Source organism: Corallococcus terminator, from assembly GCF_003611635.1.
GTDB lineage: Bacteria > Myxococcota > Myxococcia > Myxococcales > Myxococcaceae > Corallococcus > Corallococcus terminator.
This window is the reverse complement of sequence record NZ_RAVZ01000032.1, coordinates 1-44,000: the sequence shown is the minus strand read 5'-3', so window position 1 is coordinate 44,000 and position 44,000 is coordinate 1. Positions and strand designations below refer to the sequence as shown.

Annotated in this window: 37 protein-coding genes and 1 pseudogene; 27 read left to right on the top strand and 11 right to left on the bottom strand. The window is 69.7% G+C overall.

Annotated elements, in window-relative coordinates; translation table 11 throughout:
- The first annotated feature begins 43 nt into the window (after positions 1–43).
- Positions 44–1,423 (top strand): M20/M25/M40 family metallo-hydrolase, encoded by a 1,380-nt coding sequence (locus D7V88_RS07510; RefSeq protein ID WP_244238040.1) that lies wholly within the window; start codon positions 44–46, stop codon positions 1,421–1,423.
- A gap of 21 nt (positions 1,424–1,444) precedes the next feature.
- Here D7V88_RS07510 and D7V88_RS07505 read toward each other — a convergent pair whose 3' ends face one another.
- A complete protein-coding gene (locus D7V88_RS07505) occupies positions 1,445–3,232 on the bottom strand; it encodes an MDR family MFS transporter (protein WP_120539916.1) in 1,788 nt (595 codons plus the stop codon).
- Between the two features lie 252 nt (positions 3,233–3,484).
- Between D7V88_RS07505 and D7V88_RS07500 the strand changes: the two genes are divergently transcribed.
- The 4 genes from D7V88_RS07500 to D7V88_RS07485 all read left to right on the top strand — a co-directional run bounded on the left by D7V88_RS07500 (position 3,485) and on the right by D7V88_RS07485 (position 10,385).
- On the top strand, positions 3,485–5,536 hold the full coding sequence (locus D7V88_RS07500) for a lysyl oxidase family protein (protein ID WP_120539915.1): 2,052 nt from the start codon (positions 3,485–3,487) through the stop codon (positions 5,534–5,536).
- A 226-nt stretch (positions 5,537–5,762) separates the two neighbouring features.
- Positions 5,763–7,751 carry a lysyl oxidase family protein gene (locus D7V88_RS07495; protein ID WP_244238039.1) on the top strand — a complete coding sequence of 663 codons (1,989 nt, stop codon included), beginning with the start codon at positions 5,763–5,765 and terminating at the stop codon, positions 7,749–7,751.
- 159 nt (positions 7,752–7,910) lie between these two features.
- A complete protein-coding gene (locus tag D7V88_RS07490) occupies positions 7,911–9,137 on the top strand; it encodes an ABC transporter permease (protein WP_120539921.1) in 1,227 nt (408 codons plus the stop codon).
- A gap of 27 nt (positions 9,138–9,164) precedes the next feature.
- A complete protein-coding gene (locus D7V88_RS07485) occupies positions 9,165–10,385 on the top strand; it encodes an ABC transporter permease (protein ID WP_120539920.1) in 1,221 nt (406 codons plus the stop codon).
- Positions 10,386–10,490: 105 nt separating this feature from the next.
- Here the strand turns inward: D7V88_RS07485 and D7V88_RS43620 are convergent, their stop codons facing one another.
- The gene (locus D7V88_RS43620) at positions 10,491–10,664 is read right to left on the bottom strand and encodes a hypothetical protein (RefSeq protein ID WP_167509822.1); all 174 of its coding nucleotides are present in this window, start codon (positions 10,662–10,664) and stop codon (positions 10,491–10,493) included.
- Positions 10,665–10,830: 166 nt separating this feature from the next.
- Positions 10,831–11,391: a hypothetical protein gene (locus D7V88_RS07480; RefSeq protein WP_120539913.1), complete on the bottom strand. Its 561-nt coding sequence runs from the start codon at positions 11,389–11,391 to the stop codon at positions 10,831–10,833.
- 548 nt (positions 11,392–11,939) lie between these two features.
- Here D7V88_RS07480 and D7V88_RS07475 point away from each other — a divergent pair.
- The 6 genes from D7V88_RS07475 (at position 11,940) to D7V88_RS07450 (ending at position 19,163) form a co-directional block, all read left to right on the top strand.
- Positions 11,940–13,184, top strand: a complete 1,245-nt coding sequence (locus tag D7V88_RS07475) for a phospholipase D-like domain-containing protein (RefSeq protein ID WP_120539912.1) — start codon at positions 11,940–11,942, stop codon at positions 13,182–13,184.
- A gap of 151 nt (positions 13,185–13,335) precedes the next feature.
- Positions 13,336–15,288 (top strand): DUF4091 domain-containing protein, encoded by a 1,953-nt coding sequence (locus D7V88_RS07470; RefSeq protein WP_120539911.1) that lies wholly within the window; start codon positions 13,336–13,338, stop codon positions 15,286–15,288.
- Positions 15,289–15,413: 125 nt separating this feature from the next.
- Positions 15,414–16,802, top strand: a complete 1,389-nt coding sequence (locus D7V88_RS07465) for an ATP-binding protein (protein ID WP_120539910.1) — start codon at positions 15,414–15,416, stop codon at positions 16,800–16,802.
- Between the two features lie 86 nt (positions 16,803–16,888).
- The gene (locus tag D7V88_RS07460) at positions 16,889–17,149 is read left to right on the top strand and encodes a hypothetical protein (protein WP_120539909.1); all 261 of its coding nucleotides are present in this window, start codon (positions 16,889–16,891) and stop codon (positions 17,147–17,149) included.
- A 71-nt stretch (positions 17,150–17,220) separates the two neighbouring features.
- Positions 17,221–17,742: a GNAT family N-acetyltransferase gene (locus D7V88_RS07455; RefSeq protein ID WP_120539908.1), complete on the top strand. Its 522-nt coding sequence runs from the start codon at positions 17,221–17,223 to the stop codon at positions 17,740–17,742.
- 179 nt (positions 17,743–17,921) lie between these two features.
- Positions 17,922–19,163, top strand: coding sequence for an AAA family ATPase (locus tag D7V88_RS07450; protein ID WP_120539907.1), 1,242 nt, complete (start codon positions 17,922–17,924; stop codon positions 19,161–19,163).
- Positions 19,164–19,175: 12 nt separating this feature from the next.
- Here D7V88_RS07450 and D7V88_RS07445 read toward each other — a convergent pair whose 3' ends face one another.
- Together D7V88_RS07445 and D7V88_RS07440 are read right to left on the bottom strand one after the other, a co-directional pair.
- Complete coding sequence (locus tag D7V88_RS07445) at positions 19,176–19,916, bottom strand: hypothetical protein (protein WP_120539906.1); 741 nt, start codon at positions 19,914–19,916, stop codon at positions 19,176–19,178.
- Entirely contained in the window at positions 19,913–21,667 is a 1,755-nt protein-coding gene (locus D7V88_RS07440) for a PilZ domain-containing protein (RefSeq protein ID WP_120539905.1), read from the bottom strand. Before D7V88_RS07440 ends, D7V88_RS07445 begins: the two co-directional genes overlap by 4 nt.
- Positions 21,668–21,811: 144 nt before the next feature.
- On the opposite strand from D7V88_RS07440, the gene D7V88_RS07435 reads away from it, so the two are divergent.
- The 11 genes from D7V88_RS07435 (at position 21,812) to D7V88_RS07385 (ending at position 33,710) form a co-directional block, all read left to right on the top strand.
- Positions 21,812–22,114, top strand: a complete 303-nt coding sequence (locus D7V88_RS07435; protein ID WP_120539904.1) for a hypothetical protein — start codon at positions 21,812–21,814, stop codon at positions 22,112–22,114.
- Between the two features lie 94 nt (positions 22,115–22,208).
- Positions 22,209–22,649, top strand: coding sequence for a hypothetical protein (locus D7V88_RS07430; protein WP_120539903.1), 441 nt, complete (start codon positions 22,209–22,211; stop codon positions 22,647–22,649).
- A gap of 202 nt (positions 22,650–22,851) precedes the next feature.
- On the top strand, positions 22,852–24,336 hold the full coding sequence (locus D7V88_RS07425; protein ID WP_120539919.1) for a CoA-acylating methylmalonate-semialdehyde dehydrogenase: 1,485 nt from the start codon (positions 22,852–22,854) through the stop codon (positions 24,334–24,336).
- A 60-nt stretch (positions 24,337–24,396) separates the two neighbouring features.
- Complete coding sequence (locus D7V88_RS07420) at positions 24,397–25,650, top strand: GTP cyclohydrolase II (RefSeq protein WP_120539902.1); 1,254 nt, start codon at positions 24,397–24,399, stop codon at positions 25,648–25,650.
- Positions 25,643–26,851, top strand: a complete 1,209-nt coding sequence (locus D7V88_RS07415) for a URC4/urg3 family protein (protein ID WP_120539901.1) — start codon at positions 25,643–25,645, stop codon at positions 26,849–26,851. The genes D7V88_RS07420 and D7V88_RS07415 overlap by 8 nt, the downstream gene beginning before the upstream one ends.
- A gap of 77 nt (positions 26,852–26,928) precedes the next feature.
- Positions 26,929–27,564, top strand: a complete 636-nt coding sequence (upp, locus tag D7V88_RS07410; protein ID WP_120539900.1) for a uracil phosphoribosyltransferase — start codon at positions 26,929–26,931, stop codon at positions 27,562–27,564.
- Between the two features lie 114 nt (positions 27,565–27,678).
- A complete protein-coding gene (locus D7V88_RS07405) occupies positions 27,679–28,680 on the top strand; it encodes a hypothetical protein (RefSeq protein WP_120539899.1) in 1,002 nt (333 codons plus the stop codon).
- 134 nt (positions 28,681–28,814) lie between these two features.
- Positions 28,815–29,600, top strand: coding sequence for a serine protease (locus D7V88_RS07400; RefSeq protein ID WP_158625024.1), 786 nt, complete (start codon positions 28,815–28,817; stop codon positions 29,598–29,600).
- 506 nt (positions 29,601–30,106) lie between these two features.
- The gene (locus D7V88_RS07395; protein ID WP_120539897.1) at positions 30,107–31,540 is read left to right on the top strand and encodes a DUF8814 domain-containing protein; all 1,434 of its coding nucleotides are present in this window, start codon (positions 30,107–30,109) and stop codon (positions 31,538–31,540) included.
- 78 nt (positions 31,541–31,618) lie between these two features.
- Entirely contained in the window at positions 31,619–32,386 is a 768-nt protein-coding gene (locus D7V88_RS07390; protein ID WP_120539896.1) for a class I SAM-dependent methyltransferase, read from the top strand.
- Positions 32,379–33,710 carry a CapA family protein gene (locus tag D7V88_RS07385; RefSeq protein ID WP_244238038.1) on the top strand — a complete coding sequence of 444 codons (1,332 nt, stop codon included), beginning with the start codon at positions 32,379–32,381 and terminating at the stop codon, positions 33,708–33,710. The genes D7V88_RS07390 and D7V88_RS07385 overlap by 8 nt, the downstream gene beginning before the upstream one ends.
- Before the next feature lie 3 nt (positions 33,711–33,713).
- Here D7V88_RS07385 and yjjJ read toward each other — a convergent pair whose 3' ends face one another.
- Positions 33,714–35,024: a type II toxin-antitoxin system HipA family toxin YjjJ gene (gene yjjJ / locus D7V88_RS07380; RefSeq protein ID WP_120539895.1), complete on the bottom strand. Its 1,311-nt coding sequence runs from the start codon at positions 35,022–35,024 to the stop codon at positions 33,714–33,716.
- 276 nt (positions 35,025–35,300) lie between these two features.
- Between yjjJ and D7V88_RS07375 the strand changes: the two genes are divergently transcribed.
- Positions 35,301–36,053 (top strand): carbonic anhydrase, encoded by a 753-nt coding sequence (locus tag D7V88_RS07375; protein ID WP_120539894.1) that lies wholly within the window; start codon positions 35,301–35,303, stop codon positions 36,051–36,053.
- An 11-nt stretch (positions 36,054–36,064) separates the two neighbouring features.
- Here D7V88_RS07375 and D7V88_RS07370 read toward each other — a convergent pair whose 3' ends face one another.
- Complete coding sequence (locus D7V88_RS07370; RefSeq protein ID WP_120539893.1) at positions 36,065–37,345, bottom strand: chloride channel protein; 1,281 nt, start codon at positions 37,343–37,345, stop codon at positions 36,065–36,067.
- 327 nt (positions 37,346–37,672) lie between these two features.
- Between D7V88_RS07370 and D7V88_RS07365 the strand changes: the two genes are divergently transcribed.
- The 3 genes from D7V88_RS07365 to D7V88_RS07355 all read left to right on the top strand — a co-directional run bounded on the left by D7V88_RS07365 (position 37,673) and on the right by D7V88_RS07355 (position 40,671).
- The gene (locus D7V88_RS07365) at positions 37,673–38,758 is read left to right on the top strand and encodes an SGNH/GDSL hydrolase family protein (RefSeq protein WP_120539892.1); all 1,086 of its coding nucleotides are present in this window, start codon (positions 37,673–37,675) and stop codon (positions 38,756–38,758) included.
- A gap of 76 nt (positions 38,759–38,834) precedes the next feature.
- Entirely contained in the window at positions 38,835–40,094 is a 1,260-nt protein-coding gene (locus tag D7V88_RS07360) for an AHH domain-containing protein (protein WP_120539891.1), read from the top strand.
- A gap of 4 nt (positions 40,095–40,098) precedes the next feature.
- Positions 40,099–40,671, top strand: coding sequence for an imm11 family protein (locus D7V88_RS07355; protein WP_120539890.1), 573 nt, complete (start codon positions 40,099–40,101; stop codon positions 40,669–40,671).
- Positions 40,672–40,677: 6 nt separating this feature from the next.
- Here the strand turns inward: D7V88_RS07355 and D7V88_RS07350 are convergent, their stop codons facing one another.
- The 4 genes from D7V88_RS07350 to D7V88_RS07335 form a co-directional block, all read right to left on the bottom strand.
- A complete protein-coding gene (locus D7V88_RS07350; protein ID WP_120539889.1) occupies positions 40,678–41,274 on the bottom strand; it encodes a macro domain-containing protein in 597 nt (198 codons plus the stop codon).
- 93 nt (positions 41,275–41,367) lie between these two features.
- Entirely contained in the window at positions 41,368–41,865 is a 498-nt protein-coding gene (locus D7V88_RS07345; RefSeq protein ID WP_120539888.1) for a hypothetical protein, read from the bottom strand.
- A gap of 11 nt (positions 41,866–41,876) precedes the next feature.
- The gene (locus D7V88_RS07340; protein ID WP_341870659.1) at positions 41,877–42,785 is read right to left on the bottom strand and encodes a DUF2381 family protein; all 909 of its coding nucleotides are present in this window, start codon (positions 42,783–42,785) and stop codon (positions 41,877–41,879) included.
- A 40-nt stretch (positions 42,786–42,825) separates the two neighbouring features.
- The gene (locus D7V88_RS07335; RefSeq protein WP_120539887.1) at positions 42,826–43,683 is read right to left on the bottom strand and encodes a hypothetical protein; all 858 of its coding nucleotides are present in this window, start codon (positions 43,681–43,683) and stop codon (positions 42,826–42,828) included.
- A 130-nt stretch (positions 43,684–43,813) separates the two neighbouring features.
- On the opposite strand from D7V88_RS07335, the pseudogene D7V88_RS07330 reads away from it, so the two are divergent.
- Positions 43,814–44,000: pseudogene (locus D7V88_RS07330) on the top strand (hypothetical protein); the annotation flags it as partial.

The following is a 44,000-nucleotide window of genomic DNA, read 5'->3' as shown; positions in this document are numbered from 1 at the left end:
GCAGGTTCCCGTGGGGTCCGCCACCGCCCCCGTGAAGGCGCCCATGACGCCTGCCCCCGGTTCCAGGAAGGGCCTGAGCGCCGCGCAGCAGGCCACCGCCGCAAGGCTGGTGGGGCCCGCGCTCACGGAAGGCCATTCCTATGCGCGGCTGGCGGAATTGACGGACGGCGTGGGCCCGCGCCTGTCGGGCTCCGAGAACGCGGAGGCCGCGGTGCAGTGGGCCCTGCGCTCGTTCCAGGCGGACGGCGTGAAGGCGTGGAAGGAGCCGGTGAAGGTGCCGCACTGGGTGCGCGGCGAGGAGCACGGCGAAATCCTCTCCTCCGAACGCACGCGGGGCCTGCCCCTGTCATTGCTGGCATTGGGAGGCAGCGCGCCCACGCCGCCGGAGGGGCTCACCGCGGAGGTGGTGGAGGTGGGCTCGTTGGAGGAATTGGCCGCGCTGGGGGACAAGGCGAAGGGGAAGATCGTCTTCTTCAACCACACCATGTCGGAGGCGGTGGACTACGGCCGCTTCGCCGGGATGAGGAGCCGGGGGCCGGCGGCGGCGGCGAAGCAGGGCGCGGTGGCCGCGCTGGTGCGTTCGCTGTCCACGGCGTCGCTGCGCACGCCGCACACGGGCGCCACGCGCTTCGATGATGGCGGCCCGCGCCTGCCCGCGGCGGCGGTGTCGGTGGAGGACGCGCTCACGCTGCACCGGATGCTCCAGGGCGGGGCGGTGAAGGTGCGTCTGGTGTTGGGGTGTTCGGACCTGCCGGAGGCGGATTCGTCCAACGTGGTCGCGGAGGTGCGGGGCCGCGAGAAGCCAGACGAGGTGGTGCTGCTGGGCGCGCACCTGGACTCGTGGGACGTGGGCACGGGCGCGCATGACGACGGCGCGGGCGTGGTGATGGTGATGGAGGCGGCGCGCCTCATCGCGAAGCTGCCCCAGGCGCCCCGGCGCACGGTGCGCGTGGTGCTGTTCATGAACGAGGAGAACGGCCTGCGCGGAGGTCGCGCTTACGCGCAGGCCCACGCGAAGGAGCTGCCCAAGCACGTGGCCGCGTTGGAGATGGACTCGGGCGGCGGACGTCCCCTGGGCGTCAGCCTGCACGCGGGCCCGGGCGGGGAGGACCTGCTGCGGCCGTGGCTTGCGCCCCTGGAGGGCCTGGGCGCCGCCACGTTCCTGGTGGGCCACGCGACGGGCGCGGACCTGAGCCCCATGGAGCCCGCGCACGTGCCCTTCGTGGGCCTGCGGGTGGACAGCAGCCGCTACTTCGACGTGCACCACTCCATGGCGGACACGCTGGACAAGGTGGATCCGCAGGACCTGTCGCGCAGCACCGCCGCGGTGACGTGGATGGCGTATGCGCTGGCGGAGGCGCCGGGCGTGCTCGCGCGCCCCACCGCGCCGGAGTCCGACGGTCCGCCTCCGCCGAAGAAGTAGCCGCGGGCCCCCGACTGGCGGCTACTCCGCCACGGCCTGCCGGGGAGCGCCGCGCCGCAGCGGCATCTCCGGCAGGAGCAGCGTGACGAGCAGGGCCGCCAGCGCGACGAAGATGGCGAAGCGGTACACCGCCATCGTCGCGCGGGTGAAGGACTCCTTCAGCGCGCGCTCCACCCGGTCCACGGTGGACAGCGCGCGGGCCTCGTTCGCGTCCAGCTTCGCGTGGGCGCGGGCCTCGTCGGTGCCGTGCAGGGACTGGGAGGCCTGCCGCCGCTCCTCCGCGAAGCCCTGCCGCAGCTTCGCCTTCACCTCCTCGGGCTGGAACCGGCTGCCCGCGGGAGCGCCCTCGCCGCCCAGGGCATGGCCCAGGCCGTTGGGAGACGAGGCCTGGAGCTCCTGGCGCACGTCCTGGGGCAGCCCTTGCGTGGCCTGTTCGGTGCGTGTTGTCAGCTCCCGGCCCAGCGTGCCCGCGAACACGGTGCCCAGCAGCGCCACGCCCACCGTCATGCCCAGTTGCCGGAAGAAGGTGGTCGCGGACGTGGCCACGCCGATGCGCTGGGGCGGCACCGCGTTCTGCACGGCCACGGTGTACAGCGGGATGGACGGGCCCAGGCCCAGGCCCACGAGCACCATCTTCACCGTGACCTCGGCCTGGCTGGAGTCGGGCGTCAGCGTGAAGGCCATCACGGCGAAGCCGCCCATCAGGAACAGCAGCGAGCCCACCATCAGCGTCTTGTAGCGCCCCATCCGCGACACCAGTTGTCCGGACAGCACGTTGCCCGCCACCACCCCCAGCGTCAGGGGCGTGAGCGTCAGGCCGGAGTGCGTCGCGGACAGCCCCACCACGTTCACCATGAACAGCGGCAGGAACGTGACGGACGCGAGGAACACCGCGCCAATGGTGAACACCGCCGCGTTGCCCGCGGTGAACGCGCGCAGGCGGAACAACGACGGATCCAACAGCGGCTCCTTCGCGCGGCGCTCCCGCCAGATGAAGAGGGCCCCCGCCACCGCCGACAGCGCGAACAACCCGAGGATGGGCGCCGAACTCCACGCGAACCCGCCCGCGCGCGGCGCGGACGCTCCATGCCCCAGGCTGAGCGCGAGCAGCAGCGGCACCACCGCCAGGGCCAGCGCCACCGCGCCCACGACATCCAGTTTGCCTCCGTGCAGGCCCTCGGGCTTGAGCGGGGGCATGCGCAGCAGGATGAGCGCCAGCGCGAGCGCGCCCACCGGCAGGTTGATGAAGAACACCCAATGCCAGCCCAGCGCGTCGGTGATGAAGCCGCCGGCCAGCGGGCCAATCACGCTGGACAGGCCGAACACCGCGCCGAACAGGCCCTGGTACTTGCCCCGGTCTCGCGGCGGGAACAGGTCCGCCACCACCGCCAGCGAGCCGGTGAAGAGCGCCGCGCTGCCCAGGCCCTGCACCGCGCGGCAGAGGATGAGGACGAGCGTGGTGCGGGCCGCGCCGCACAGGAAGCTGCCGGTGAGGAACACGGCGATGCCCGCGATGAGCACCGCGCGGCGGCCCAGCAGGTCCGACAGCTTGCCCCACACCGGCACCATCATCGTGGAGGCCACGAGGTACGCGGTGGTGAGCCACGGGTAGTGCTCCGGCGCGATGCGCAGGTCCGCCTGGATGGCCGGGCCGGCGGTGGCCACGATGGTCTGGTCCAGCGCGGCCAGCATCAGGCCCAGCAGCGCCCCCGCCAGCGTGAACGCCTTCTGGGAGCGGCTGAACCGTTCGGAGGCCGGAGCGGCGTCGGCTCGAGGTCCCGCGGCGGTGTCGGCGACGGTGTCGGGCATATGGCGGGCGGGCACACGCTCGCGCGCTGCCCGCGCGAAACCTGGGGACGGGCGGGGGTGATGGCCACGTCCGCCTGCCCGGCTGCCCTCCTGCCAACGCGCACGTCCGTCAAGCGCACCCCGGGGCTGTCCTGGGGATGCCCCTCAAAGGACAAGGGCATTTCCGGGAAGCCCGGGTGAGGCCCTATCCTCCCGCCCCTCTCAGCTCAGACGCGCCGGGCCGGTGGTCGTGTCCCCCAAAGGAAGTGACCCATGCGGATCCCTGGAGTGTTGGCCTGCGCCGTGATGCTGGCGGTGGTGACAGGCTGCAAGGACCCGAAGCCCCAGCCCGACGCGGGCACCCCGGACGCGGGCCTGCCGGACGACGCGGGCACCCCTGACGACGGCGGCACTCCCGACGACGCGGGCACCCCTGACGACGGCGGCACTCCCGATGCCGGAGTGGCCAGTCCCACCCTGTCCGAAACACCGCGCTGGGAGGTGGCCGGCGACGGCACGAACAAGAAGGAGTGCTTCGGCCGCAACGTGGCGCTGGGGGACCTCAACGGTGACGGCCACCCGGACCTGCTGGTGCCCTCGCCTATCTGCACGGCCACCCCCACGGACCCGGGCCGCGTGTCCGTGTACGCGGGCGAGGCGCGCTACTTCTCCAAGGTGCCCATCATCACGACGATGACGTGGGTGCACCCCAGCACGCGCACCTCCGGCTACCGGTTGGTGGCGGCCACGGGGGACATCGACGGGGATGCGTACGCGGACGTGGTCGTGCAGGGCTACTTCGGCGTCAGCGTGTTCAAGGGCGGGCCGGACCTGGCCCAGGTGCTGGCGCAGCCGCTGTTCCGCGTGCCGGACTCCACCACCACGCGCTTCACCGCCGCGCGACTGCTGGACCTGGACGGTGACGGGAAGGACGACCTCGTCGTCACCACCACGACCGGAAGCACGACCCTCTATCGCTCGACGCCTGACGCGGCGGAGGGCCCCTTCACCAACGTGCGCGTCTTCTCCGGCTACATCACACCCGCCGGTGACACCGACGGGGACGGGGCCCAGGACGTGCTGATGACGCTCTTGGATGAGGAGAACGCGGTGGGGTTGTTCCTGGGGTGCAAGGCGGACAGCACCCGCGTGTGTACCGGGCCGCTGACGTCGCAGCCCGTGTGGCGTGGCACCGCGGAGGCGATGAGGGCGCTGCCGGACGTGAGCGGCGATGGCCGCCCGGAGCTGCTCGTGAACCTCCGGGGCAGCCAGCGTCTGCACCTCTCCGACGCCTCGCTCCAGGGGTATTCGCCCACGCCCGCGTGGCAGTTGATGGACGACGCGGCCTTCCCCCTCCTGGGCCAGTCCGCCATCTCCGTGGGCGCCATGGTGGAGGGCGGCACCGGCCACGACTTCATCATCTCCGCGCTGGGACGCGCGTACCTCTTCCGCCCCACGGCGAACGTGTCCGGTCCGCTGGAGCCGGTGTGGGCGTGGCCTCGCGCCAACCGCATCGAACCCGGCACGGCGCTGGGCTTCGTCAACACGGCGGTGGCGTCCGCGGGCGACCTGGACGGGGACGGCCATGACGACCTGGTGATGGGCCTGGGGCCGGAGACCGACGGCACGCACTTCCCGGGGCGGGTGGTGGTGTTTGGCGGCGGCGCGGTGCCGGACTCCACGCAGCCCGCGCCCGCGCTGGCTCCCACGAAGGTGTGCAACCTCCCGGTGGATCCGGTGAACGGCAAGCCGGACCTGACGGTGGACCGGGACGTGCTCGCGCGCACGCTGTACGTGGAGCGCCGCACCTTCGCCCAGGACTCCTGTGAGGTGCGCGAGGGCTGCGTGCCGGCGGGCGGCGAGCGGCGCCTGCTGCGCTTCAGCACCTCCATCATGAACATGGGCAGCGCGCCAGCGGTGGTGCCCTCGCCGGAGGAGCGGCCGGAGCTCTTCGTTTACGACGAGTGCCACGGGCACGACCACCTGGTGGACTTCGCCGGCTACTCGCTGCGTGATGCCTCCGGCAAGGAGACCTCGGTGGGGCGCAAGCAGGGCTTCTACCTCATCGACTTCACCCAGTACTGCGCGGACGGCAGCGCGTTCGTCTGGTACGACCCGGGCACGGGCATCTCGCCCGGCTGGTCGGATGTCTACACCGCGGACACCGCCTGCCAGTGGATGGACATCACCGACACGCCGGACGGCGAGTACACCGTGCGCGTGGGCGTGGATGAGAACCACATCGTGGACGAAGACGACAAGCTGCCCAACGAGGTCACCGTCAAGGTGCGCCTCGCTGGCGACACGGTCACTGTACTGCCCTGAAACGGGCGGGAGGGCCGTGGCGGGCACACGCTCGCGCGCCACGGCCCCAGCCTTCCAGGTCGTAACGTCGATGCCCCGGGGCATGGGCAGGCGAGTCCCCTTTCAAACCAGACGTCTGTTCATGCGAACCGTCGGGCCGGGAGTCCGACCTAGACTGGGGACGGCTCCAGGAGTTGCGCGCTGGATGGCCAGCCGTGTCCTGTGGCTCGGGGGTTGACGAATGCGGATGCGAAACACGCGAGTCTGCGCGGTGGTGATGTTGTTGTCCCTCACGGGCTGCAAGGACGACCCGAAGCCCCTGCCCGACGCGGGCACGCCCGACGGGGGCGGCACCGTGGACTCCACCCTGTCGGAGACGCCGCGCTGGCAGGTGGAGGGCGACGGCACGAACAAGCAGGAGTGCTTCGGCCGCACCGTGGCGCTGGGCGACCTCGACGGGGATGGGCGCAAGGACCTGCTGGTGACGTCCGGGCCCTGCACGGGCACGCAGACAGACCCTGGCCGCGTGGCGGTGTACGCCGGAGAGGCGCGCTACTTCTCCAAGGTGCCCGTCCTCACGACGATGACGTGGGTGCACCCCAGCCCGCGCACTTCTGGCTTCAAGCTCACCGCGACCACCGGCGACATCGACGGGGATGCGTACGCGGACGTGCTCGTCCTCTCCTCCTTCGGCGTCAGCGTGTTCAAGGGGGGGCCGGACCTGTCCCAGGTGTTGGCCACGCCGCTGTTCCGCGTGCCGGATTCCACCACCCTGCGCTTCGGCGGCGCGCACCTGCTGGACGTGGACGGGGACGGGAAGGACGACCTCGTCGTCTCCTCGCTCGACGGCGTGCTGACCGTGTACCGCTCGACGCCCGGGGCCGCGGAGGGGCCCTTCGCCTCCGTGCTCACGCTGTCCGGCTCCGGCACCCCGCGACCCGCGGGCGACACGGATGGGGACGGTGCGCAGGACCTGCTGGTGACCCACGATGACTCCAAGGCCGAGCTCTTCCTGGGCTGCAAGGCGGACAGCGCGCGTGCGTGCACCGGGCCCCTGACGACGCAGCCGGTGTGGACGGGCAGGGCGGAGGTCTTCCACGCACTGCCCGACCTGAGCGGGGATGGCCACCCGGAGGGCTTCCTGCTCCTGGATGGCAGCCAGCGCCTGCACCTGTCCGACGCCTCGCTCCAGGGCTATTCCCCCACGCCCGTGTGGCAGGTGATGGACGACGCGGCCTTCTCCCTCTTCGGGCAGATCTTCCTGTCGTTCGGCCAGGGCGTCGTCCCCGTGGGCTCCATGGTGGAGGGCAGCACGGGCCACGACTTCGTCGTCACCGCGCTGGGGCGCGTGTACCTCTTCCGTCCCACGGCGAACGTGTCCGGTCCGCTGGAGCCGGTGTGGGCGTGGCCTCGCGCCAACCGGCTGGACCCGCGCACGTCGCTGGGCAACACCTACCTGGGCGCGGCGGCCGGGGGCGACCTGGACGGGGACGGCCATGACGACGTGGTGGTGGGCCTGCCGCAGGACCTGGACGGCGCGAACTTCCCGGGCCGGGTGGTGGTGTTCGGCGGCGGGGCGGTGCCGGCCTCCACGGAGCCCGCGCCCGCGCTGGCCCCCACGAAGGTGTGCAACCTCGTGGTGGATCCGGTGAACGGCAAGCCGGACCTGACGGTGGACCGGGACGTGCTCGCGCGCACGCTGTTCGTGGAGCGCCGCACCTTCGCCCAGGACTCGTGCGAGGTGCGTGAGGGCTGCGTGCCGGTGGGCGGCGAGCGGCGCCTGCTGCGCTTCACCACCTCCATCATGAACCTGGGCAACGGCCCGCTGGTGGTGCCTTCGCCGCAGGAGCGGCCGGAGCTCTTCGTCTTCGACGCGTGCCACGAACACCACCACCTGGTGAACTTCGCGGGCTACGAGCTGCGCGACGCGTCGGGGGCTTCCACCTCGGTGGGCCGCAAGCAGGGCTTCTACATGCTCGACTACACCCAATACTGCTCGGATGGCGTCCCGTACTCCTGGTACGACCCGGGCACGGGCATCTCTCCCGGCTGGTCGGACGTCTACACCTCCGACGTGCCCTGCCAGTGGCTGGACGTCACCGACACGCCGGACGGCGAGTACACCGTGCGCGTGGGCGTGGACGAGAACCACATCATCGAAGAGCACGACCTGCTGCCCAACGAGGTCACCGTCAAGGTGCGCCTCTCTGGCGACACGGTGACCGTGCTGCCCTGAGGAAGTGAACCCGGAAAGTCCGGGCTGGAACCCTCTGCGTGAAGGCCGCGTGCAATGGGCGGCCTTCCCGGGCGTAGAGTGCCTGACGCGGCCCGCCCGCCGGGGTTTCCCGGTGCGGTGGGCCGCGCGGTTTCCAGCGCGGTCAAAGGGGTGGTCCAGGTGAATTTCCGGGTCGACGTGTGGGAGGGGGCGCGCATCGCGCTGTCCTCGCTGCGCTCCAACCGGCTGCGCACGGTGCTCACCACGGTGGGCATCGGCGTGGGCGTGTGCACGCTCCTGGCCATCGTGGGCATCATCCAGGGGTTGAACAGTTCGTTCGCGGAGCAGTTGGGGAGGCTGGGCTCCAACACCCTCCAGGTCGCCAAGTTCCCCTGGGTGATGAACGGGGACTGGTGGGAGTACCGCAACCGCAAGGACCTGACGCTGGACCTGGTGCCCGCCCTGCGCAACGCCTCCGAGCACGTGGTGGCGGTGGCGCCCACGTACTTCGAGAGCGCGGAGGTGTCGTTCCAGGAGCGCAAGCTCAACTCCGTGCTCACCCTGGGCACCAGCCCCGACTACTTGATGACCTCCTCCATCGAAATGTCCGCGGGGCGCTTCCTCACCGACGCGGACGTGGACAACCGCTCCGCGGTGGCGGTGCTGGGCGCGGAGGTGGTGAAGGTGCTCTTCCCGGGCATCAACCCGGTGGGCCACCGCGTCCTCGTGGACCAGCGGCCCTACCGCATCGTCGGCACCATGGTGGAGCGCGGCACGGTGCTGGGGCAGAACATGGACATGCAGGTCATCACCCCCTACCCCGCGTTCCGGGGGCAGTTCGGCAGCAAGCGCTCGCCCAACCTGGTGCTCGCGGTGGACTCGCAGGACAACATCCCCGTCGTGCAGGACCGGCTCACGGAGGCGCTGCGCCGCGAACGCAACACCCGGCCGGGCGCGCCGGACGACTTCGCCATCAACCGGCCGGATCAGCTCGCCGGCATCTACAAGCAGCTCACCGGCGCGCTCTACGGGGCGGCGACGGGCGTGGGGCTCATCACGCTCCTGGTGGGCGGCATCGGCATCATGAACATCATGCTGGTGTCGGTGCGCGAGCGGACGCGGGAGATTGGCGTCCGGCGGGCGCTGGGCGCGCGCAAGCACACCATCATCCTCCAGTTCCTGATGGAGGCGGCCAGCGTGTCCGCGGTGGGCGGCGCGATGGGCACCGCGGTGGGCATGGGGATCGCGTGGCTGGTGAACTTCCTGACGCCGCTGGCGGCCCGGGTGGACCCGGTGACGGTGGCGGCGGGGGTGGGCTTCTCCGCCGTGGTGGGGTTGCTGTTCGGCATCTGGCCGGCGGCGAGAGCGGCGAACCTGGATCCGGTGGAAGCCCTCCGCCACGACTGAGGCAGCAAGGAGACACCGGCGATGTGGATGGCATTCTGGGACACGGTGCGGCTGGCGTTCGGCACGTTCCGCTCCAACCCGCTGCGCTCATTCCTGACGCTGCTGGGCATCGTCATTGGCGTCACCACGGTGGTGGCGATGATGTCGCTCATCGAGGGACTGAAGAACCAGGTGAACAACCAGTTGTCGGACCTGGGCGTCAACTGCTTCCAGGTGCAGCGGCTGCCCTTCGGCCAGGGTGAGCTGTCGGCGGCGCAGTTGGCGCGCCGGCCGCGCTTCACCTACGCGGACCTGGACGCCATCCGGTTGCAGCCCTCCATCGAGGTGGCGGCGGCGGAAGACTCCAAGGGCGGCCAGAAGGCGTCCACGTCGGAGCGGGAGACCCGCGCCAACGTGAACGTGTGGGCGGGCACGCCGGGCTACTTCCAGACGAACGCCATCAGCATCGCCACCGGGCGGCCCTTCACGGACACGGAGACGGTGGACGGGCGGCGGGTGGCGGTGATTGGCGCGGACCTGGCGGACACGCTGTACCCCGGCATGGATCCGCTGGGGCGTGAGTTCCGCATCCTGGGGCGCACCTTCCAGGTGGTGGGCACGCTCAAGCGCCGGGGCGGTTTCATGGGCGGGGGCAGCCAGGACAACCAGGCGATGATTCCCCTGACCACGTACGCGGGCATCTTCGGCGTCCGGGACCTGCGCGTCAGCATCCAGGCGAGATCCGCGGAGGTGCTCCTGCGCGCCCAGGATGAAGTGACGCTGCTCATGCGCCGGCGTCACGGACTCAAGCCGGACGAAGCGGACGACTTCTTCATCTTCTCCAATGCGAGCGCCACGGAGACGTTCAACAACATGTCGACGGCCATCTCCGCGGCCAGCTTCGGCGTGTGCCTGTTGTCGCTCCTGGTGGGCGGCATCGGCATCCTGAACATCATGCTGGTGGCGGTGACGGAGCGGACACGGGAGATTGGCATCCGCAAGGCGCTGGGGGCCAAGCGCTACCGCATCCTCGCGCAGTTCGCGCTGGAGGCGGTGGTGCTGTCGCTGGTGGGCGGCGCGCTGGGCGTGGGGCTGGGCGTGGGGCTGTCGCTGCTGGCGCGGTGGATGATTCGCCTGCCCACGGAGGTGCCGCTCTGGTCCGTGGCGGTGTCGCTGGGGATGAGCTGCGGCGTGGGTTTGCTGTTCGGCATCTACCCGGCGGCGCGCGCGGCGAAGCTGGACCCGGTGGACGCGATGCGCTCCGAGTAGGCGCGGCGTCTCGCGCTTTCCGAGCCTGTTTCCGGGCATGAAGAAGGCCCCGACCCGACATCGCGCGGGTGGGGCCTGGGACTCACGTTCGCTGCCCGCGAAGGACTACGGGCAGGGATACGTACAGGTGATCTGCCCGGAGATGGGGTTCTTGAAACAGGTGGGCGTGCAGTCCCCCGCGGTGGCGGAGGCCGGCGCGACGGCGACGCCGATGCCCATCACGGTGGCGACGACAGCGGCGATGAAGGCGATGTGGCGGACGTGCTTGCGAGCCTGCATGGTGTCTTCTCCCTGGGTCGTGTTCGTGCTGCGAGGCGCACTCTAGGGCCCCCGTCTGACAGCGCCACGGGTGTTGTTTCAGGCCCGTGCGCCGGTGTGGGGAGCAGGGTGCCGAGGCGACGGACGCGGGAAGAAAAATGAAACATCGCTGCGGCGAAACAATGCGTCAATGCCGCTGCGTGGGTGTGCGGCTCCACTGGTAGCCCACGGTGGCGCCGGAGCCGATGAGGGAGAACGCGAGGTAGCGGCGCAGGGTGTCCAGCCGTTCGCTGGTGCCGGCGAGGTGTTTCAGGCCTTCGTGCGCGGCGATGCCGAGCAGCATTCCCACCGTCGCGCCGCCGAGCGCGCCCAGGTACGCGTGGCCGCGATGTTCGCTGTCGCCGAACGCGACTTCCCCCATGCCCCAGGTGCCGAGCGCGGCGATGGGCGGAGTCACGACGAAGGCGGCGCCGAACGCGCCCACTTCCAGTTCCAGCCAGCGGCCCTGCGGATAGGAGGGGTGGACGAAGAGGAAGCGTCCGGGAATCGAGGCCAGCAGGGTACCTGCGGCGGCCTCGGCGGCGGTGGCGCCCAGGCGGGTATCGCCGCCCACGCGCGTCGCGGCCCAGACGGAGGCCAGGGGCAACAGCGTGAGGCCACCGTGCGCGACGAGAGTGCCCGCGGACAGCTTCGCGTCCGGGTCGGGTTCACCGTGCGGAATGAAGGAGCGCAGGACGCGCGGAGGCACGGCGGGAGGTGATGTCCCGGGGGGGGCCAGGAACGGCGCATCCGAGGCGGTGGACCCTGGCGATGGTGGGGGCTCGGCGGCGGAGGCGGGCGGCTCGGCGTGTGTCGCGGATGCGTCGGGTGTGCGCGTCCCGGACGTCGGCGGCGCTCCAGGCGATGCGGGCGCGTGGCCTGCGTCAGGCGTGGGCGCTGCCTGTGTCGGTGCGGGAAGCCCGGGTGGCTCGGCCTGCGCGGGACGCACCTCTGGCGCCTGTTGCGACGCGAGCGCGACCGGCGCCCCCAGCAGACATCCCAACAGGAGCGCCTGGACTCCCCGGTCCCAGGCCGGCCCCTTCCTCCGTCGCTCCATGTCCGTGTCCATCCTCCGCGGGCCGCTGTCCGATACCGCTCCCAGCAGTGCGCATGCGGCGCGCCCGACACCACCTGCCTCTTGAGACACCCGGTGCAACCGTCAGCGGGTGGACGGTGCCCGCGCCCATCCCGATGCTTCCTCGACTCCCGCGCACGCGGTGGGTGCGTCTTGGAGGGGGCTGCCCTAGCTTCCGGACCGTGCGGTTGGCCTGGCCCATCTTGATTGCCCTGCTCGCCGCGGGGTGTTCGTATCCCAACCACCGACATGACCTGCGTCTGCGCGCGTTGCCGGAGGACCCGGTGGCTCGCTCCGTCGCCATCACCCAGACGCTCGGGATGCCGCTGGAGCCGGGCAACGGCGTGGAGCTGGTGCAGAACGGCCGGGTCTTCGACGTCATGGTGGAGGAGATCCGCGCCGCCCGCTCCAGCATCCACATCGCCAGCTACATCTGGCGTCCGGGCATCCCGTCGGACCGGCTGCTCATCGCGCTGCGCGAGCGCGCACCCGGCGTGCAGTGCCGCGTGCTCGTGGATCCGCTGGGCAGCGTGAACTTCGAGGTCGTGTCCCCCGTGCTCGCGGACGCCGGCTGTGATGTGCGCATCTACCGTCCATTCCAGGGCGCGGTGGGCTCCCTGGACGCGGTGCGCATCCGCGCGCGCATGCACCGCAAGATGGTGATCCGCGACGGCGAGGTCGGGCTGACCGGCGGCTTCGGCATCTGGCGCAGTTGGCTGGGCAACGGCGACGGGGCGGAGACCTGGCGCGACACCAACGTGCGCGTGCGCGGGCCCGCCGTGCGCGGCATGCAGGTGGCCTTCGCGGAGAACTGGCAGGAGTCCGGTGGTGACTTCCTGCCGCCGGAGTCCTTCCCGCCGCTTCCTCCAGCGGGTGAAGCCCACGCGTGTTTCGTGGCGAGCACCAGCCACCGCTTCCTGTCGGAGGCGTCCAAGATGTGGGCGCTGTCCATCGCGTCGGCGAAGCACCGGCTGTGGATCGCCAACTCGTACTTCATCCCGCCCGAAGCCCTGAGCGACATGCTCATCGAGAAGGCGCGCCAGGGCGTGGACGTGCGCGTGCTGGTGCCCGGCCGCCACCACGACGTGAAGCCCGTGCTCACGGCGCAGCGCGCGTCCTATGCGCGGCTGCTGGAGGCGGGGGTGCGCATCTGGGAGTACGAAGTCTCCATGATGCACTCCAAGATGCTGCTCGCGGACGACACGCTGGGCATCGTGGGGTCCACCAACATGGATCCGCTGGCGCTCAACCACACCGAGGAAGGCTCCCTGATGGTGGAGGACCCGGAGCTGGCGAAGGAGCTGGGGGCCGCCTTCGAGCAGGACCTCACCCATTCCCGGGAGATCCACTGGAAGGGCTGGAAGAACCGGGGCCTGCTTCAGAAGCTGGGCGAACAGCTCCCCAGCATCATCGGCGATTTCCTGTAGGTCGGACCGTGCGCCGCGAACGCGAAGGGCCACGGTCCGCGCGTCCCACGTCGTGGAGGAGCAGGGCCCGCTGCCCGCCTGCCCGCCCGCCCGGCTGACAGGAGCGCTCCGCGCGGGAAGCGGGCGAGGGCCAGGACGCGTTTCTTCCTTCATGCCTTCGATTCGACCCCTGCGCCTCGCCCTGCTGTCGCTGTCCGTGGCCCTGCCGGCCTTCGCGGCCAGTCCCGCCGTGTGGGGCGAGGGGCTGATGGTGAAGGTGCGGCCGGAGAGCGCCGCCCGGAGCGCCACCGAGGTGCGCCTCACCGCGGCGCGCAATGAGTTCGTCTCCTTCCAGGTGGCGCTGCACGGCGGGGACTCGGGCCTCCAGGGCGTACGCGCCCGACTGCCGTCGTTGGAGGGCCCCACGAAGCTGCAAGGGCCGGACGTGACGCTGTACCGCGAGGCGCTCGTCACCACGAAGAAGGCCTCCGTGGCGGGAGAGCCGGTGGGCCGGTGGCCGGACGGACTGGTGCCGGACACGGACGAGGTCGCCGGGGAGCAGCGCACGGCGTTCCCCTTCGACGTGCCCGCGGGCGAGGCGCGCGCCGTCTGGGTGGACGTGCACGTGCCGAAGGACGCGCCCCCCGGGGACTACACCGGCACGGTGACGGTGGAGGCGGCCGGAGGCTTCCAGCGGCAGGTGACGGCGAGGCTCACGGTGGTGGACGCGACGTTGCCGAGCACGTCCTCGCTGCCGTCGGCGTTCCTGCTGTGGCCGCCGCACGTGTGCCGCGCGCACACGGGCCGGGAGGACTGCACGCCGCAGGAATTGCAGCCGCTGCTCGCGCGCTACCAGCGCATGGCGTTGGAGCACCGCTTCACGCTGTCCAGCCTCTTTCCTCGCAAGCCGTGGCCGCCCGCGTGGAGCGACTTCGACGCGACGTGGGGCCCGTACCTGGACGGCACCGCGCCCACGCGCCTGCCCGGCGCGCGGATGACGAGCCTGGAGTACGTGGGGCCACTCGACGCGCAGAACCTGAGGGACTTCACCGCGCACATGAAGGCGAAGGGCTGGTTGGACCGGGCCTATGTGCAACTGGGCGACGAACCCCCCTACGGCACGAGCTTCGAGCAGGTGCACGCGACGGCGGAGCTGGTGCGGCAGGCGGCGCCCGGATTGCGCACGCTGCTGACGACGAACTCGCACGAGATGGGCAACCACGACCTGGAGGGCCTGGTGGACTCGGTGGTGCCGCTGGTGAACCACCTGGACGGCACGGAGGGCACCTTCCGGGGAGACCAGCGCGACACGTACACGGACTTCCTGAAGCGTCCGGGTACGGCGTTGTGGATGTATCAGAGCTGCATGAGCCACGGCTGTGCGTATGGGACCAACGCGCCGGAGAACAAGCCGGGCGCGGGGTGGCCGTCGTACATGCTGGACCGCTCGTCGGCGAAGGCTCGCGCGATGGAGTGGGTGACGTTCCTGGAGGGCGCGACGGGGGAACTCTACTACCAGTCGGTGGGCATGCTCTCCACGGCGTGGACGGACCAGTACCGCTTCAATGGCAATGGGGATGGGACGCTCTTCTATCCGGGCACGCCGGCTGCGATTGGCGGCACGACGGACGTGCCGGTGGCGTCCCTGCGCCTGAAGCTCATCCGCCAGGGCATGCAGGACTACGAGTGGCTCAAGGCGGTGAGCGACGCGGGAGACCCCGGCTTCGCGCGCAAGGTGGCGCGGGAGCTGATTCCGGCCGCGTCGCGTGTGCCGGACGACGGTGCCGCGTTCGATGCGGCGCGGCTGCGGCTCATCCAGCGCCATCAGGAGCTGACCGCCGGAGCGGAACCCGCCCCCGACGCGGGCACGCCGCCGGACGCAGGAAGTCCCACGGACCCCACGGATGCGGGCACGCCACCGGAAGACGTCGCGGAGGGGCCTCCGGCGGAGACGCCCACGGTCAGGCCGGGTGAAGACGCGGAGGCGGGAGCGCCGACGGGTGGCTGCACCACGGGCGGAGGCGGATCCGCCGCGGTGGCGGGGAGTCTGCTGTTCGCGGCCTGGGCGCTCGCGGGCGCGCGGCGGGAGCGGGCTCGGAAAAAGGTGTGTCAGCGCCCTGGCTGAAAGCCATCATTCCAAGCGTGGAGAACATGACGTGTCCCTGGCACGAAGGTCGCGAGCGATGCCGCCAGGGATGCAACCCCAGGGCGGGACGGATGCGGATTCCTTCGTCGACCGTATGATGCCCCATGAGCTCAGCCCACGGAGGAGGTACGGCGCAACGCCAGCATCCGTCGGGAGACAGTGACCACCGCGTCCAATTCTACGAGGACCCGTCGTTCCTTTTCGACGTGGTCGCGAAGTTCCTGGACGCCGGTTTCCAGGAGGGTGAACCCGCTGTCGTCATCGCTTCGGAGGCCCACGCGAAAGGCTTCACGGCGCGGCTGATGGCCCTGGGCGTCAACGTGGAACGCGCCCTGGAAGACGGGCGGCTCGTCCTGCTCGATGCCAGGGAAACCCTCTCAAGGTTCATGGTCGATGGACTGCCAGACTGGAGTCGCTTCCAGCAGGTCATCGGAGAGGTGCTCGACAGGAGCCATCACACCGCTGGCGGGCGGAGGGTGCGCGCCTTCGGTGAAATGGTGGACCTGCTCCTGAAGGATCAAAATCCCCAGGCCGCGCTCCTGTTGGAGGAGCAGTGGAACGAGCTTGGCAAGTCGCACCCCTTTGGCCTGCTCTGCGCCTATGCGTTGGGAGGGTTCCAGACGCAGGAGGATGCGCGGGTGTTCCACGAGGTCTGCGGCGCGCATGCCCACGTCAGTCCCACCGAGGCCTATTCGCAGGTCCTCGCGGATGAGCTGCGCCTGCGCGAAGTCGCTGTCCTTCAGCAACGCTCCAAGATGCTCGAAACGGAGATTGAACACCGCAAGCGCATCGAGAAGGAGCTGTTGGTGGCGGTGCGGCTGCGCGATGACTTCCTGTCCGTCGCCGGGCACGAGCTGCGCACCCCCCTGACGACCCTCCAGCTCCAGCTCCACTCCCTCACGCGTCTGGCGCGGGAGGTGGGCGACGAGCGGGTGCGGGAGCGGGTGGAGCGAGCACGGCAGCAGACGCAGCGGCTCGGCACGCTCACGGAGAATCTCCTGGATGTCGTCCGCATCCGCGCGGGGCGGCTCGCGATCCAGGTAGGGGAGTGCGACCTGGCGGCCGTCGTGCTCGACGTGGTGGAGCGCTCCGCCGAAGCGGTGACCCGGTCGGGCTGCCAGCTCCGGGTGCTCGTCGAGCAGCCGGTGTGGGGCCAGTGGGACCGGTCACGGCTTGAGCAGGTGATGACGAACCTGCTCTCCAACGCCCTCAAATACGGGGCGGGCAAGCCCGTGGAGGTGGTGGTGAAGGCATCCAGGGACCGGGCAAGGCTCGTGCTCCAGGACCACGGCATCGGGGTTCCCCTCGATGCGCAGGCCCGCATCTTCGACCCGTTCGAGCGCGCGGTGCCGACGAGCAGCTATGGCGGATTGGGGCTGGGGCTCTGGGTTGCCAGACAGGTGGTCGAAGCCCACGGTGGCATCCTTCGCGTCGAGAGTGAGCCCGGCAGCGGGGCCACCTTCACGGTCGAGCTGCCATACCAGAAGGTTTGAGCCCCGGGTTCACCCCAGGGGTGTCACGTATTCCAAGGAAGGCTCGCCTTTGTTAGGGTTTGCGGCGCAACCCTGACGGAGGTCACATGCGAGCGAGCATTCTCGGTGGTGTGTTGGCAACGGCGCTGATGGTGGGCTGTGGTCCCGCGATGGAGCAGGAGGAGGCGCCTGAGCTGGCCACGCAGGAGGCAGCGATTCCCGACTGTGCGAGCAGCCCGGACAATCTGATCATGTACTTCAGCGACGGGACGTATTCGCAGCAGATTGGTGGCCGGGGTTGTTACTGCGGCTCGTGGGAGAGCTGGGGCAGGACGTCGGCCTTCCGGCAGTACCTCAACGAGTGCTAGGCCGTCCGCCCGGCGCATGAGGGCGTGACAGCGCTGTCCCCCCTGGCAGTCAGCGTGCTAGGGGGCGACGCATGAGCACGGACCTGGTGGCGCGGATCCTCATCCGCGAGGTTCGCCCCGCGGATGACGGGGCGATTGGCGAGCTGCTGGTGGAAGCCTTCATCACGCAGTACTCGAAGAAGCTGCCGGAGGTCGTCTACTCCGAGGAGCGCAAGGCCTTCCTGCGCGACGTGGCCTCACGCCGCAAGGAATGCACCCTCCTGGTGGCGGAGCTGGACGGCGAGGTCGTGGGCACGGTGGCCCTGTACCCGCCGGGTTCGCCGGGTTCCGAATCCTGGCTGCCTCGCACGGCGGACCTGCGGGCGCTGGCCACGTCGGTGCGCTTCCACGGGCAGGGCCTGGCGCAGCCGCTGCTGGCGGAGACGGAGGTCCTCGCGAGGCGCTGGGGCGTGGATGCCATCACGCTGCACGTGCGCCGGGGCGCGACGGGCGTGGCGCGCATGTACGAGCGCCGGGGCTACCAGCGCACGCCGTCGGGCGACATCGATCGTCCGGAGGTGTACCTGGAAGCCTTCGTCCTGCCTTTGAAGTGACGCGTGTCAGGAGGGAGCGCATCCGCACGTAGGGGGCTCATCCCGTCCGGAACCGGAGGGTCCGCGAACCTTCGCGTGACCCGGGCGCCGGTCGGGGTCGCGCGCGGGAGTGTCCGCGTGCGTCCTGCCCCGGAAGGGGCGCCGGTCGGTACGCCGACCCTCACGTCGGTGTTCAAGCCATGAAGCTCCAACTCCCCGGGCAGTCCCTCGTGCTGCTCATCGGTCCCTCCGGCTCTGGCCGCTCCACGCTCGCAAGCCGGCACTTCCCACCCACGGACGTGCTGTCGGAATCCAGCGGCAGCACGTCTCCAGAGGCCACCCTGCACGCCGACGTGGCCGCGAGGCTGGCGCGCGGGGCGTTCACCGTCATCGACGGCGTTCCTCTGAGCGCCGAGTCGCGCAAGCGCTGGATGGCGCTGGCGCGCGAGCATCACGTGCCCCTGGTGGCGGTGGTGCTGGACCTGCCGGAGGCGCTCCTGCTGGAGCGCAATCGCTTGCGTCCCGGCACCAGCGCGCGTGGGCTGCGCAACCAGGTGCAGCAACTGCAGAACGCCCTGCGGAGCCTGCCGAAGGAGGGCTTCAAACACATCCACGTGCTCACGCCGGAGGCGGTGGACGCGGTGGAGTTCGAACGGCAGCGCGTGCCCAGCCACCGCCAGGATGAACACGGACCGTTCGACATCATCGGAGACATCCACGGGTGTTTCGAGGAGCTGAAGGCGCTGCTGACGAAGCTGGGCTACGCGGTCGCTCCGCGCGCGGACGGTGCTCGCGGCTTCGACGTGGGCGTGCCGGCGGGGCGCAAGGTGGTGTTCCTGGGCGACCTCATCGACCGGGGGCCCGGCGTGACGGAGGTGCTGCGTCTGGTGATGGGCATGGTGGAGGCAGGCACGGCGCTGTGCGTGCCGGGCAACCATGAAATCAAGCTGCTCAAGAAGCTGCGGGGCAAGGACGTGCGGGTCGCGCGCGGGCTTGCGATGACGCTGGAGCAGTTGGAGCGCGAGCCGCCGGAATTCTCAGGGGCGGTGGCGGACTTCATCGAAGCCCGCTCGCCGCACTACGTCCTGGATGACGGCCGGCTGGTGGTGGCGCACGCGGGCCTGAAGGAGTCGATGCACGGGCGCGACTCCACGGAGATGCGCGACTTCGCGCTCTACGGCGAGACGACGGGCGAAGCGGATGCGTATGGCCTGCCGGTGCGGGCCGACTGGGCGGAGCAGTACCGGGGGAGCGCGGTGGTGGTGTACGGCCACACCTCGGTGCCGGAGGCCGAGTGGGTCCACAACACCGTCTGCCTGGACACCGGTTGCGTGTTCGGCGGCAAGCTGACGGCGCTGCGTTATCCGGAGCGGGAGCTGGTCTCCGTGCCAGCACTGCGTGAGCACTGGCAGTCACGGAAGCCGCTGCACCCGGCTCCGTGACTCCAGGCCGGCTCAGGCCGCGGCGGCGACGCTGCCGGTGTCCTGGGCCGCGCGCATGCAGTCGCCCAGGAAGCGCAGGTAGCAGTCCAGCCCGCGCGTGCCGTACGCCGCCAGCCGAGGGCCTTCGTCGGGATGCGTGCGCAGCAGGTCCTCCATCATCCGTTCGTTGAGCGCGGTGTGGCCCACGTCCACCTCCGCGTGCTCCCGCAGGAACGTGAGCGTGTCCAACGTCCGCTGCCCGAGCACCGCGCGCACGTTCGCCAGGATGCGCGGCACCAGCACGACGGCCAGATAGCCCACCTCGTACTCGATGGCCGCCTGACCCAACGGCAGGTCGCCGGTGATGGCTTCGTCGTGCACCTGGCGATATTCGCGCATGGCCTCCGTGGGCTCCTGCGCGACCAGCGCGTCCGCGTTCAGCACGTCCGCGTGGCGCTTGTTCCACGTGTCCACCAGCACCCGAGCATCCTGGATGGTCATCAGGTGATGGCCGGCCTCGTGCTTCGCGTGGGTGATGAGCTGCCGGCCGACCTTCTCCTGCCCCAGCGCGATGCAGCGCTCGCCCGCGCCACGGATCCACCCGTCCACGGGTTCGGTCATGTAGGCGCCCCGGGCGGACCATTCGATGAGGAAACGCTCCATCACCCCGGGGGCGATGGCCGGATCCAGCAGCGCGCGCACCACGGGGTCGGTCTCCAGGCGGGCTCGGGTCTGCTGCACGTGCGGCAGGTACTGCGTCTGCATCAGGCTCATGACAACTCCTTCTCGGGGATGTGGAGCGGACGGGGCGCCGTCTGCTCGTGGAGGTGCTCCAGGAACTCGGGAGCGAGGTCGGCGGGGATGATCCAGAGGTAGGGCTTCGCTTCGGGGGCGTCGTCGTGCAGGCCCGCCGCTTCGACATCCCCGGGCGCTTCGGCCAGGAACGTGAAGCCGTCGCGGCCCCGTTGCGCGAACCACCGACGCGCTTCGTCCAGCAGCGCGGGGTAGGCCTGCCTCCCGCGAGCGGACAGTGGAAACAGGCGCGCGGAGTCCAACAGGCGGAAGGGGTTCGTCCCCGGAGGCCCGACCTCCAGCACAGCCACCGCCAGGGGCGTCGTTCCCTCCCGAGCGACCAGCAGGTGCCGTTCGCGCTCCAGCCCCCGGGCGAGCCACGGCCGCGCCGCGTCCTCCAGGTCCAGTGTCTCCGGCCGGAGGTCCAGCGCTTCGGCGTAGCAGGCGGGCCGGGTGAGGGCGACCTCCTCCACGAGCCGTCCGCGCTCGGCTTCCGTCGCGGGACCCAGCTCCAGCCCGGAGTCCTCCCGGGCGCTGTGAGGCGCGCACTCGACGTCGATCATCCGCATCGGAAGCAGGCAGGTCCGCCCCGTACCGGCCATCCGTTCGGCGAAGCCGACATGCACGCGGTGGGTGAACGGCACCGTCGATTCGATGTACGACGCGAGCCACCGGAAGCCGCTGTCCGCCTGCGCATGCTCCACGGCGCGCACGTAGACATCGCGCAACATCTGTCCCCGGACGCGCTCGTACCGCGCACCGTCCTGACGCCGGGCCAACTGGTGCACCATCCACAGCGAGCGGTAGGGCTTCATGATGGAGAGCGCCGCCTCCACCCCGCGCTCCGACGGCCACACCACCTCGGAGAGGACGGCTTCCAGGCCCGCGACGCGCTGTCCCAGGGCCACGAAGCTCTCCCGCCGCGCCTCGAACCACCCAGGGGACCGGCCGCCCAGGTCGAAGTAGCCGGAGTCGCTGAACAGCCGCCACTGCTCCTCCACCAGCGCCCCATCGACCCGCGTCGTTGGATGGAGTGCTCGGGTCACCAGGGCCCGCCAATGCTCCGCGTCCTCAAGGGACAGCGGCGTCACCCGGAGGCCGCAATGGAGGGTCCCGTCGGTGCCGTCCGACACATGGCGCACCTCTCCGCGCAATGACAGACGCTGCCCGCCTTCCGTGAGCAGTTCGATGGGCTCGAGCACCCGTCCCACGGAGAGGCGCTCGCTGGGAGCCAGCTTCAGCGACAGGCCGCACAGGGACACGTCCACCGCCGCGCGTTCGCGCCCGAGCCACCCGGGCAGGGGCAACCGCACGCGCAGGGACCCGGGGGCGGGCGCACGCCGCCAGGCCCGGCGCCGCACCTGGATGATTCGCGAGGGCAGCGGTGTCACCCACGCGCCCGCCTCGTGCGGCCCCTCCGTCACATGCATCCGATACATGCAGCCCTGGCCCTGGAACTCGACATCGCAGGGACCCGTGTCCGGCGCGGCGCATGTCCAATGCAGGCGCCCGGCGTCCGCCTCCAGCCGTTCGAGCCGCAGTGGCGTCAACAGGGTCCCCCGGCGCAGCAGGGCAGGGGAGCGCAGGGCCGATGCGGTGGCGAGGATGCGGCGGATGCGCTCCGGGTCGGTGATAGCGTCCAGGATGGGCGGGGGCGAGGCGCTGGCATCCCATTCCAGCCCCGGTGCCTCGGATGACGGACGCAGTTGTGCCCGCGCGAAATGCGCTCCCACGGTGTCTCTCCCGATGATGGACGGCGGCACGCGGGTGCATCACCCGTGGGTCACGGGGAAGCGTGCCTGGAATGGATACGGAGCCGGTCCGCCGGTCGGGTTGTTGAATCAGGAAGAATGCGACGCACCGGGAGGCCGCATCCCATGAAGCCCGCAGGTGCCTCGTTGTTTCTCGTGTCGCTCCTGCTCGCGGTGGGGCTCACCGCCTGCCAGGCCCGTTCCAGTCCCGCGCCCGCGTCATCCCTCCTGGAGACCCGGGTCATCGAATACGCGGGGGCCCGGTTCGACATCGTCTCCGCGGACCTGTCGCGCGTGGACCCGCGGCTCCTCCGACAGGACGCCAGCGGCCAACCCCTCAAGACCTTCCACCCGCCCGTCCTCCAGGGAAGCAACGCGCGCACCGACGGTGTGTTCAGTGGCTTCCTCGTCCTCACGCCCAGGCGCTGAAAACAGGAAACCCCCTGGGTTACATGTAACAAGTCACCCCGTTGTCGGTGGGAAAGGTGCGTGCCCTCCCGGACGCGCTTAGCCTCCAGAGCCCATGTCCCTCCGTAAGGACCTCATCGAGCGGGCCGTCGAGCAGTTCGTCGCGGCCATCGCCAGCATCCTCCGGGCCCGGAAGGAGAAGCGGTATGGGGACGCGCGCACCCTCATCCGGGAGACGTCGCTCGACGTGCTGGGGATGGAGTACGGCACGCTCATCCTGGCGGACGCCGAGTCCACCTCGCGGTTGCTCGGCACCTGGGCCCGCGTGCGGATGCTCGCGAAGCTGGTGCGCGAAGACGGCGAGTTGATGCTCGAACAGGGAGACCCCCTCACCGCCGACTCGCGCTTCCTCCTGTCGCTGGAGCTGTTCCTGGAGGCCATGTCGCTGGGCCTCAACCCGGACACGGAAGACGCCACCGCCATCGCGGAGCTGCGCGGCAGCATCGACACGGCCAGCCTGTCCGAGCGCCACCAGCGGATGCTCGCCCAGGCCTGACGAGGCGCGGCGCGCACGTTGGCGCACCCCCTCCCGCTGAACACCCGCCCGCGCATCGGTCGGGTTTGCGACACGCCAACATTCGGAGATCCATCGCTTCCGATCAGGCGAGGACACCGTCGTGTCCCCCCGGCTTGCCGTTCGTCATCGACTTGCGTCTACCATTGCCGCCAATTCGTCACGCAACACCGGGGGGGTGCGCGTGTCCTTGGTTCGGTTTCCCGAGAGCGTTGTCTCTTGTCGTAACCTCGTGGGCGGGGAATGGCAGGCTCCCACCGAGGCCCAGGCGCAGGATGTGCGCAGTCCCTACACGGGAGCGCTCATCGGCCGTGTACCGCTGACGACCGCGTCCGGCGTCGCCCAGGCGGTGGAGGCCGCGAAGGTCGCCGCGCACGACTGGGGCCTGACACCGCTGCGCGAGCGCACCCAGTGCCTCCTGGCCTTCCGGGGGCTCCTGGAGCGGCACCTGGAGCGGCTGGCGCACCTGGCCGCGAGCGAGTCCGGCAAGACGGTGGCGGAGGGGCGCGCGGGCCTGCTCAAGGGCCTGGAGGTCTGTGATTTCGCCCTGTCGCTCCAGCAGTTGGACAGCGGCGCGCACCTGGAGGTGAGCCGGGGCGTCACCTGCGAATACCGCCGCGAGCCCCTGGGCGTCGTCGCCGGCATCACGCCGTTCAACTTCCCGGCGATGGTGCCCCTGTGGCTGTTCCCCATCGCCGTCACGCTGGGCAACGCCTTCATCCTCAAGCCTTCGGAGAAGGTGCCGCTCACCGCCTGCGCGCTGGGCGAGCTGATGGTGGCGGCGGGCTACCCACCGGGGGTCTTCTCCATCGTGCACGGCGGGAAGCCCGCGGTGGACGCGCTCGTGGAGCACCCGGACGTGAAGGCGATTGCCTTCGTGGGCTCCACCCCGGTGGCGCGGCACCTGTACGCGGAAGGTTGTCGCCACGGCAAGCGCGTGCTGGCGCTGGGCGGCGCGAAGAACCACCTCATCGTCGTGCCGGACGCGGATCCGGACCTGACGCCGCAGGCGGTGGTGGACTCGTTCACCGGCTGCGCGGGCCAGCGCTGCATGGCCGCCAGCGTGATGCTCGCGGTGGGCAACGTGCAGCCGCTGGTGGAGGACATCGTCCGGCGCGCCGCGCGGCTGGAGCCCGGCCCGGGCATGGGCGCGCTCATCGACCGGGGCGCGGTGGACCGGTTGGAGACGGCCATCGCCAAGGCGAAGGCGGACGGGGCGCTGGTGCTCCTGGACGGTCGCGGGCGGCGCCCGTCAGGGGAGCTGTACGCGAACGGAAACTGGCTGGGGCCCACGGTGCTGGACGGCGTGCGGCCAGACATGGAGGCCGCGCGGCTGGAGCTGTTCGGCCCGGTGCTGTCCATCGTGCGGGTGACCACGCTGTCGGCGGCGCTCGCGGTGGAGCACGCGTCCCCGTACGGCAACGCGGCCTCCATCTTCACCACCAACGGCGCGGTGGCGCAGACGGTGGTGGAGGGCGCCAAGGCCGGCATGGTGGGCGTCAACGTGGGCGTGCCGGTGCCGCGTGAGCCCTTCTCCTTCGGCGGCACGGGCGAGTCGAAGTTCGGCCACGGCGACATCACCGGGCCGTCCAGCCTCGACTTCTGGAGCCACCGCAAGAAGGTGACGCGCAAGTGGTCCGCGCGCTCCGACGGCTCGTGGATGAGCTGACCCCTTTCGCTTCCCCAAAACCTTTCAGGACTTTCCAGCGCCCGACAGGAGGGCGCCCCAATGGCTGACAAGAAGCCCGTCAATCACATCCGTCTCACCTCGCACCCGGACCTCCAGGCGCCCGGAGTCCCCCTGCGCTGGGGCGAGACGGAGCCGCTGCGGCGTGGCCCCGTGGTGGCCACCATGTCCGACGCTGGCAATCGCAACGTCATCGGCACGCACTCGGGGGCGTACGCCATCTACCGTGCGCTGGCGGTGTCCGCGGGCAAGCTGCCGCAGGACCACAAGGCGGACCTGACCAACACGTCCCCCGCCGCGCAGGTGGGCCCGTATCCTTCGTGGAGCGACCCCAAGCGCATCGTATCGCTGGACCCCTGGGGCGCGGTGGCGTCGCAGGTGTTCCGCGGGTACGCCGAGCAGGGCGTGGACTACCGGCCCACCATCGCCGTCACCCGGGCCCACATCAACATGCCGGAGGTGCGCGACGCGATGCTCGCCGGACGCCTCAAGGTGGACGGCGACCTGGTCGCGGCCAATGGCGACATCAAGGTCGTGAAGGCCGCGGTGGAGCCTGTCTGGTTCCTGCCCGGCATCGCGGAGCGCTTCGGCCTCACGGAAGGCGCGCTGCGCCGGGGCCTCTTCGAGCACACCGGCGGCATGTACCCGGAGCTCATCACCCGCCCGGACCTGCACGTGTTCCTGCCGCCCATCGGCGGACTGTCGCTGTATGTGTTTGGCGACATCGCGAAGCTGGCGGACAAGGACGTGCCGCTGGCGGCGCGCGTGCATGACGAGTGCAACGGCTCCGACGTGTTCGGCAGCGACATCTGCACCTGTCGCCCGTACCTGGTGCACGGGATTGAAGAGTGCGTGCGGACGGCGCAGCAGGGCGGGGTGGGGCTCATCGTGTATCACCGCAAGGAGGGCCGGGCGCTGGGCGAGGTGACCAAGTTCCTGGTCTACAACGCGCGCAAGCGGCAGGAGGGCGGCGACTCCGCGGCCACGTACTTCCACCGCACGGAATGCGTGGCGGGCGTGCAGGACATGCGCTTCCAGGAGTTGATGCCGGACGTGCTGCACTGGCTGGGCATCACCCGCATCCACCGCTTCGTGTCCATGAGCGACATGAAGCACGACGCCATCGTTCGCTCGGGCATTGAAATCCTGGAGCGGGTGCCCATTCCGGACGGACTGATTCCGGCGGATGCACGGGTGGAGATGGAGGCGAAGAAGGCGGCGGGCTACTTCACGCGCGGGCCGGTCGCGGACGCGGGGGCGCTGGCGCAGGTGAAGGGACGGGACCTCGATGCTTGACACGATCCGGGTGCAGGAGGTGTCTCCGACGGTGGCGTGGCTGCGCAGCCCGGCGGCCATCCGCGAGCGGTGTCACCAGGTGTTGGACCTGGGGCTGGCCGGAAGGCTGGAATACTTCCGGGTGGAGCCCTCGCGGCTGCCCGTGGTGGTGGACCGGGTGCTGGCGGTGACGCACGAGGCGTACCCCCGGCTGGACATCCCGGTGCACAGCCGCTGGCGGCACTTCGACGCGGGTGGGGTGCCCCGGCTCGCGCAACTGGAGGCGAAGCTGGCGCCGCTGCCGCCGGAGGAGCGTGCCCGGGCGAAGGTAGACCTGGGGGTGGTGAGCGTGCTGCTCGACGCGGGCAGTGGCCCGACCTGGCGCTACCAGGAGCGCGGGGGGGCGACGTATGTGCGCTCGGAGGGGCTGGCGGTCGCGTCGCTGCGGATGTTCATGGCGGGCGGCTTCTCGTCGGACCCCGACCGGCCGCTGCGCGCGGACGCGGAGGCGCTGGGCCGGATGACGCGCGAGTCGCTGGAGCGCGGCTTCCAGGTGTCGGCGTCCAATCCGTTGTTCGGCGTGGAGGGCCGGCTGCACCTGTTGCAGGGGCTGTCGCGCGTGCTGCCGCGTCCGGGGTCGATGTTCGACATGCTGGCGGCGCACCGCCGGAGCGTGCGGGCCGCGGAGGTGCTGGGCACGGTGCTGGACGTGCTGGGCCCCATCTGGCCGGGCCGCACGACGGTGGACGGCGTCAACCTGGGCGACGTGTGGGAACACCCGGCGCTGGGGCCGCCCGGCAGCGCGGACGCGCTGGTGCCCTTCCACAAGTTGTCCCAGTGGCTGGCGTACTCGCTGGTGGAGCCGCTGGCGGAAGCGGGCGTGATGGTGACGGAGCTGGATGCGCTCACCGGCCTGCCGGAGTACCGCAACGGCGGGCTCTTCGTGGACCTGGGCGTGCTGGTGCCGCAGGATCCCAGGATGCTGACGGAGGTGTACGATCCCGGTGACGCGCCCATCGTGGAGTGGCGCGCGTTGACGGTGGCGCTGCTGGACCGCGTGGCGGCGCTGGTGCGTGGCCGTCTGGAGTTGAGCGCGGAGGAGCTGCCGCTCGCGAAGGTGCTCCAGGGCGGGACGTGGACGGCGGGACGGCGGGTCGCGGGGGAGTTGCGCCCCGGCGGGGTTCCACCCATCCGCGTGCGCAGCGACGGCACGGTGTTCTGACGAGTTCCGGCGACGTGAAGCGCTTTTGAGCAGGCCCACAGGCCGTCCGGGACGCCCGGGCGGCGCGAGGAGAACCCATGGACTTCCCGAACTGCACGGTGGTGGACCACCCGCTGGTGAAGCACAAGCTGACGGTGATGCGCAAAACGGACACGAGCACGGCGTCCTTCCGGGCGCTGCTGGAGGAGATTTCGCTCCTGCTCGGGTACGAGGCGATGCGCGACCTGAAGCTGCGCGAGGAGGAGATCCAGACGCCCATGGCCCGCACCACCGGCTGGGCGCTGGACGGCAAGAAGCTGGTGCTGGTGCCCATCCTCCGCGCGGGGCAGGGCATCCTGGACGGCCTCCTGCAACTGGTGCCGTCCGCGCGCGTGGGCCACATTGGCCTGTACCGGGACCCGGAGTCGCTGGGCGCGGTGGAGTACTACTACCGCGTGCCCGCCGACCTGGAGGACCGGGACGTCATCGTGTGTGACCCGATGCTCGCCACGGGCAACTCCGCGGTCGCGGCGCTCCAGCGGGTCAAACGCAGCCGCCCCGGCAGCCTGCGCTTCGTGTGTCTGCTGGCCTGTCCGGAGGGGCTGACGAACCTGCGCGAACACCATCCGGACGTGCATGTCTTCACCGCCGCCATCGACGAGAAGCTGGACGCGCACGGCTACATCCTGCCGGGCCTGGGCGACGCCGGAGACCGTCTGTTCGGTACAAAGTAGGACGGCGCGAGATGTGTACTCACGTGTAGACAGAGGGCGCGGGTTGTCCGCGTAAACATTCTATGCGTGATTTTCTCGATTGACGGGAAGAGCAGATTCACGTTTTCTCGTCGCATGAAGACTGTTCGTGCGATTCCCGCGTTCCTTTCATCCGCGCTCCTGCTCCTCTCGTGTGGCGAGGGCGTTGCCCCTGAATCCGAAGGTGTCACCCCCGCCGCGCAGGAGCAGGCGGCGGACACCTTCGTGCTGCGCCAGACGAAGCCGACGGCGGCGAACACGGGCGCGGGCGTCATCCGCGCCTGGCCGACGAAGGTCATCAACGGCGACGTCACGTTGAGCACGGCCGGGCAGCGGCTGGCGGACACCATCGTCCACGGGCGGGTGTTCATCAAGGCGGCGAACACGGTGGTGAGCAACTGCGTGGTGGACGGCGGGCCCGCGATGACGGGCGGCGGCTCCATCATCCAGATTGGCACCGGCGGCACGAATGCGCGCATCGAATACACCACCGTGCGCGCGGCGAACCCGACCTACTGGGTGAACGGCATTGGCATGCGCAACTACACGGCCTACCGGGTGGATGTGTCCGGCGTGGTGGATGCCTTCTCCGTGGCGCCCGCGACGGCGAATACCGCCGTCAACGTGTCCATCCAGGGCAGCTACGGCCACGACCTGGTGCACTTCTCACCGGACCCCAACCACCCGGGCACGGATTCGCGCACGCACAACGACGTGCTCCAGTCGCACGGGGGCATCGGGCTGGAAGTGATTGGCTCGAACTTCTCCGCCTACCACGACCCGGTGATGGGCACGCAGCCGGTGCCGAACCCCAAGAAGCAGATCGCCGCGATGATGATCAACACCATCGTCGGGCCCTCGGCGGGCATGAAGATCGAGGACAACTGGTTCGGCGGTGGCGTGTATTGCATCAACGGCGGTGGCGCGAACGGGGGCGGCGGCACGTTCCTGCGCAACAGGTTCGACCGGGGCTCCGCGTCCCCGGCGAACCCGGACGAGTCGTACACGCTGGTGTTCGACAGCACGTTCATCCAGACGTCCACGGGCAATGTCTATGAAGACAACGGGCATGCCGTGAAGGTGCGGACGGGCTTCTGAGGCCGTGCCGGGCGCCCACCCAGGCCTCCCGGCCGGGGATGGGGCGGGGTGGGTGCCCGGGTTTTCTGGCGCCGCGAGTGGCGCACGATGCAGGCTCACGGCTTTCCGGGCCCCGGGCCCGACACGGAGGACGCATGACGCGGCGAGCGTGGTGGGCGGGACTTTCCCTGGTGGGGCTGCTGGGCTGCGGGGGCTCCGTGGAGGAGTCAGACCCCGCTTCGCCGTCGGTGGAGCGCACGGAGCAGGAGATCATCGGCGGCTCCGTCGCGGTCCGGTACCAGCTCCCCTACCAGGTCCGCATCATGGTGCAGGGCGTGTTCACCTGTGGCGGGACGCTCACGAAGGCCGGCTGGGTCGTCACCGCGGCCCATTGTGTCGAGGGCATCGCTCCCAGCGCCATCCGGGTCATCGCGGGGGACCTGCTGCTGAGCACGCTGGAGGCCGATGAGCAGGTGCGCACGGTGTCCCGCAAGGTCATTCATCCGTCCTACGTCGCCGTCGAGCCCCTCCATGACGTGGCATTGCTCCAACTGGCGCAGCCCTTCGCGCTGAGCGCCGCGGTGCAGCCGCTGGCGCTGCCCACCGCGCCCGCACCCCAGGGGTTGCATACGGCGAGCGGGTGGGGCGCCACGCAGACGGGGCCCACGTCCAATGCGCTCAAGTACACGAGCCTGAGGGTTCTGGGCCCGGCGAACTGCCAGGCGCTGGTGGGGAGTGGCCATGTCCCGAGCGCGCAGTTGTGCGCGACGCCTCCCAACAGCAGCACGAATGTCTGCCAGCGCGACGACGGCGGTCCCCTGGCCCTGGGCGGGAGGCTGTATGGGATTCTGAGTGAGCACGGCAGCAGCCAGTGCAACACGTTCTCCGTGTTCAGCAACGTGTTCACGTATGTGCCCTGGATCCAGTCGTATACGGGCTAGCGGAAGTCTTTCGGCTATCTTCCGGGACATGCGAATGCTTGTCCCGATGATGCTGGCCTTGTGCGCGGGGTGTGCCTCTCCGTCCGCGCGACAGGACGCCGCGCCTGTCCCGGATGCCGCCACCGCGCAGGCCCCGGCTCCAGCCGTCCCCGAACCGGCTCCGGACGCCGCCGCACCGGCTGGTCCTGCGTCTCCTTCGTACACCGCCTGCGGTTGCGGCTGCTGCGGGGGCGTTGAACCGAGGATCGTCTGCCTCGGCACGACAGCGGAGTTCGAGAAGATCATCGCCAGGGACAAGGCCGAGGCGAAGTCGCCGGACTGTGCCCTCGCGGGATGCACCATGCCGACGCAGTTTCGGATCTGCGACGAGCCTCCCCGCACGCCGTGATGCGGTGGGTCAGAAGGCCCCAACGCACGCTTTTGCTTCGCGACTCTTGAGAACCGGGAAAGACGGGCTTTAAAATATATCCGTCTAAACGTTTTTTACCCTTCCCGGGAGTCCAGGCATGCGCGCGTCGTGGCGGTCCACCCTGATGACGGTGATGTGGGGCGCGGTGTTCGCGCAAGGCGTCGCGGTGGCCGAGCCGGCTCCCGCCGCCCAGCGCGCGGAGGAGGGTGCCCAGCGTTGGACGGAGGCACTCTCCACCGGCGAGGGCTCGGGCGAGCTCGTGAGCACGCGGGACGGGCTGTTGTACGAACCGAACGCGGTGATGCGCCGGCCCGAAGGACTGAACCGGCTCACGGGCCTCTTCACGTTCCCGGCGCGCACGCTGGCGCAACCCGTGGACACGTTCCGTCCGCGCATCCAGGCGACGCAGTCTCCGGGCACGGCCGTGGAGGTGGACGTGCGCGTACGCGTCCCCGGCGGGGCCTGGAGCGAGTGGCGCACCGCCACAGAAGGCGAGGCCGTCCGGCTGCCCCGCTCCGGCACGGAGGTGCAGGTGCGGCTGGCGCTGGTGGCGGACGAGCGCGGCCGGGGTCCCGTGGTGCAGGAGGTGGGGCTGGAGGGCTGGCGCGAGGGGACGGGCACGGAGGAAGGACTCCAGGCGCTGGCGCCCTTGAGCTACCGCGTCTACGCCACCCGTGAGGGATTGGTGGGCGGCACGACGGCGAACGGCCACGTCATCAAGACGAATGACCGGTTCGTGGCGCTGCCGTCGCGGCGGGGGCTCGCGTCCAACGGAGGCTCCGAGTACCAGGTGCGCGTCTGCTATTCGAAGACGGCGAAGTGCGCGACGACGTCCGTCTGGGACGTGGGGCCCTGGAACACGAAGGACGACTACTGGAATCCCTCCAGCGTGCGGGAGATGTGGAAGACCCTGCCGCAGGGCAAGCCGGAGTCGCAGGCGGCGTACCAGGACGGCTTCAACGGCGGGTTGGATCAATTCGGGCGCCGGCCGGCGAACCCCGCGGGCATCGACCTGGCGGATGGGACGTTCTGGTTGGACCTGGGGATGACGAACAACGACTGGGTGGACGTGACGTACCTGTGGACGTCGGGTGGCGGCACGCCCACGGGCCTGGTCGTGGACAGCAACAACGCGAACAACGACCAGGCGAAGGGCTACATCCAACTGACGGGTTCGAGCTGGGCGTCGTCCACGAACGTGGCGGGCTACTACGGCAGCAGCTACCTGGTGTCCCCGGGCGCGGCGGTGTCGGAGCCGGCGACGTTCTGGTTCTACCTGTCGGCGGCGGGCACGAAGTCGGTGGATGCGTGGTGGACGGCGGCGACGGACCGCTCCACGGCGGCGCCCTTCATCGTGGTGAACGCGTCGGGCACGCAGTTGGCGAACGTGAAGGTGAACCAGCAGCTCAACGGCGCCAGGTGGAACACGCTGGGCACGTGGAGCTTCCCCGCGGGCTGGAACAAGGTCCAACTGAGCCGCTGGGTCACGGCCGGGACCTACGTCGTCGCGGACGCCATCCAGGTCCGTTAGCCGCGCTTGGGGGGGACGTCGTGGACGTCCCCCTCGTGCGGGCGGTAGAACGCTGGACCGTCCCTGAGGAAGACAGCCATGGCCTTGCGCACCGTGATTCCTCCCCCGCTGGAAGAGCCCCAGCTCTACACCGACCTCGCGTCCTGGTGGCCGCTGTTCTCGCCTCCGGAGGAGTACGTGGAGGAGGCGGAGGACCTGCTCGACATCCTGCGCACGGCGGCGGAAGGGCCGGCGACCACGATGCTGGAGCTGGGCGCGGGCGGTGGGAGTCTGGCGTTCCACCTGAAGACACACTTCACGCTGACGCTGACGGACCGCGCGCCGGAGATGGTGGCGGTCAGCCGGGCCGTCAATCCCGAGTGCGAGCATCGGGTGGGGGACATGACGTCCCTGCGGCTGGGGCGCACGTTCGACCGGGTGATGGTGCACGACGCCATCATGTACGCGGCGGACCGGGACTCGGCGCGGGCAACGGTCCAGACGGCGGTGGCGCACTGCCGGCCGGGCGGCGCGGTGGTGTTGCTGCCGGACTACGTGCGGGAGACCTTCGAGCCCTCCACGGAGTCGGGTGGGCATGACTCGCCGGATGGGCGGGGGATGCGCTACCTGATGTGGACGTGGGATCCGGACCCGGAGGATGAGACCTTCGAGACCGCGTTCGCCTACCTGCTGCGCGAAGCGGATGGCACGGTGAGCATGTCGCAGGAGCGCCACTGCTTCGGGCTGTTCCGCCGCGAGGACTGGCTCACGTGGATGCGGGAGGCGGGGTGTCCCGCGACGACCCGACGCGATCCCTGGAACCGCGAGGTCATCATCGGGGTGCGGGAGTCCAGTGGCGGTGGGTAGGCGACGCGCGGGCCTCGTGTCCGCGCTCCTGTTGTGGTGGGTGCCGTCCTGGGGGGCCGCCGCGCCCGCGCGCGTGGAGCTGGTCTTCGGCGGGGATGTGATTCCGCACGGCGAGGTGAAGTCGGTGGCGCGGGCGCATGCGCGCACCGGGGCGGTGCCTCCGGGCGGAGGCGCGGCGCCGTCGCTCAACCACGAAGGCTGGGACCACGTCTTCGGCCCGTTGTCGGACGTGTTGCGAACGGCGGACGTGGGCGTGGTGAATCTGGAGACGCCGGTCACCGACAACCGCAAGGCCGTCACCCAGGAGCTGGTCTTCAACGCGCCGCCCGCGATGGTCCAGGCGCTGGTGGGGGCGGGCGTGAAGGTGGTGTCCACGGGCAACAACCACGCGCGCGACCAACACGTCGAGGGGCTGGTGGAGACGCTGCGCCACCTGGACGCGGCGGGCTTGCGGCATGTGGGCACCGGGGCCACGCGGGACGCGGCCTGGGCGCCGGTGTTCATGGAGGTGCGCGGGGTGCGGTTGGGCTTCCTGTCCTTCACGCGGATCCTGAATGGCTTCAGCAACCCGAAGGAGGCGAACGCGCCGCACGTGGCGCTGGTGCCCTATCCGGAGCACGCGTCGCGTCGGGGGTTGGGTGAGAAGGAGGCGGTGGAACTGGTGCGCGCCGCGGCGGCGAAGTGCGACGCGCTGTTCGTGATGGGGCACTGGGGGCGCGAGTACACGGACACGCCGCACCCGCTGGACCGGGCGCTGGGACAGGCGTTGCTGGAGGCCGGGGCGTTGGCGGTCATCGGGCACCATCCGCACGTGCTCCAGCCGCTGGAGGCGTACACGACGAAGTCCGGACGGCGGGGACTCATCGCGTACTCGCTGGGCAACCTGGTGGCGAACCAGGGGCGGTTCTACAAGCACGCGCCCGGAAGGTCGGGCACGGACGGGGACAAGCGGGACTCGCTGCTGTTGCGCGTGGGGGTGACGCGCGCGGATCAGGGCGTGGCGGTGGCGCTGGGGGACGTGGCGGTGTTGCCGGTGTGGATTGAGAACAACGCCTCCGGCCGCAAGGCCCGAGCGAAGCGCAACATCCAGCCGGTGCTCATCGACCGCGAGGTGGAGGAGGTGTCCCGGAGGCTGGCCGCGCTGGCCCTGCGCGCCGGGAGCCCGGACAAGGCGGCCCGGGCGGAGAAGGTGGCCCTGGAGCAGCGGTTGGCGGGCGCCCGCTACCGACGGGAGCGCATCCTGCGCATGCTGCCCGCGGAGTTCCGCGTGGCCACACCGGAGCTGCGGCGGCGCGGGGATGTGACGGCGCAGGCGGGGCCGTGACGGTCAGCCCACGGGTACGCGGGCGATGAGTTCCGCGAGCTGGTTCCGGCAGGTGGCGCAGCGCTGGCGGAAGTCCTCACTGAGATTCGTGGATGCGATGAGCGTGTCCCAGTAGGTCCGTGCATGGCGTGCGGCATCCGCCCAGAGGTCCAGGTTGTTCGCGGTCGGTGGCGCGGGTCGGAAGGTTCGTTCGACGAGGTGCGCGCCATCGGGTGCGAATACCATGGGCAACATGTCGTAGATGGGCGCGAGCCGGAACCGTCCTGGTGACTCCACGAAGCAGGAGACATTGCCGAGGTGCCGGTCGACGTTGCCGATGAGCTGACCGAAGGTGTCGAGCCAGCGGATCCGCCGGACGTCTTCGTGGGACAGGCGGCGTTCGGCGAGCAGGCGCAAGGACACGTCGGTCCAGTTACCGCCCGATCTGATGTATTCGTTGTCGATGGCCCGCAGCGACAGCAGGGCTCGCCTTCCACGAAGACCGATCCGGTCGAACCGCTCGACCTCCAGGAACCGGTGGTTTCCCAGGTCGAACCCGTGGGCCTTCGCTGCATCAAGCCCTGTCGCACGCACGGCCTCCAACGCGAGGTGTTCGCTTGCGAGCAGGTCCCTCCAGCGCTGTCCCGCGCTGCCCGCGCTCGCATCCGCGAACTTCACGAGCACGTGACAGCCTTCGGCGTAGACGGCGAACTTCGGCTGCTCGCCTCCAGCGGACGAGCCCGAGCCATCCGCCAGGAAGGTCCGGGCCCGTTCGGGGTAGTTGTCGCGGCGGATCTCCTGGACCTGCGTGGCCAGGTACCGGTTCAGGGACTCCTCACCCAGGATGAGGTCTCCCGTGCAGTCCTCTCCGCGTCGCGCCAGGGCGATGAACACCTGATCATCGTTCCACTCCGTGGTGCGCGGAGGGAGTTCGAGATCCGGATGACGCTCACGGAAGCCCCGGCCCATGTAGCCCTGGGGGCTCATCTCCTCCGCGAAGGGCGGGAGTCCTTCGAAGCGCTGCCCGGGTCCCTGGATCGCCTCCTGCCAGATCCCGCCCGAGGACAGGAAGTGGAGCGAGCCCTCTCGATGAAGTTGGCCTGACGCATCCACGCGGTGGAGGGCAACCTGGGTTCCCAGTCCCGTCACTACGCGCGTCCGGGCATACAAGGCGCCCCGGGTCCGTCCCATCCGGCAGACCGCATCCCCCGCGGCCTTGATCCACCGGGACAGGGTCTGCTGTGAGACGCCGAAGTGCTGTTGAAGCGCCTCGGCCGGCACCGGTTGCAGGCGCTGGACGACATCCAGGAAGTGGGGGATGGAGGGCGCGGACATGAGTAGATAAGTGAGTAGATAACGATGTTGGATTTTTACGCAACTCGTTGATTTTAAAGCTCTACTTCAAGTCATGGCTCCCTAAGCGTGAGTAGATAGCCATCGGCTTCGGTGTGCCTCTCTGATGCCGCTGGCAGGTGCCTGCTCGGCTGCCCACACCCAGTGACGCCCTGATGGCCTGACCTGGAATCCGTGGTTCCCGATTCGTGCCCCTGTTACGCACCAGGGGCACTGGACTCACCCGCCCGGTGCACACCCCACGACAGGTCTCTCACCATGATTCCTCTTCTTCGCACCGTCGCGGCCCTCGCGTTGCTGGGCACCGCCCTGCCCGCGCTCGCCGAGGATGCGCACCCCGCCCATCCCGCCGTGAAGCCTGAAGCACCGCCGGTCACGTTCCACCGGCTGGAGCAGGGCAACCTCCGCTTCACCAAGGGAGTGGCGCGGCATCCCGCGCAGACCATCGCCGTGCGCAACGCGCTGGCCTCCGAGCAGCATCCGCACGCCATCGTCGTCGCGTGCAGTGATTCACGCGTGCCGCCGGAGCTGGTCTTCGATCAGGGCCTGGGCGAGCTCTTCGTCGTGCGGGAAGCGGGCAACGAGCTGGAGCCCCTGGCCCTGGCCAGCATCGAGTACGGCGTCGCCCATCTTGGCGTGCGCCTCATCGTCATCATGGGCCACGAGTCCTGCGGCGCCGTGAAGACCGGGCTCGCCATCCCGGATGGGCAGAGCGCGGGTTCCCCCTACCTGGATGCGCTGGTCTCGTCGGTGAAGAGCAACCTCACCGACGCGGGCCTCACCGACGCGGATCGCCATGACCCGAAGGTGGTGAAGGCCGCGCACGCCAACGTGGACGCCGTCACCCGCCAGCTCACCCAGCGCTCCGAGCTGCTCAAGGCGAAGGTGGACGCGGGAGAGCTCGCCGTCGTCTCCGCCATCTACGCGCTCGACACCGGGCACGTGGAGTTCTGGCACACGGAAGGGCTCGCCCCCGCCAAGGCCCCGGTCACCACCACCACCAGGCACTGACTCCGTGGCCGTCAGGGCGCCCCGGGCTTCCGGGGCGTCTCGTGCAACTCCCGCAGGGAAACGAGTCGGTCCAGCAGCGGCCCGCCCAGCTTCCTTCGGGCGATGCGCTGCGACGGATAAATGCCCCGGTGCCCGGTGAGCAGGTACGCCACCGTCGCGACGATGGCCACGTGCGGCAGCACCGCGCCGCCTACCAGCTCCACCGCCATCAATGACAGTGCCAGGGGAGTGTTCGCCGCCGCCGCGAACAGTGCCGCCATTCCTACCGCCGCGCCCAGGTCCACTGGCAATCCCAACAGCCGCGCGAGCACGTTGCCCAGCGCCGCCCCGATGAAGAACAGCGGCGTCACCTCTCCGCCCAGGAACCCCGCGCCCAGCGTCACCACCGTGAACACGAGCTTCCACGCGAACGCGTCCCCCGGCAGCGACACGTCCTGGAATGCACGCAGGATGCCGGGTACGCCCAGGCCCAGGTAGTCGTCCGTCCCCGCAAGCTTCCACAGCGCCACCACGCCCAGGCCGCCCAGGGCCATGCGCAATGGCAACCACGGCACCCGTCGCTCCAGCAGCTTCTTCAGCCCGTGCGTGCCTTCGATGAAGGCCACCGCCACCAGTGCCACCGCCGCCGCGAACACCAGCCACTTGCCCAGCACGGGCAGCGTCAACGCCAGTGCCTGCGGCGTGGGGTACGCCGTGTGATGGATGCCCAACCCCCGAGTCACCAGGTCCCCCACCACCGACGCGGTGAGCGCGGGCAGGAGCGCCTCGTAGCCCAGCCGTCCCACGCACACGACCTCCAGCCCGAACACTGCCCCCGCCAGCGGCGTGCCGAACACCGAACCGAAGCCGCCCGCGATGCCCGCCGCCAGCAGCTCACGCCGCGTGTCCGGTGCCACGCGGAAGCGGTGGGCAATCTGGTCCGCGAGGCTCGCACCCATCTGCACCGCCGTGCCCTCGCGCCCCGCGCTCCCGCCGAACAGGTGCGTGAGCACCGTGCCCACCAGCACCATGGGCGCCATCCGCAGGGGAATCACCGCGTCCCCTTCATGCACCGTGTCCAACACCAGGTTGTTGCCACCCCGGATGGACGCGCCCCACCGACCGTACACCGCGCCCAGCACCAGCCCCGCCACCGGCAGGGCGTACACCAGCGCCCCGTGCGCGAGCCGGAACGCCGTGGCCCACTCCAGCAGCGCCAGGAACACCGCGGACGCCACGCCGCACACTCCGCCCACCGCGCCGCCCAGCAGCAGCCACTGTCCCAGCGCTCGGGCACTCCGGGGGAGGTTCACGGCCGTGGAGTCTAGGCGCGGCGCGGCAACCCCGGTCCGGAAGAGTGCTCCACCCTCCGCCCAAACACAGACAGCGGATTCTTCCAGTCAAACAGGGGCCGCCGGCCCTGAAACATGGTGAAACAACGCGTCAATCCGGGGCGTCGCGTCATCCGTGAGGACAGACACCCCATCCTCTGACGCGCCATGGCGGAATTCATGCTCAACCAGCAATGCTGGTTGTGGAGCTATTTCGGGTCTGGTTGGTGATTCCAGAGTCAATCCCGTGTACCTTGCGCCGCCTCTCCCCGTGCAGGGGAGAGACCCCCTACCTCCTCAGGAGCCGGTATGTCCGTTCGTCGCAGCGGGCTGTCCCTCGTCGCCGTCCTCGCCGCCACCACGTTGGGTGGAAGCGCGATGGCCAGCACCATCAACCAGAACACGTCGTGGACCATCAACCGTTCGGCGTCTCAGACGTACCGGGTGGTGGCGTACGGCGACTCCATCTTCGCCGGCTACAACGGTGGCATCGGCAGCGTGGCGCGCCGTGGCGCTCCCGTGGTGGAAGGTGAGTACGCGGCGAAGAAGTGGGGCACGAACGTGGAGGTCATCCGCCGCACGAAGTCCGGTGCGAAGGCGGACGACATCTACAACAACAAGATCGTCGCGGACCGCTCCTACATGCAGACGGCCAACACGCGCGTCGTGATGTTCGAGATGTGCGGCAACGACTACCTGCAGGCGCGCAGCGCGTTCACGGACCAGACGGGCACGTGCAACTACAGCGGCCTGCAGGCGGCGCTGACGGCGTGCACCACGTACATGGAGCGTGGCATGCAGGCCATCAACCAGTACGCGACCAGCGCCAAGGTCAAGGTCATCGCGAACATCTACTACCCCGGCTACGACGCGGACAACGTGCTGACGGCCTGCACGGATTCGGCGACGGGGCAGAAGGTGAACAAGCAGACCTACTTCCTGCCGCTCCTGGCGCGCAGCAACTGGCGCGCCTGTAACCTGGCGTCCAAGTACGGCTTCAAGTGCGCGGACTCCTTCGCGGAGATGATGGCGGCGGACTACGACCGCAACGGCGACGGCCAGGTGGACTCCGAGGCGATCGCCTACCGCGCCGGTGAGACCGAGGACGCCTACGTGCAGCGCATCAGCGTCACCCTGCGCAGCACGCTGCGCGACGCGAACCTGCACCTGGCGAACGCGAGCACCAGCTACGACTACATCCAGTCCGACAACACGCACCCGACGTACACGGGCTCGACCATCAGCGTGAACATCTTCTCTGGCTCTGGCTCCGGTTCGGCCGCGCCGGGCTACACGGACGCGCAGATCGTCAACGGCAAGAACCCGGACTGGAACAAGTTCGGCCACGAGCGCATGGGTTGGTCGATCTCCAACTTCGATCCCGCGACGCCGTGAGTTGAGTCCGCGGTCGTAGTTCCCAAGGCCTCCGACCTGTCATTGGGTCGGGGGCCTTGTCATGTTCGGAGGCTGCATGAAGACCTGTTGGCTCGTGGTGCTGCTGCTCACGGTGGGGTGCGCGACGCCGCGCGTGGTGCATCTGGACACGGGGCGGGGCAGGCCCATCGCGTACACGCCTGCTTCGCCCGCGCCGGTGGAGGTGGACGAAGAGGTGTTCAGGCAGGCGGTCGTGCAGTGGGTGCTCGACACGCGACTGGACGTGGCGTTCGGGACGTCTGGACGGCACGTGCTGTTGGCTTCGGCTGGGGGCGTGGTGGATGGCGCTGGGAGCACGCTGTCCGCGCGCATTTGCGAGGAGTTGGATGCGCGGGAGGCCTGCCTGAGCCTGCTGGGGCGCGGGCCCATGTCAGGTGCGATGGGGCGGCGGATGATGGCGCTCTCCTTCGCGTTCGACACGGTCTGGGAGGGCGTGGCGGACGTCATCCAGGACCTGATGGATCCAGCGGTGCTGCGCACGATGGTCACAGCGACGGTGGGCAGCGCGCTGGTGATGCTGGTCATGCCCGAACCCATCACGAAGATCGTCGCGCTCGCGCTGACCGCGTCGCTGATCGCATATCTGGGCGCGGGGCCCGTGTGGAACCTGGGCCGGGGCTTCCTGCGGCTGATGGAGGAGTCCGAGGTGGCCCGGAGTCCCGAGGAACTGAAGGAGGTGGGGCACCGGTTCGGAAGGGTGCTGGGGAGCAACGGGGCGCGGGTGTTGGTCATCGTCGCGTTGACGGCGATGGGTGGGAAGAACGCCCTGGCCTCACAGGGGCCCAGGATGCCGGGTTTCGCGCAGGCGGCGGTGCGGGCGGAGGTCGAAGGCGGGTTCCAACTGGCGAGGGTCTTCTCCGGGGAAGTGCGGTCCCTGTCCATGCCGGCGGCCGGGGTGCTGAACGTCACGCTCGCGCCCACGGCGGTGGCCGCGTTCGCGATGGGGATCGGGGGTGGAATCCAGGGAGACCCCGATGGGGATGTGCATCACATCTGCACGGACAAGAACGAGGTGTCCGATGCGTCAGGTGGGCCGTGGACGCCTCGCTACGAGGAATTCTTCGAGCAGGCCGGGATGTCGCTGAATGACGCCGCGAACAAGGTGCGTATCAAGGGGCACCGAGGGCCGCATTCACGGGAGTACCATGCGACGGTCTTCGAGAGGCTCGGGCTCGCCATGAAAGGCTGCGAGGGGGTCGCGCAATGTAGGGCTGCGTTGCTCCAGGAGTTACAGAAGATTGCGCTCGACCTCATGACGTCTGGTAGCAATCTTCGGCGCTTCGTCACGAAGGATTAACCGCATGGCACAACGATTCTTTTCGCTGACGGAGGATGTGTATGTCCCAGGTCGCTGGTACCTGCGTGACCCCGTCGGTGAGGATGCCAGCGGGTCTCGTAGCATCTGGCGGTTCACCCAGGGGCAGCGGGTCGAGGTGGGTGGCCGGTTGACGGTTCCGTTCAGGCGTCCCGGCAGGGAACTTGATTTCACTGCCGCAGGAGCCGCATCGACACCTGTTGTCAGTGCTCGGGTCGCGACAGTGCTTGAAAGGCTGGCCCCCGATGACGCGCAACTTCTTCCGGTCGATATCGAAGGTACGAGCGAGCCCTTCTTCCTGCTTGTCGTCACGAAGCTGCTCGACTGCATTGATGACAAGGCATGTCGGGCGGTAGAGCGGTGGCTTCCAGAGGACGGTCGCCCGGACAAGGTCGGGGAGTATCGAGCTGTCTATGGCCTCCGCGTTGATCCGGAGCGGGTCAGGGACGCCCGGATCTTCCGGCTGCGGGGCTGGACCCTGCCTATCGTCGTTGATGAGGAGATCAAGTCCGCGCTGGAGCGCGTTGGCATCGTGGGGGGACGGTTCGACGCGGTCTGAGCCTGGCTACGTGGTGCGCAGTGCCCGGTGGACGAGATGAATATCCAGGAAGGACGGGATGCGCGCTGGGCCGAGCACCTGCTTCAAGGCCATCCGCATCTGCGCCGCACACCGTCTGACTTCGAGCCCCCCGATGCCGGTGCCCAGGCCCGGACAGACAAGGGTCCGGATGACGGGCGCTCCGGCGATTTCGTTGTGTCGCTTCACCGCGAGCAGGATGGCGCGGAACGCCAGATAGGCATTGACCGTCTGGGCGACGCTTTCAGGGATGCGCATGGTGGGGGCGGCCACGAGGAACGGCCAACGCGCGTCTCCTGAGGACACGACCTCCGCGGCCCCGACAGGAAGCTCCCCGTGATGCCGCTCCAGGATGGCGTTCTGCACCGCGTCCTGCACCTGGAAGCCCAGCGTGTCCCGGATGGCCAGGTCGAGCCCTCCATCCATGATGCCAAAGCTGTTGGCCGGGCTGACCATCGCGTCAGCGGGAACGGAGAAGAAGTCCCCTTCCACCACGGAGACGAAGTCGAACGAATCGAAGGCTTCGGCCAAGGCCTTCACCAGTTGGGGGGCACGGTCGATGAGGTAGATCTTTTCGGGAAGCATCCCGCGATATCTAGCCCGGTTCGGTGATGAGCGGGGCAGTCCGCCCACCGAGCGAGATGCACAGGTCCGTCGCCTCCCAGATGAGGGGTGGTGCTACCTGAACTCATCCACGATGTAGACCCCTGCGCTGGGTGCTCCGAGGACGGCCATTCCAGGCTTGGAGTCTGGCAGCTTCCGGAGCTGCCCGATGCCCAGTCGCGCTACCGCGCAGATGGGAACCTGAGCCCCTCCATCCAAGGGCTGGGCTGCGTAATACCGGATGACCGCCTGGGGACCGCTGGTCCAGACCCGGCCATAGAGCCGGGCCGGTGCCGCCAGAGGGCCGAGGTCGTCTTCGAGCACGCTTTCAATCGAGCCTTCATACAGCGCGAGCGGGCCGCTCGACTGATTCGCATCGAGCTGGATCCACGCGGAGACACCGACGAACAGCCGCAAGTAGTTCATCGCCTTGCGGGCCTCTTCCGGGCACTTCTCAGGTCCTGGCGTTCCGTCAGGACGAAGGGTCACTCCTCGCGTGGCGGAGCCTGGGCATCCGGACGACATCACGAGCAGCACTGCGCAGCCCAGGAGCGCGAGCTTGGTGGAGGCCATACGTCGCGCTCTTACTGTGCAACGAGATCAGGATCTAGCTGAACGACCGCCTGCCGAAGGCCGTCCTGCCGATAGAACTCCAGGAACACCGAGGTCAACTTGCCGTCCTCGATGAATGCGCTCCGGTCCGCCACGAAGGCCACCACACCGGACTCACCCGGAGCAATCGATGGGCGTGTCGAGCGAACGGCGATGGCGCTCTCCCTGCCGCTCACGATGCTCAGGAGCCGGGCTGACTTCATGCTCCAGTCCTGCTTCTTCGACAGATTCTTGATCGTGAGGACGACCGCAGCCTTGCCCTTGCCTCGGAACACGGTCGCTTTGAGCCGGGTGTCGCCATCCTCTCCATTGATTCGACTCGCAATCGTGAAGGGCGTCTGCGCGACAGCTCCTGCGACAAGGAGTGCGGCCAGAGCGTGGTCCTCCGAGGTCTCCTCCTTGCGGTAGCGCTGGTTCTCCTCGGCGAGGGTGCCGTTCTCCTGGAGCGCCCTTCGCAGCGCCGCGTGCATGGCCGCGTAGCCCTCACGGTTCTTGTACACGTCGACCTGTTGGTCGGGCCGCTCCTGCTGCTCCCACCCCGGCGGCCGCAGGAGGAACGGCACCTCGGTTCCGTCCACCAGCGTCACGACCAGCGGAATCCCTTCCTCGTCGTTGAGGTCGTGGAGCGGTTCAAGGATGACCTTGTTGCGGACCACCGCCAACGGTTCGAGCCGACCTTCCCAGCCGAGCATTTTCGTCCTGCCTGCATCCACTGCCTTCTCGAACCGCAACGTCGTGACCACTTGCCCCTTCACGTGGATGCGATGGGTGTCGTCGTCTGGATGCTCGGAAAGCATGAGCGCGCGAACGCTGTTCTTCTCGCGCCCGCTGGCGACAGCGACGGAACTCATCAGGACGCAAAGCAGAAGGAGTCGAAGCACGTACACAACCTACCAGGACGGCCGTGAGGCCTCCAATGCATCAGGCCAGCAGGCGCATCGCGAGGAACCCCGGCAGCGCGATGTAATACAGGGCCCGGCACGTCCACTCCGCTCCCGTGCGCACGTGGCGCGTCCACCGGGGCCCCAGCCAGGCGGCTCCGAAACACAGTGCTTCCGCGAGCGCCCTCCAGAAACAGCCAAACAGGAGCAGGGCCAGGAACACTGGCAGCCACGTGCGGACGAACGTGAACAGGTACGCCTGGAGGCCGTACATCTGCCATTCGCCGAAGGCGCCCCCGAAGGAGATGTACTGGTGCGCCCGGAAGAAGATGGCCGCGATGACTCCCGGCACGAAGCCGTACTTCAGCAGCCAGTCGTACCAACGCCTGCGCCACTTCGCGCTTCGCGCCTGCGCGTAACGCACCAGCGGATGCTCACGCGCCGCGCCCAACGGCCCCAGCGCCGTGAGCAGGGGCGCGGGGTCCTGGAGCTCCAGGCCGTAATCGAACGCGCGCCCCGTGCGCAGCATCAGCGTGAGCCCAGGGCCCGGAATGGGCAGCCTCCAGGGCCGGACGGACGCCAGGGCCTCGAAGGGAATCTCGAAGTGCGCGCCTCCCGGCTGGGTGAGCACGAGCCCCTCGGGACGCACCGTCACCGTGGCCCGCGTGCCCAGGTGCAACAGCCGCAGCGCGATGAGCGGCAGCAACCCACCGACCGCCAGTCCCGTCGCCAGCGGGCCGGGCTGCGTCTCCTGGCTTCCCGCGAGCACGTCCCGGAACAGCAGCACCGTGAAGTAGCAGAGCGTGCCCAGGACCCCTGCGTGCAGCAGGGCCCCCAGGGCTCGCAGCCTGGGTGTGAAGGCGTGGACGGGGAAGGGGCCGGACGCGTCGACGTTCATGGGTGGCGGCCTGCGCATTGCTTCGGAGCGAGCGGCTTCCGTAGCATACGCGCCCCGGAGGCTCCCCGAGAACATGCGTTCCCCGCAGTCTGGCCCTGAGCGTCGCACGGATTCCGATGGCGTGACGCGGGTGACGCCCTCGCGAGAGTCCCGCGGCACGGGCTCGTGGCTCATCGGTGGCGCCGCCCTCCTCACGGGCCTGTGCGCGGTCCTCTGCGCCTGGTGGCTCTCCCGCCCCGTGACCGTGGAGGAGCGGCCAGAGCCCGTGGTCGAAGCGGTGTTCAAACCCGCTCCCTCCGAACCCCTGCCTCCGCGCG

Excerpts from the sequence above, each read along its gene's own strand:
- D7V88_RS07510 (WP_244238040.1), top strand. The coding sequence starts at position 44 with ATGACGCCTGCCCCCGGTTCCAGGAAGGGCCTGAGCGCCGCGCAGCAG.
- D7V88_RS07505 (WP_120539916.1), bottom strand. The coding sequence starts at position 3,232 with ATGCCCGACACCGTCGCCGACACCGCCGCGGGACCTCGAGCCGACGCC.
- D7V88_RS07500 (WP_120539915.1), top strand. The coding sequence starts at position 3,485 with ATGCGGATCCCTGGAGTGTTGGCCTGCGCCGTGATGCTGGCGGTGGTG.
- D7V88_RS07495 (WP_244238039.1), top strand. The coding sequence starts at position 5,763 with ATGCGAAACACGCGAGTCTGCGCGGTGGTGATGTTGTTGTCCCTCACG.
- D7V88_RS07485 (WP_120539920.1), top strand. The coding sequence starts at position 9,165 with ATGGCATTCTGGGACACGGTGCGGCTGGCGTTCGGCACGTTCCGCTCC.
- D7V88_RS43620 (WP_167509822.1), bottom strand. The coding sequence starts at position 10,664 with ATGCAGGCTCGCAAGCACGTCCGCCACATCGCCTTCATCGCCGCTGTC.
- D7V88_RS07470 (WP_120539911.1), top strand. The coding sequence starts at position 13,336 with ATGCCTTCGATTCGACCCCTGCGCCTCGCCCTGCTGTCGCTGTCCGTG.
- D7V88_RS07465 (WP_120539910.1), top strand. The coding sequence starts at position 15,414 with ATGAGCTCAGCCCACGGAGGAGGTACGGCGCAACGCCAGCATCCGTCG.
- D7V88_RS07460 (WP_120539909.1), top strand. The coding sequence starts at position 16,889 with ATGCGAGCGAGCATTCTCGGTGGTGTGTTGGCAACGGCGCTGATGGTG.
- D7V88_RS07455 (WP_120539908.1), top strand. The coding sequence starts at position 17,221 with ATGAGCACGGACCTGGTGGCGCGGATCCTCATCCGCGAGGTTCGCCCC.
- D7V88_RS07450 (WP_120539907.1), top strand. The coding sequence starts at position 17,922 with ATGAAGCTCCAACTCCCCGGGCAGTCCCTCGTGCTGCTCATCGGTCCC.
- D7V88_RS07445 (WP_120539906.1), bottom strand. The coding sequence starts at position 19,916 with ATGAGCCTGATGCAGACGCAGTACCTGCCGCACGTGCAGCAGACCCGA.
- D7V88_RS07435 (WP_120539904.1), top strand. The coding sequence starts at position 21,812 with ATGAAGCCCGCAGGTGCCTCGTTGTTTCTCGTGTCGCTCCTGCTCGCG.
- D7V88_RS07430 (WP_120539903.1), top strand. The coding sequence starts at position 22,209 with ATGTCCCTCCGTAAGGACCTCATCGAGCGGGCCGTCGAGCAGTTCGTC.
- D7V88_RS07420 (WP_120539902.1), top strand. The coding sequence starts at position 24,397 with ATGGCTGACAAGAAGCCCGTCAATCACATCCGTCTCACCTCGCACCCG.
- D7V88_RS07415 (WP_120539901.1), top strand. The coding sequence starts at position 25,643 with ATGCTTGACACGATCCGGGTGCAGGAGGTGTCTCCGACGGTGGCGTGG.
- upp (WP_120539900.1), top strand. The coding sequence starts at position 26,929 with ATGGACTTCCCGAACTGCACGGTGGTGGACCACCCGCTGGTGAAGCAC.
- D7V88_RS07405 (WP_120539899.1), top strand. The coding sequence starts at position 27,679 with ATGAAGACTGTTCGTGCGATTCCCGCGTTCCTTTCATCCGCGCTCCTG.
- D7V88_RS07400 (WP_158625024.1), top strand. The coding sequence starts at position 28,815 with ATGACGCGGCGAGCGTGGTGGGCGGGACTTTCCCTGGTGGGGCTGCTG.
- D7V88_RS07395 (WP_120539897.1), top strand. The coding sequence starts at position 30,107 with ATGCGCGCGTCGTGGCGGTCCACCCTGATGACGGTGATGTGGGGCGCG.
- D7V88_RS07390 (WP_120539896.1), top strand. The coding sequence starts at position 31,619 with ATGGCCTTGCGCACCGTGATTCCTCCCCCGCTGGAAGAGCCCCAGCTC.
- yjjJ (WP_120539895.1), bottom strand. The coding sequence starts at position 35,024 with ATGTCCGCGCCCTCCATCCCCCACTTCCTGGATGTCGTCCAGCGCCTG.
- D7V88_RS07375 (WP_120539894.1), top strand. The coding sequence starts at position 35,301 with ATGATTCCTCTTCTTCGCACCGTCGCGGCCCTCGCGTTGCTGGGCACC.
- D7V88_RS07365 (WP_120539892.1), top strand. The coding sequence starts at position 37,673 with ATGTCCGTTCGTCGCAGCGGGCTGTCCCTCGTCGCCGTCCTCGCCGCC.
- D7V88_RS07360 (WP_120539891.1), top strand. The coding sequence starts at position 38,835 with ATGAAGACCTGTTGGCTCGTGGTGCTGCTGCTCACGGTGGGGTGCGCG.
- D7V88_RS07355 (WP_120539890.1), top strand. The coding sequence starts at position 40,099 with ATGGCACAACGATTCTTTTCGCTGACGGAGGATGTGTATGTCCCAGGT.
- D7V88_RS07350 (WP_120539889.1), bottom strand. The coding sequence starts at position 41,274 with ATGCTTCCCGAAAAGATCTACCTCATCGACCGTGCCCCCCAACTGGTG.
- D7V88_RS07345 (WP_120539888.1), bottom strand. The coding sequence starts at position 41,865 with ATGGCCTCCACCAAGCTCGCGCTCCTGGGCTGCGCAGTGCTGCTCGTG.
- D7V88_RS07335 (WP_120539887.1), bottom strand. The coding sequence starts at position 43,683 with ATGAACGTCGACGCGTCCGGCCCCTTCCCCGTCCACGCCTTCACACCC.